Raw genomic sequence first — 48,809 nt, forward strand, 5'->3', positions numbered from 1 at the left:
TCCGAACAGAGAAGTTAAACCTCATCACGCCGATGGTACTGCGAAAGTGGGAGAGTAGGTAACCGCCCCCTTCAGGGTGCAAGCACAACGCTTGCACCCTTTTTTTATACCCCTACCTTTCACATCCATGTTTTCTGTATTGCAATAAGCTGCCTGTTATATCCGTTATATACATATTATAATAATTTATTCTGATGCGGAAGAAAATCATATTGTGCTTACAGGTATTTGTACTTTCTGTAATGCTGTTGTCATGTATTAATGATGATGTCACCGCCGATATGGCGGTGCAGCCCGAATTTTCTTGTGAAGTGTTGGATATGGGCACTGTGTTTACTGGTTTACCTTCGCCTGTGTATGCGTTTAAAGTATATAATCGTGATAAGGATGGTATTGTCATCGGTTCGATAGCCTTTCGCGACGAGTCTGTGACCGGTCGTTTCCTACTTAATGTGGATGGTGCGTCAGGTGAGGTTTTTGAAAATATTCTTATACGGGGAAAAGATTCAATATATGTATTTGTCGAGGCTGTGTTGCCTCCTGTCGGAACACCGGAGCCTGTCCGCGTTTCCGTTCCGCTTGATTTTATGACCAATGGCGTCAGGTCTACTGTTTTGCTTGAGGCGTCGGCTCAGGATGTGGTTCATGTCGAATCTGTGACCCTTGACGGTGTTACGGAGTGGGATGCCCGCTATCCGTATAATATATATGGTAATGTCACGGTGCCGGAAGGCTCTACGCTTAATATTGCACGCGGTGCCCGGCTCTATTTTCATGCCGGTGCAGGTTTGCATGTTTATGGGCATCTTGTTGTTGACGGAACATCCGATGCTCCTGTTGTGATGTGCGGTGACCGTTTCGGCTGCGTGGCTTCTTCTGCGGTGCCCTACGATGTTGTGCCGGGGCAGTGGCGCGGTATTGAGCTGTCGGGTGCGTCAAGTGACGGTAATATGAATTATACGACGGTTGCCAATACGGAAAGAGGGATTGTTGCCGATGGTACATCACGGCTTCATCTGCTGAATTGTCGGTTGCGCAATTCGTCATCTTCGGTTTTGTCCGCTGTCGGTGCTGATGTCACTGCTGTCGGTTGCGAATTTTCCGGAGCACCTTCGGGAGTCGTTGTTCTTGACGGAGGCCATCATCTGTTCAATCATTGTACAATAGCCAATGATTATATATTTGCGCCGGTAGAAGAGGCCATGTTGATTTTGAAAGCGGAGCATACCGAGGTGTCTTGTGCCAATTCTATTGTATATGGTCTCGGAGCGTTGATGAGTCCCTTGGATATCTCTGGCCGTTCTGTCTTTTTTGAGCGTTGTCTGCTTAAAGCTAACGGCATTGATGATGCCGGTTTTTCGGAAATACTATGGGGCTTCGATCCTCGGTTTGACGTATCGCTTGAAGAATATCGTTTTGACTATCGGTTGACATCCGGTTCTCCGGCCATAGGTGCCGGTGACGCTTCACTGTCGCTGCCCGAAAGCTCGGTTGATTACTATGGACTGCAGCGTGGTGCTGCTCCCGATCTCGGTGCGTATGTATACCGTGATACACCTCAAAGTAACTGAAAAATTGACTGAAATGTCAGTTTTATTTTATACCTTTGCAACCGTATGAATGATGGAAAATCAACAGGACAGTCTCCTTATCGTCGGGGTGCTGATGCAGGCCTGATTTTGGGAGTATATCTTTGTGTCATATTTTTTGCCACAGCCTACTCCATGACATATCCCATCCTAAGTCCGGTGTCATTGGTGCTTATTGCCGGTGTACCGGTATTTATCTACATGTCTTTGCGCCGATCTTATATAACAGATATGGGCAAGACTATTTTCTCATCATTGTGGATGGAGGGTATCGCTACGTTTTTTTTCGGCGGAGTGATATCGGCATTCGTATCGGTGATTTATATGCGCTATGTCAATCCGGGATTTATTGATGCGCAGATTGATGCGATGATTTCGGTGTACAATCAGGCCGATTGGGAGCGTGGAAAAGAGTTGGCTGATGTAGTGTCGCGTGCGCGTGAAGCCCGTTTGATACCGCGTCCTATAGAATTTTCCATCAATATGTTGTGGCTCATTGTATTTTCCGGGTCCATTTTGTCGATGCTCATGTCCTTGCTTGTGCAGGCACGCGGTTATAATAAAAAACATAAATAAATTTTGGCGATGGATATTTCTGTAGTCGTTCCTTTATATAATGAGGCGGAGTCTCTGCCCGAGCTTGAGGCATGGATTACCCGTGTCATGAATGAAAATAACTTCACGTATGAGATACTTTTCATTAATGACGGTTCTACCGATGATTCATGGGAAGTGATTAAGCGGCTCCGGCAGCAGAACCCTAACGTGAAGGGAGTAAGCTTTAGACGTAACTATGGGAAATCGCCGGCACTGAACACCGGCTTTCAGAGAGCTCAGGGCGATGTTGTAATAACAATGGATGCGGATTTACAAGACAGTCCCGATGAAATTCCCGAGCTTTACCGCATGATTACCCAAGACAGGTATGACCTTGTATCGGGATGGAAGCAAAAACGCTATGATCCGCTGTCTAAGACCATACCTACCAAGCTGTTTAACGCCACTGCACGCAAAGTGAGCGGTATACGCAATCTGCATGACTTCAATTGCGGCCTTAAAGCCTACCGCAATAAAGTAGTAAAACGCATAGAGGTTTACGGCGACATGCACCGATATGTCCCTTATCTCGCAAAAAATGCCGGATTCAACCGCATAGGAGAAAAGGTAGTGCATCATCAGGCCCGGAAGTACGGTACTACTAAATTTGGACTCGACCGCTTTGTAAACGGTTATCTTGATCTCGCAACACTTTGGTTTACCTCGCGCTTCGGGATTAAGCCGATGCACTTTTTCGGATTGCTCGGAAGCCTTATGTTTTTCTTGGGTCTTATTGCCGTGGCTGTTGTAGGCTTCACAAAATTGTACGACATGCATCACGGCAACCACTATATTCTTGTTACGGATTCGCCTTATTTTTACTTGGCGCTGACAGCAATGCTGTTGGGTGCGCAATTGTTTCTGACCGGTTTTATCGGAGAGTTGATCGTGCGCAATTCCGATCGTCGCAATGAATATGAGATAGAAGAAGAAATAACGACACATTGTTAATAGATATAATTTGAAATGAACGCTTATCCGCAATTTTACGACCTTGTTTCACGTCGTTACTCATGCCGTAATTACAGCGACCGCAAAGTGCCTGAAGATTTGCTTGTCGCCATACTTGATATAGTACGTCTTGCTCCTTCTGCCTGCAACAAGCAGCCGTGGCGTTTTCTTGTCATAGATGACGCCGCGCAGAGCGAGGTCCTGCGAAAGAGTTATTCGCGGGAGTGGTTTGACAATGCGCCGGTCTATATTGTGGCTCTCGGCACGCATGATGAAGCTTGGCACCGCGGCTTTGACGGAAAGGACCACACTGATGTGGATGTGGCTATTGCCGTGGAGCATCTATGTCTTGCTGCTACCTCTGTGGGACTGGGAACCTGTTGGGTATGCAACTTTGACCTTGCGATAGTCAAAGATGGACTCCAGTTGCCTGACAATGTCGAGCCTATAGCCATAATCCCTATAGGATATCCTGTCGACGGAGAAACTGTACCTGAAAAGAAGCGTAAGGCATTAGACGATATTGTGAAATGGGGAAAATTCTGAAACTGGTCTTACTCGCATGTATGCTTGTCGTCTTACATACGTCATGCAACACATCGGGGTGTACTGAAAACAAGAGTTCCATACCGCTTGCGGGATTTTATTCCTACGAGACACTTGGCGCTATTACTGTAAACGAGATTTCTATCGGGGGGGTGGATGCTCCTGACGACTCGTTGCTGCTTGACAATGGTTCGGCTGGCAAAATGTATCTGCCTTTCCGATCTACAGCCGAGGAGACAAGTTACTTTATACGATATGAATCGGAGCAACTTGGTGGTGGCGCATTGTACGATATCATAACGTTCAATTACACTTCAATCCCTTATTTTGCTTCGGAGGAGTGCGGCGCTATGTTTCGCTATAAGATCAATGAGATGTATTATACGAAGCATCTGATAGACTCCGTCGGCTTGGTTGACAGTCTTATAACCAATGAGGATGTGGAGAAAATCCATATCTATTTCCGCACAGCCGACATTGAAAAACCCGATGCTCCTGACGACCCCGATAGTCCTGATGTGCCCGGAGACAATCCCGATAATCCTGATGACAATCCCGGAGATAACCCCGGCCAAAACGAAACTCCTGACGAATGAACCGATTCTGTATAATATTATTGATCGGCGCTTTGGCCCTGTCAGCAGCGGCTCAACGACGCATTACTCCGGTGGACAATCCTGATAAAAAGCGTGGTGCTCCTGTTGTTCCGGAGGCAGTCGATACTGTGGCCGGTGGTCGTCCTGCAAGTGTTGTTGAAACTACCGATTTGGCCGGACATACCGTTCTTGTCGATACTATCTCGGGTGAGGAGTATCGTGACACTATTCTCACTACCGCTCCTAAACTCATCTATCCTCGATTCGATGCTGTTACTGTCGGAGTCAATGTGTGGGACCCTCTGATGCGTTGTTTCGGGCAAAAATACGGACTCATAGGCTTTTGGGGAGAGCTTAGTCTGCATAATTGGATAAAGCCTGCCGTTGAGATAGGTCTGGGGTCTGCCAACTATACTCCGGATGATGGTAATTATACTTACAAGTCATCTATAGCGCCCTATTTCAAGATTGGACTTAACTATAATTTTCTATATAATTCCAATCCCGATTATTCTGTTTATGCCGGGTTGCGTTACGGTGTCAGCAACTTCAGTTATGAGGTTACTGATGTGACTATGAACCAAGGCTATTGGGATGAAAACGTATCTTTCGACATTCCCTCCCAACGTGCTACAGTCGGCTATTTTGAGGCTATGGTAGGCATACGGGTCAAAGTTCTTGGCAATGTGTCGCTCGGATGGGAGCTAAAGGTGCACCGTATAGCGCATGGAGGCAAGGGTGAATATGGAGAGCCGTGGTATGTGCCCGGCTACGGAGCCAAGTCTTCATTATTCAATGCTTCGTTTTCAGTCAGCTATACGCTGCCACTCGGCAGACGGCAGACTATGGTGCCACCCGGTGCCGATGCCGAAGAGGAATAATTTACAGCGACATCCGATTATCAGGCTGACATAACAATTAGGCCTGCCAAGTATACATGTCATCGGTCATTACCTGACATGTGCATTGGCAGGATGCAAAAATTTAGTGCGAAGACGTCATCTCTTTTTATTGAGATCGTCTTCGCGTTCTTTACGTAACCGCTCGCGTTTTTTCAAAAAGAAGTGCAAAAGCACTATGCACAGCAATGTCAAGCCTATTATGCTGAAATAATAGCCATAATTGCCGGCAAAAAACTCACCGCGGCCGATGTAGCTCATAACACCAAGGTATACGAGGAGTATGAGCGGTACAAATGTAGATTTTTTCATAGGTACCATAGCGATTTTTCTTTAACGGTTGGTGTCATTGCTTTCGTCGACATGTTTTATATAAGGCGACCGGCAAGGATCAAAACGACCTGCCGTGAGGTGAGAGTAAATTTTCAGACAAGCCCACGCGTCAATGGAGGCGTAGGTCTGCTGAGGGGTTGATAGTGTCGAGGCTTCCCAGTTGGAGAGCCGTTGACTTTTTGATATACGTTCGCCGAATATTATGCCATAAATTTTCTGCAGACTGCAGTCAAGGATATTAAACTCTTTGACAAGATCCTGCAGATCGACGAAGCCGGCTGGCTGAAAATCATGCAACTTGTGCATGACATGAAAGTCGTCTTTCAGCGACAGCCCGACCTTTGTAATCCGGGGATTTTCGATAAGGTCGCGCAATTCATCGGGAAAGCCGAACTTGTTAATGCGGAAAAGGTAACAGCACTCTTCGGTGGCAAACTGCATCAGTGCCACCTGATTTGTGCGCCCTTTTCTGAACGACGGTTTTGTCTCGGTGTCGAATCCCACTACAGGGAAACGCCTGATTGTTTCAAGCGCACTCTTGGCCTGCTCAACCGTGTTTATCACTATGATATGTCCGGGATAAGTGACGGTCGGTAGAGCGGAGAGTTGCTCCTTTGTGATAGACAGTACTAATGTATTGACATTCATAATAAAAATAAGTAGATTTCTCTTGAACGGCGTTAACGCTTGGCGTAAAGTTAGTAAATAATGGTGAAATAAATACACTTTTATGCCGGGAATCGGTGTATTTTTAACATTTAAACAGATTCATAGTGTTTTTCGGGGAATGCAGTGTGTCAAATAGTTGTAAATTTAACACCAATAAAATTACGTTCGATATAACGCTTTATAAACGATGATGTGTCGGCTGCTATAATCTTGTCGTTGTCGAAAAATGTATTATATACAACCTCCAGCAATCGAATGCCACGCGACTTTATGGCTTCAAGAGACAGCAGGGTGTGGTTGATTGAGCCGAGTACTCCGTTGGTGACCAAAATGAGCGGCATTCGGCGAGTGGTCACGTAGTCTATTGTAAAAAAATCGTCTGTAATCGGAACCATAAGTCCTCCGGCTCCTTCGACAAGCACAGTGTCATATCGCTCGCTCAGTTGTCGGGAACAGCGGTCGATAAGGTCGAGGTCTATGCTCTTGCCGTCCAGTTTTGCCGCGAGCTGGGCCGAGGCGGGATATGTGAAAATTACCGGCGCGGTCAGGCGGGCTGTATCCTCGGGCAATAATCCGGTTCCTGTTATCTCTCGATGTTTTAATATGTCTTCCGACATGTCTGTATTGCCGGTCTGAATAAACTTCTGTGTTATCACGGACTTGCCTTCTGCCATAAGGCGGCGGGCTATGATGCCGGTGGCGTATGTCTTGCCTGCATCGGTGTCTATGCCCGAAATAAATATTATATCACTCATTGCTGCGCTTTTTTATAATGATGTATATTGGTCGGTAGGTTAGCGGCGCTCCTGACGATGTGACCGGATATCCACGGGTGAAATCGGTGACCGTCATGGCGGTGTGGCGTAGTGCGTTGACTCCGGTGTTGCGCAGGTGTGACATTACATGCCGCGGTGAAGGGAAGTTGAGTTTCATCTCGCTCTCTTCAAGAGCTATCACATCGCAGTTTTCCGGTATCATGGCTCTAAGTTCGTCGGCAGAATAGTAACGTAACGGCAGGTGAGTGACTTCCGATACCTCCGCTATATTTTGCGGGCCGAAAGTGGAGAGGACGATGAGCCCTCTGGATTTTACGACACGAGCGGCATGATACAGAAACTTAGGCAGTGATTGAAACCATTGTATACATGAGGCCGACGTTATGACGTCAAATGTGTCATCCGGTACGTCGGCTATGAGTTTTTCTCCGTCGCAGGCAGTTATATTTGTATTTGCCGGAATTCCCTTGACTGGCTGTGGAGCGAGATCCCATAGCGACAGGTCGGCAAGAGGCCATGATGTGGCATATAGGGCTGTCAGAAAGCCTGTGCCATAGCCGATCTCGAGTATCGATGATGGTGACTCGGTGGTGTGAGCCAGCCACAGAGTGTGAAGATGATGGGCTATCTCTCTCTGTACTGACGCATTGTCGTCGTAGCGTGAGGCGCTTTTGCTGAATTTTTCACCTACAAGGCGCTTGTCTATTATCTCCTGCTCGATAAGGACCTGCCAGTCGGGCATATGACCCGAGGCAATTGTGCGTATTCGGTTATGGCCGTCCCATTCCCGACGCAGGTTATCGGGGGGAAATATTCTGTCGTTTTCGGCGATTATGACGCGGTCCCATGTAGAATGGCCGTAGGCTGAAGCATCTGAACGGTAGAGTGTACTTATCGACAATAGCTCGTTGCGCAGATCTTCAATATCGCGTTGCGGCATGTGGCTTCTGAAGTTCTCGTAAGTTTCGCGGGAGTCACACATGCGACGGTAGAATTTTTCGAGATTTCTGCTGTCAAGCCTGTCAAGAGTGCCTTGGAATATATCTTCAGGTATTCCCAGCAGGTCATCAATGGGGTGCAGCGAGCCGTTTACCGCTATCTTCAGTGTGGGTTTTATTTTGTATTGTTTTATGACAGATTGAGCCATGAAAACACCGAATGACCATGCGAATATATACAAGTCGTCATAGCGGGCAAGGGGTGTGGTGTCAAAATTGACAACGGAGTAGTCCCACACTGTCATTATGTCACATCCTTCGATGCGCAGTTGTCGGAACGGATCGGCCGACATGCCCCATCCTGCAAATATGATTATAAGGCTATTGTTGTTCTCAAATGAAGTAAACTCCTGTTTCATAATGCCGACAATGCTTTTTTCAGTCCTGTTATGTCGCTGTCATTCATAGCTGCGCTTATGCTGAAACGCAGTCTTTCTGTACCTGCCGGTACGGTGGGAGTGCGTATAGGCAGGGCTTTGTATCCTGAGGACAGTAATTTTTCCGACAGTTTTACCGCTTTGACTGCGTCGCCTGTTATGAGCGGTGCTATATGGCTGTGCTGCTGAGTCGAGCCCAAGGCTTCGGCGAGCCGACAAGATAGTCGGTATACTTTTGCACGTTCAGCGTCCATTGATATTAATTTGTTTACAATGAAGCGAGTCCATGCCGAATTGAGCGGCGGCAGCGCCGTCGAGAAGATAAAGCTGCGCGACTTGTTGATAAGAAATGACTTTATAACTGGCGAAACGGCTGTAAACGCTCCGCATGAGGCTGCCGCTTTGCCGAAAGTTCCCACTATGATGTCTACAGCTTCATAATATGGTGAGGCTTTTGCGAGTCCGAGTCCTTGTGGGCCGCATACACCGAATGCGTGTGCTTCGTCGACATACAATTGTACTGACGGATACTTCTGCTTTAAGGCGGCAAGAACGGCTATGTCGCAACTGTCACCGTCCATGCTGAATATGGATTCGGTTATGACAAGCAACCGTTCGTAGCGATCGATGTTCTGCTTTATTATGGACTCAAGATGGTTGTAGTCGTTGTGTCTGAAGCGAGTAAACGGTGCCCGTGACAGTATGATACCGTCGATTATACTTGCGTGACTTAGTTTGTCGGCTATGATGAATGTGCCTTGTCCTGCTATTGCGGATATGATGCCGGTATTGGCGTGGTATCCGCTGTTGAACAACAATATGTCGCGACGATAGAGTTGCGACATCATCTCTTCAAGCCGGAAGTGTTCGTCCTGACGTGAGGCAAGAAGGCGTGAGGCCGATGAAGTCAGGGGGATGAGCCGGTTGTGTTCATCGGAAAAAAAATCGGAGCGTAGGTCTTCGCGTTCACCGAGTCCCATATAGTCGTTGGTGGAAAAGTCGACATAGCCGGTTGATCCACCTTTGGGTATAGTCCTGAAATTTCCCTGTTTCTGAATATCCTTAAGTATATCGCTGTAATAGGTCATTGTTATGCTACTTCTCTGCAAAATTACTGAAAATAGCTTTAATACGCAATTTTACATTTAAAAGCGGCTTGATGCCATGTGACGGGCTACATCATCAGAAGAACCGAGCTTAACATGAACGGTTAACCGGATTTTGCAGGTGGTCAGGTATGACTGTGCATGGTCTGTTTTACGGTAAGTATACGGCGTTTGTGCTCATATGACAGCGACGGCAATGGAGGAGCCCATCTCTGTGTCGGCGAAGTCAATATCTTTGTCTATTTTCAGCATGACGGTCGGTACGCCTTGTCTCAAGGTGTAGTATAGTTTTGAGCCGGCTTCGATGGTTACGGGAAATATGACTAATTTGGTATCAGTGATGGTGTAAGGTATCTCTTGCCCGTCGATGTCAGTAATTGTAAAGTCACCTGAAATAACATCACGGATATATTCTTCTGCTATTGAGGCATAGCATGAAGATATATTGTGATCCGATTTGTTGACAACGATTATTTCATTATCGCGCGGGGTGCAGATGGATATGACTAATGCCATAAAGCATGTTATGGACAGGATTGTTTTCAAGGTTGTCGTTTAATTGTTATGTGATGAATGATTTCGAACAAAGGTAATTAAAATGTTGAATTTGTGCAATTGAAATATAAAATAATATTGTGACACATATTTTATTAGTATAAATACCGATAAAATAGTAACTTCGGTTATTGAATCAAAATACGAAGCTATATAACTGGAATATGACTATGTCAGGGACTAATAATGTGGACAATTCAATCGTATCTACGATAAAGCGGGTGACTTGGATCGGTTTCTGGGTCAATGCGGTACTGATGGTTCTGAAGATATTCTTTGGATGGTATGGCCATAGTGATGCACTTGTGGCCGACGGCGTACATTCGCTAAGTGACTTTGCCACTGATTTTATCGTGCTTGTATTTGTGGGACTGGCTTATAAACATGCTGACGACTCACATCCTTACGGTCACGGAAAATATGAGACGTTTGCCACTTTGCTTATAGCCGTGGCTCTTCTTATAGTGGCTGTCGGACTCGGTATAGGCGGAGTAAGGACCATTATGGCTTTTGTTGACGGAAGTGTGCTGCCGCGGCCTGATATATGGACTCTTGTCGTGGCTATAGTATCGATACTTGCCAAAGAGTATCTGTTCAGATACACAGTTAAAGCGGGTCGTCGTATAAACTCAAGTTCGCTTATAGCCAACGCGTGGCATCACAGGAGCGATGCCATATCGTCTATAGCCACTCTTGTAGGGGTGTCGGCATCATATTTTCTGGGTGAGCAGTGGCGTATTCTTGACCCGGTGGCATCGTTGCTGATAGCGGCGTTTATCGTTATTTCTGCCGTTCAGATAGGGCGGCCCGCTATAAACGAACTGCTTGAACAGTCGTTGCCCGAGGATGAGGTCATGCGAATAAGTGATATTATCAAGTCGGTGGGTGGGGTGAAAGGTCTGCATAATCTGCGCACTCGTCGAAACGGACACACCGTCATGATAGACTGTCATGTAAAGGTAGACCCATATATAACCGTGACGGAGGGTCATGATATTGCTTCCGCGGCAGAGTCAGGACTACGCGACTTATACGGATATGATACAGTCATAACCATTCATATAGAGCCGTTTAAAGGTATATGACATAACAATAGACGCCGTCTCGCGATTATTTAATCCGGACGGCGTCTATTATTAAGTTGGTCTCGATTTATCGTTGTCTGTTAAGCAAGTCGGCGGTGGGGCATTCAAAATTGCTTATGCCGAGATTCACTTTTTTCAGGTCGTCGAGATTGTGGACAGGAGGAGTGATGTCATCGGGGAATGGGAGTCGTGATAGTTCTTGGAAGTACAGCAGACATCCGTCTTTCCACCATATGGCATCGCGTACCTGCGTCTTGAGACGTCGTTGTATGTCGTCAAACAATGCCGGGTCTACATAGGGTTGCACGTGCTCCCATCGGCGCTGGAAGTCCCTCGTTTCTACAACTCCACGCTCATAGTGGCGGCAGAGACTATCCCACAGCGTATCGCCGGACGGGAGCTGATACTCCCACGGCAGATGATGAAACCAAAGGAGAAACTCTTCGGGACATAAAGCCGGATTATCAAGCCGTTTGGCCAGATTGTCAGGATACTGACCTATAGCGTTGCTGCCTTTTGAACTACGGTCGAAGCCAATGCCGGCGCTGTCGGCCCGGTGATAATATGACGGCATCCAGTCGGGGCGTCCGCCCTCTATGGCACACCAAGGCTCGGGACCGTAGTGATGGCCGAACGCAAACAGATGATGCAGACCCATAGGCATCATGTAGTCTACAACAGCTTCACGGCTGCGCATCATTATGTCGATTACTTCAGCAGTTATCTCTGCCGGGACGTTGCAACCGTTAAAGATGGTTTGTGAAAGCCATTCGTCGGCTATATCTTCGCCGGTTAGAGCGGGATTCCATGCGAGTCGTCCGAATGCGTACCAGTTGGCCTGTGCAAACGGGTGGCCGGTCCAGTTGGTATCATCACCCACGTTGGCGACTCCGGCTACCGCTTTTATTGACTTAGGATTCACATAGCTGAAGAATTCCTTCCACATAGGAGCGAGATATGCCAGATGATTGCTGTGGCCGAGATACTCCTGCGTGATCTGAAACTCTACCATGCAGTCGGTTGACGGCATGGCGCCGAACAGCGGGCTGTAAGGCTCGCGGGGCTGGAAGTCGACAGGGCCGTTCTTTATCTGTACGATGACATTGTCATCAAACTGTCCGTCAAGCGGCTGAAATTCGATATAAGCCTGTTTTGCGCGGTCGGCGTCAGCCGGAGAGTATACAAATGCCCTCCACATGACGATGCCGCCATGGGGTTTTAATGCTCGGGCCATCATATTGGCTCCCTGAGCATGTGAACGGTCGAAATCACAAGGTCCGGGCTGTCCTTCAGAGTTGGCTTTGACAAGAAATCCACCGAAATCGGGTATAAGGCGGTATATCTCACTTGCCTTATCCTTCCACCATTTTATGACTTGCCGGTCAAGGGGATCGGCTGTCGGAAGGCTGTCAAGCTGCATGGGAGCCGCAAAGTTGGCCGACAGATATACCTTTATGCCATAAGGACGGAATATGTCGGCGATTGCTTTAACCTTGTGCAGATACCCAGCCGACAAGATGCTTGACGAGGCATTGACATTGTTAAGGACAACTCCGTTTATGCCTACAGCCGCATTGGCCCGGGCATATTCCTTATAACGTGGCGATATGGTAGCCGGCAGTTCATCCCACACCCATATGCTGCTACCGGAGTAGCCCCGTTCAATAGTCCTGTCAAGATTGTCCCAGTGATTAAGTATGCGCAGGTCGTAGGAGGGAACTTCTCTGATTTCGTTCGGCAGAGATTTGCCGGCTGTCTGCATGGCTAAGAGGCGGTATGCTCCATACAGCAGTCCCGGTGCGCTGTTTGCCGTTAGTGTCACCTTATCTTTTCCCGGTGTGATAATGAAGCCGTCACGTCCAAGGCTTTTGTCTTTTATGAGTTTCATCTCCACCGGTGCTCCGGTCCATGAACTACGTAATTCGGCTGTGGCAACGTTGATAGTAGCGGATGAGGACTTTGGAGCTTTTATAACAGCGGCATTATTCTCAACGGGTTGCGGCAGCCATAACCGTGAACCGTCATAAACGGAAGCTTTCGCCGACATGCATGTAAGCATGAAGGCGAAAGCACCAATAATATAATGTATAACCAGTTTATTCATCACCAGTACCGCCGCCATCTATTGTTATTATATGACCGTCGGCGTCATACTCCAACGGAGTCACTTTGAGGCTGCGCAACCATGTCTTGCCGCCTGAGGGCACACAGTCATGATGGAAGATATACCACTTGCCTTTGTGCTCTATTATGGCATGGTGTGTGGTCCATCCTACGACAGGCGTCATTATGCAGCCCTGATATGTGAATGGGCCATACGGGTTGTCGCCCACGGCATAGCACAAACGGTGGGTGTCGCCTGTAGAATAGGAGAAGTAGTACTTGCCGTTGTACTTGTGCATCCATGAAGCCTCGAAGAAGCGGCGCGTATTGTCGCCGGCTTTCAGCGGCTCGCCTGTCGCAGGATCAAGTATGACGATAGGACGAGGCTCTTCGGCAAACTGGAGCATGTCTTCGGTGAGCCGTACTATCCGAGATGGTATGGCCGGGTTTTCATCGGGTTCCAGATGTGGCTCTTCGAGAGCTTTGTTATCGCGGTAGCGCTGCAACTGTCCGCCCCAAAGTCCGCCGAAGTACATATAGTAGTCATCGCCTTCACGGAACACAGCCGGGTCTATAGAGTAGCTGCCGCGGATGGGATCGGGCTGCGGAATGAACGGACCTTCCGGTTTGTCGGCCACGGCCACTCCTATGTGAAACACGTCGTTTTTGTCCTTTAACGGGAAATACATATAGTACTTGCCGTCTTTTTCAGCCACATCGCAGTCCCAGAGCTGACGTCCGGCCCAAGGTATATCGGCTACATCAAGTACTTTGCCGTGGTCTATGACCTCGCCTTCCATGATGTCGTCGGTAGAGAAGACATGGTAGTCTTTCATCTCGAAGTGGTCGCCGTTGTCGTTTTCACCGGCTCCGCTGTCCCAGTCATGAGAGGGATATATGTATACGCGTCCGTTAAATACGTGTACTGCGGGATCGGCCATGTAGTCCTGCGGGACAAGATATCTTTCTTTTTTCATAGCTGTGGTCTGTTTTTATTTGTCGCCGCATTTAGCTTCGGCAGCGACAGTATTAATAAACGGTTTAACCTGATAATCGCGGTCAAAAAGCAGGGGATATTCCTTGCGTCCGCGTACGGGCCAGTCATTTTTCCATGAGTCACCGTCGCTTACTCCCCATGCGGTCACACGGGTTATAACATCGGAATGCTTCATGAACAGACGCATGACATCGGCCATACGGTTATTCCACTTGGTGTCGATATCTTCAGGCAATCCGTCGGGGTATGGGTTGAGCTGCTTCTGGTAAGCGGTTGTATCGGATACGTTGGCTCCTTGGTTCACGGTTGGAAGGGCGCTCATGTCCCATTCTGTAATCATGACTTTGCAGCCGGTTCCGGCAAAAGCTTCCAGTGACTCTTCGAACTCGTTCAGATCGGGATAATCCATGCCCATGTGCGACTGCATGCCGATGGCGTCGATGCGGATACCGCGCTCTTTCATGCTATTGACCATCTTGACGACAGTGTTGCGGCGTCCCGGCACGTTCATGCCGTAGTCGTTGTAATAGAGTTCGGCGTCGGGATCGGCTTCGTGAGCATATTGGAATGCCAACGGTATGAATTCCTCTCCGAGTATACGGTAGAAACCGCTGTTACGGTAACTTCCGTCCTCGACAATGGCCTCGTTTACGACATCCCATCCGTGTACGCGTCCTTTATAACGGCCCACGATGGTGTGTATATGATCGCGCAGACGTGATTTAAGCGTTTCGGCGTCAACGTCGTTGCCGTTTTCATCGACAAGAAACCACGGTGAGCATTGTGAATGCCACACAAGGCAGTGTCCGATGATAAACATGCCGTTGTCCTCGCCTAACTTGACAAATGCGTCGGCGTCATCCCAGTAGTATCTGTTCTCTTCAGGATGTATATTGGCGGATTTCATGGCATTTTCGGCCACGATGGAGTTGAAGTGCTTCAAGGCTGTAGCCTGTCCCATAGAGTCGCGACCCGAAACCTGATGAACATTCAGCGCCGTGCCCATGAGGAAGCAGTCTTTGAAACTGTCTTTAAGTGTAGGTTCGGCCGCTGTTTTTTCGGCACACATGTAGAATGTTGATGACAGGGCCACTACGCCCGATAAAAGCATTAATTTTGTGATTTTCTTCATGATTTTATTTAATTGTCTGATTTATGACGGTTTTCAATCTCTTTATTTATCGTGTCTATACGGTCGTCGTCAAGATCATATTTTGATATTATAAATATGGCTACAACGAGCAGTATGGCAGGGATGACCGATACGAGCCAAAGTATACCTTGTTCGGCAAGCGGCGACTGTACGTTGTCGGATGCGTTGAAGTCGACAAACGCAAGCACGAGGCCGGGAACCACTCCGCCAAGAGCCATGCCAGCTTTATAGAAGATGCCGGTAAGGGCGTTGACGATGCCGGAGATGCGGCGTCCGTGGGTATATTCACCATAAGATATGACTTCAGGCACAAGCGCCCACATGTAGCCTGTAGCTACAATGACGCCGGTGGATTTTACGAACTGTGCCACATACACCAGCCACATGTGTTCTTTGAGTGCGTCGACCATGGAGATGAGGTAAAGAAGGCCCATGCCCACTATAGCCGTGACAAGAAATATGTAGAACATGCCTTTCTTGCCTACCATGCGCTTTATGGAAGGTATCATGGGCATGAAGATGAATGCGGGTATCGAGCCGAGGCCCATGAATATGGAAAGTTCTTCGGCTGTGCCGTGGAGATTGTAATTGATGTAATATGCTCCTGCCGAGTTGCCTATTGCCATCATGGCGAATGCCGTGATAAAGAAGAATGCGAGTATGCGCAGGGGCTTGTTGCGTACAAATTCAAGCCAAAGGTCAGATACTTTGACGTTTTCTGTCTCTTTCTTGTCCATGACCACGCGCTCTCTGCACTGCGAGAAGCAGAAGAATAGCAGGGCCAGACCTATTATGCCGTATATGGACATAGTGATGAACCATGCGGAGTCACTTGACGATAGGTCGGAGGTTTCCGAGGGGTCGAAAATCTTCAGGATGATAGGTATACCCATACCTACCGCGAGGCCGCCCACGTTGGCCATGAACATTCTCACTGAAGTAAGAATGGTTATTTCGTCTGTATCGCGTGTCAGTGACGCGTTGAGCGCTCCATAGGGCACATTGACAAGAGTGTAGCACATCGACAGCCCCACATAGGTTATATAGGCATACAGAAGCGAGCCTGAGAAGCCGTTCCAGAAGCACAGTAGGGCGAAGCCTGTAAGCGGTATGCCGCCGAGCACCAGATATGCGCGGTATTTGCCGAGTTTAGGGTCGTGCTTGTCGACGAAAGTGCCTACGAGCGGATCCCAGATGACGTCCACGATTCTTACGATGAGAAACATTATGGCCGCTACGCCGGGATCGAGACCATATACATTGGTATAGAAGAACAGCAGGTACATGCTGATCGTCTGGTAGATAAGATTCTGGGCGAGGTCACCCGACCCGAATCCGATGCGTTGCATCCAGCCAAGTTTGTAGAAGCCTTTGCTCTGTGCTTCGGTATTATTTACATTCATAGTCAGTTGTGATTCCATGTCTATAAGGTGGATTATGTTATTTCTTTATTTCGTTATGTTTTATTACGGCTTCGACTACACGGTGGCCTACGGTCTTCTTGTCAAGCGGATGTATGTCGTTCCACTCTCCGAGGTCACTGTTTGGCACAAGGTAGGCATTGTGGGTGGACTTGGCCGCTTCAGCCTGATTGCGGCGCATTTCAGCCCATGCCGCACGTCCGCCGCGGTCGTCTTTATGCAGGAAGTCGGCCAGCTCCACTATGTAGAACGGCATGTCGCGGTCATTGAAATCGGCGCGCCACGAGTCCATCAAAGTCTTGAGCATGTATGTGTATGAATTGCGGGTGTCGACGTTGCTCTCTCCCTGATACCATACCACTCCGTTTACCGGGTAGTTGATGATAGGATGTATCATGGCATTGTACAGTACTGCGGGTATATAGTTGAACGATACACCTCCCTGTACAGGGGGCACGACGGCACCGCGGTGATATTTCCATGCGCCTTCGAGATTTATCTCCTCGTCGCCGGCTATGAGCTTGTAGGGCTTTTCAGGCACGAAATTAGCTCTGCCTCCGTTGCTGAACAGGCGTATGGTTATCTGGTTGTCGCCCTCTTTAAGCAATCCTGCGGGTATGGGATATTTACGGGGCGGATACTGGTAGGATACGGTTCCGACAAAAGTGCCGTTGACATATACCGAATCGGCGTCGACTATGCAGCCCAAGCGTAGCAGTCCCGGCTTGCCCGCCATCGAGGAGGGGAGCGATACGGTTTTGCGGAACCAGTGTGAGCCGTTGACCGGATTCAGGCCGTCGGTGGCCCATCCGTCGGCGGCTTTCCAGCCGCAATGTATGTCGTCGCCGGCTATAGTGCCGTCAGTGACAGAACCTGAGGGTATTTCAACCGTAGGCCAGTCGGAGTCATCAAAAGCGGGTTCATACCATTTTACCGCATCATGAAGGCCCGGGTCGGTGGCATATAGCAATGACTGACGGCGTGCCGAACTTTCGCCGGCGAGCTGGTTTATGCGGTTGCGGTAGGCGTCATCCTCATATATGCGTTTTTTATTTACAAGGCCGGGAAATTCGGCAAGACGCTCTTCCTTTATCCAAGATTCTATGGGGGTGCCTCCCCAGCTTGATCTGATTATGCCTACAGGTAGGCCTGTGCGTTCGTTAAGTTCTTTTGAGAAAAAGTAGGCAAGTGCTGAAAAAGCCATCAGTTGCTCATCGGTTGTAGGCTGCCATGTACAGTTTTTTACGTCATCGAGCGGCTGGTGAAATTCGTATGCGTTGGGTACGTTGAAATGACGTATCTTGTCATTGCTGTATGAGGCTATCTCGTCGGCAAACATGTCAGTGACTCGTCCTACTGTCAGGTCTATGTTGGACTGACCGGAGAAGAGGTATACGTCGCCCGAGAGCACATTGTCGATAGTTATGTCATTGATTGTTATGGTGTAAGGCCCTCCGGCTTTTAGCTCGGAGTACTCGGCGCGCCATTGGCCGTCATCGCCGGCGGTGACCGATATGCCTTTGCGAGGTCCGACGGTTTTGTTGCGGCTGTCGGTGATTTTTACTGTCACAGTCTCTCCGGGGTCGGCTTTGCCCCACAGAACCACGGGATGTTCACGCTGCACCACCATGCCCGGCGACAGGATACGGGGCAAAGTCACTTTTGCGTCACATTCCATGGCTCCCATGTATAGCATGGCGAGGAGTGATGCGATATATTTTACACTATGTTTCATAATAGCGGTATTATTAAGTCGGATTTCGGTTAAGTTGACATGAGCAAAATTACTCAATAGCCGAGGGCTGAAAGGTACAATTATGTATCACAAATCTACAACTGCGTAACATCATGCTTATTTGTAGTCATAAAGTGTCACATGAAGCACCTGAAAGTCATCGACGCCTATACGCACATGACGCCCCTGATGGGTTTCGTCGCCGCAATAGCGGCGCACGCGCGACAGAGTGCCGTCAGGGTTGACCGATACCTCGTCGACGGTGCCGAGACCTATTCGGGAGCTTCCGTTCCATCCGCTTGCGGCCTTGCGGTCGCTGCCGGTGTTGAGGAAGCCGTCTTCTCCGAGAGTCTGCGTTACCGTACTTTCGCCGGTGTTTTCAAACTTCAATACTATGCCGCTGCCGGCTACTATGTACTCTCGTGGAGCGAGCCTTATGACTACTCCTCCGGTCGATGGCCAAGCGGAACCGTCGGTAGCCCTCGGGTCCCAAGGCAGAGTGAAGTAGTGGCTTGCGGTTATCTTTATATCGTCGCGTGCAATCACACGCTCGGTCGAGTCGTTGTCAAAATACAGGCCGTTCATGGAGCCTTGGCCCTGATGTCTCGCCAATATGGGCATCAGTTCAAGCAGTTTGGCATAGCCCTTGACTGCAGGTGCATCGGGTGAGTCGCTGCCGTTCTCGATTGAGAACGGGCTGAAGCCTATGGCGTCATGTTCGCCGATTACGTAAAACGCTTGGGCCGCGTTTCCGTCAAAACGGCGTATCTCCGGTATAAACAAAGGATTGTCGACGGTGTGGTATTGTGCTACCCAGTCGGTGAAACCCTTGTCGTAAAGGTCGGGCGAAAGCATGTCGACCGACGGAGCGGCGGCATGCCATATGTCTTTCAGATGGGCGAGAGGACCGGCCGAAGGATACTCGCCGGGTTTGCGCCCTCGGCTGTTCATGGCTGCATTGACATATAGAGGCCGGTCAATTACGGCACGCGCGCATTGAGCGAGCCGCTCCACGTAAAGGGCATAGTTCCACGCCATGAAGTATTCGTCGCTGTATATGTCTTCGCCGAATACATCGTGCCAACTGCCCGAAGTCTTCATGCCGTTGTCGCGCCATCGCGCCGCCAACTGCGGATGAAGTGATGTCTTGTGTTTTTTGAGATGGTCGATAAGCGCCGTTGGAACACCCTTGTCATAAGCGGTCTGTGCCGCCGGAGAATAGTCTCTCGGGCTCTCGAGCATGCCTATTTCATTTTCTATCTGTATCATGAGCACTGTGCCGTCGGTGTCGCGGTTGGCTACATGCTTCAGCCAGCGTGTAAACGCGCGGCTGTCGGCTTTATACACATTCTCGGAAAATGCGCTCGCGATTTCAAGAGGTTTTCCTGCTGCGGTGCGGGCGCGGGGATATTTGCGGTAATCTTTCTTAAACCACTCCGGTGCATAGCAGCTCATGGAATTTTTCCATGCGCCGAACCAAAGAAATACTATTTTCAGATTATTTTTGCGCGCTTCATCAATCGCTGCGTCTACGAGTGAGAAGTCATATTGTAGCTCTGAGGGCTCTATCATGTCCCAATAAACCGGCACAAGCACCGTGTTGAGGTTCATGCGCTTCAGTTTGGGAAATATACGCTTTATATCGGCCTCCGATGAAGCCGAGCTATTGCCGAGTTCTCCTCCGATGATGATAAACGGTTTGCCGTCGACAGTGAGCTGAGTGGCAGCGCCATGTTTAACCAGCCGCACGTTGCCGGCATAAGCGGCAACTGAGAGACATAAGGCTATTGACATCAAAAATAATCTGTGCATATGCGTGAGATTTTGTTAAAAAATACGAGGGGAGGGAAAATCGGTCCTCCCCTCGTTATGTATGTAATGTAACGGGTTACGGTTTATTCGGCAGGTGTGCCTTCTTCACCTTCATGAAGGTCTTTCCACTCTTCACCTTTGAAGTCGGTCGATACATCGTATCCGGCTATCGCGTCGCATACGCCCTTATAGGCTATTTTGCGGTTGTAGTCGCCGTCAAACAGGTTGGGCGCGTCGCCGGGCAGCCAGTATTCGTGCTCTTTCTTGTTGTCCGAGAAGCCCCATATGGTTATGGACGACTGCTGGGCCTCGGGGATGTTCTCGAAGTAAGAGGTGAGAATCATCTGATATGTGGCGGCTTGTTCGCTTAGCTGAGCTTCCGAGGGGGTTATGGTCTTGCCCTCCTCCACGCCGAACGCCACGTCGAGCTCGGTGATGCGTATGAGCTTGCCGGTCTGGGCCAGTTTCTTGAACATGGCGTCAACCTGCTCTTTGCTGATTTTGTAGTTGACGTGCATCTGGGTGCCGATACCGTCGACTTGACCGCCGTTTTGGTCGATGTAGTTTACAAAGCCGATGAGAGCATCAAGTTTCGCCGGGCTTGTCTCGAGGTTGTATTCGTTGACAAACAGTTTGGCGTTGGGTGCATACTTGCGTGCGAATTCAAATGCCTTTACAGCGTAGTCCTTGCCGAGGTAGTAGCCCCAGTACCAGTGCTGGTTGCCTGCTTCTGAAGCCCAGTTGAGGGTGAGGCCGTCGGTCTCTGTCTCTACCGGCTCGGAGTCGGCCACGCCGTCATTGTTGTTGCTGCCGAACACGCCGTCGATACCGCGCCATCCGTTGCTGCCGTCGGCTATAGGCTCGTTGATTACATCCCATGCGTCAACACGGTCGCCTACATGCTCCATGATGGACTTGATCCACTGTTCCATAGCGTCGAGAAGTATGGTCTTCTTCTCTTCGGCGCTCTTCGGAATGTAGGTGATGCCGCCGGCGCGAGATGCGTTCAGTATTGCAGGTGCGGGTTCGTCGGCAACTTCTGTTACAAGTACATTGTCGATATAGTAAGTGACTCCCGGCATATACCCGAAATCAAGATTGAACTGCCACGTCGTAGTGCCTTCATTGAAGTCGCAACTGAACTTCTGCGGTATGACCTTTATGTAGGTCCACCCCGTCCCGGTCTCGAAGGCCTCGGTCCAGCCTGACTGATTTCCGGTCCAGTTCATCCACGGCCATTGGTTGGACATGTCGCCGGAGAATGAGAGACGGCCTTTTCCGGGAATATCGGATTTTACGTAGAACGAAATCTCCACATCGGCACCGGTCGTGTTGGGTATCTTCGGTGATATGACCTGAAGGTCCCATGCATTGCTGACAGCGTCGTTGGCAACCATTTTAAGCACGTTCTTGTTGCCTGAAGGAGCGTCGGCTAACTCTACGGTTTCTACACCACCGCTTGCATTGTTGATGGTCCAACCGGTTGTGCCATTGCTGAAATTACCGTTTTCACATAGATTGGCGGGGCCTTCGTTTTTAATACCGAACTTGAAGTCATCGATATAGATATCAGCTTCCATTCCGCCGAATTGCAATCCTACACGGGTCACGTCGGTCTTTTCATCTGACAAAATCACTTCGCCGGTAAACAATACCCAGTTTGAAGCAAGTTCACAGTTTGCGCCCCAGTCTTGGTTGCCGTTGGCTGTATTCTGATACATAAACTGTACTACCGCTCCGGGATTGTCTGTACGGGCCCAGAACTGGTAAGCGTATGTCTCGCCGGGTACGAGTGGGGTGTCAAGTGTCCAGAACAGTTGGTCATGCCAACTGTTTGTGCTAGTGTTGTCGACTGACAATTTAAGACATTGGTTGCTGTTGTAGCCGGGACTGACAAGACTCTTTGTATGGTGGCTCCAGCTGATCCATCCGTTCATGTTCTCCTCAAAGCCGGAGTTACCGATTACATTTACACATACATCATTTTGGTCAACAACTACCTTCATTTCGGGAGCGATGAGCGACTTGAGATAGGTCTGCGGCTGCTGGGTGTGCCAGAGCAGATTGTGGCCGTATAGCTTCATGCCGGCGGGCATTGCTGCCAGCACATTGTCTACTGTAGTGTAGTCGATGTTGCCGCTGGCGTTTACCATCACGCCCATCTTCATGGCGTTGCCGAGGGTGATGCCCGTGAAGTTGGCGTCGATCAGGGCTTTTGCGTCGGCATCGTCAAGATACATGTCGGCGCCTATACCGAGGGCAAGATTCAGATTTGGGTGATATTGGGCCACGTACTCCTTTATAGGCTTGTAGAGTTTTAGTTTCTCGTTGTCGGTGAGGGGCAGCTCCGAGGCATCGACTGTGTTGTCTTTGTCCTGCCACTCCATTATCTGGTCATCGCAGCTTGCCATTATTGTGGCAAGCGCGATTGACGGAAGTATTATCTTGTTTAATTTCATAATTGTGTCGTTCTTGGGTTTTAACGGTTAATATTATTCCTCCTCCTCATCTTCTGGATAGTCGGAAATAACGACGTTTTTGCAGGGTACTATACGCCAGTTGTCGACATAGATCTTGGTGTTGAACAAGTCTGACGGGAAGGCTACGTCGCCGAGCACGTAGTCGGTGTTGACGAAGCCCATGCCGAAGTTGGGGTAGGTTGCTGCAAGACGGTCGTCTATCACGGTCTGGAATGTTGGTGCCACGGCTTCTTTATCCTCAAGCAGGGCTTTGTATTTGCCGAACTCCGACAGGGGAATGGTGACTGTAGTCCAGCCTTCGGTAGTGAACGGCACGTTTTCGCCGTCTACTACCCATGGGGTAAAGAAAGCGGTCAGTTTGCCCGAACCGTATTCGTCGGAGTCGATGCCCTTGTACTGATAGTTGTTTACGAGGCATATCTGAATCTGGCCGGTGGAGCCCCACTTATTGGGTACGTAAATATCAAACTGGAATGCCACTTCGTCAAGCGGGGTATCGGCCGGAATGAGGGCGCTCATGCGTGCCCAGTTCTCGTATTCGAGATTGCCGTCGCCTACGGTCCAGCACTCTGTTACGCGGGGCTTGCCCGATACGATGCCGCCATCGGCGAGAAGACGGTCGGGTACTATCTGGCATACCTGTCCGTTGGTGCCGAGAGGATCTTGCACGAGATCGTTCTTCATGGTAGCGTTGCCGTCATCGTCGGTGCGGTCCTCGAAGCCTATCATTGAGCCGGCTTCTTTCCAACTCCAAGCGCCTTGCTGTCCTTCGGTGTCGAAGTCGAGGAGCATGCCGCGGCGCTCGTTGAAGTAGGCGGGTGTCTGCGATATGCCGTTGGCTCCTTCTGCGATGATGGCGCCTCCTGCAGTGAGTTCGGCGGGCATGGTGAAGGAGTACCATTCACCGTCCTCGTCAGAGTTGATGCCTTCGGTGATCTCCACACCGCCGGGAAGGGTGATTCTGGTTATTTCCTGAAGGCCTGCGCCGAGTACCACGACCTGTTCGCCTGCCGCGGGGAGAGCATTCCGTATGCCCTTGATGCTGGGCGAGGCGGCGCGTATGGTGAAGTTGTGGACTGTCTCGGTGCCGTCCTTGACGAGACGAATGGTGTTGCGCACGTCATCTTCGGCATCGGTGATGGGGGTCTTGCTGCTGAGTTGGATGAGCATGGAGTTGTCACTTACATAAGCGCGGTTGAAGTAGGTGTCGAAACCGTTGACAAACACTTTCTTCATGCCCATGAAACCGGAGCCCTCAAGACGTATGAGTTGTCCGAGGCGGGCAAACTCAACCTCTCGGTCGGGCACCGATGACTCGTAGTTTTCGAGATAGACCTTGTTAACCACGATAGGCTGGTCCTGATACTTTCCGTCGAAGTACTCGTCGTCATCGTTGCACGATACGAAGCCGGCCGACAGAAGCGCTACCACGGAGAGCCATATATATTTTAGATTTTTCATATCTGTTGTCAATAAGTAAAATTAGTTAAACAAATCGGCGGGGGTGACTTCGCGTTCGCCGAACTCGTAGGAGACAGGAGTCTCGCTCAGGCGCGGGTTACGGCCGAGGTCTACGTCGGAGAGCGGGAACTGAAGGCTTGCTATGGTAGCGGTGGACACGTCGGTGGCGTCGGAAGTCTTGGCGTATTTGCAGGGCTCGCTTTCGTCATATTCGTAGCCGGCGTGGCGGTCCTGATGGTTGAGGTAGTTGACCACTTCGGCCTGCTGATAGTAGGCGCGGCGGAGCAGGTCGTACCAGTATTGGCCTTCAAATGCGAGCTCTATACGGCGCTCGTAGTGGATGTCGTCGTAGTCGATCTTGTTTTTGGCAGGCATGCCGGCGCGGGTGCGTACTTGGTTGAAATACTCGAGGGCAACGGCGTCGGATGTCGATGCGGCGTTGCCGAGTATGGCTTCGGCAAGGTTTAGGTACACTTCCGCAAGGCGCATCATGTAGGTGTTGACGCCGCTGGACTGCTTGTAGCTCACGCCGTTGTCGTCAAATTTGCCGAGCACGTGCTTCTTCACATGGCAGCGTTTTTTGTAGGCATTGTCGTCCACTTCGGTCACTCCTACTGTGTAGCCGCCGTTTTTCTTGTTGAATTCGGGATAGAATTCGCCGTATGTGGTGACTGTGTAATGACGGCGGTCGGTTTCTGCCGGGTCGTAGGTGCGTATTATGTCATATGACGCATAGGTGGCGTTGCCCCATCCTGCGTCATCGACCATCGATGACCAGCCGAAGAAAGCCGAAATAGGATTGTGGCATCCGTCGGCACCGCTTCCGTTAGGACCGGCTATCCATTGCAGCTGGAATACCGACTCCCGATTGTTGTTCCATGTCTTTACATCAAACAGGTCACCGTAATTGTCCATAAGGCTGTAAGGCCCTTCCATACATTTGACGGCCGCTTTCTTGGCGAGGTCAAGGTAATATGTGTTGCGGGTTCCGCGGTTGAAGTCGGTGGCTATGTTGCTTCCGTCGTATGCGCCGTCGGTGGTAAGTCCGGCCATGGACAGGTAGATTCTCGACAGTAGGCCGTAAGCGCTGTAGCAGGTGACGCGTCCTTCATTGGCTTGCGACTTGGGCAGATTGGCGGCTGCATACTCAAGGTCGCGGATGGCAAACTCTATGACGTCGGTTACGCGATGAGGAGGCACTACATAGTTGCCTACCATAGCCGAGGTGTTTTCGTAAAGTACGGCGCGGTTCCAGATGGAGCCGATGTACCAGTAGGCGATGCCGCGCATGAAGCGGGCTTCGGCTATGCCTTGCGACTTGGCGCCGGCGGTTACGGCCGGTCCGGAGAAGTCTTTTATGCGGTTTATGGTGTTGTTGGCCTGTGCTACTACGGAGTAGAACGACTTCCACGCGTCATGAAGACCGGGCGAACTTGCCTGTTCGGTAAGTTTGGTGTAAGGATATATGTAGTCTGACCACGGTGCGTTGATGTTGTTGGAGCGGCCGTCGCCTACGGAGTAGTAGAACTTCTCGTTGAATCCCCACCATGCGTAGTTGTAGAGAGGATAGGTTGTGGCGCTTACCGCCTCGTCGCTGTCAAGGAATGTCTGGTCACTCGGTGACGATGTGCTCTGCGTGGTAAGGAAGTCATCGCATGAAGACAAGGCGATACATCCGGCGGCCATTAATATTGCTATTTTTGTTTTCATTAGTTTCGGATTTGGATATTAGAATGATACGTTAAGACCGAAAGTGTAGATGCGGGGCGAAGGATAACGACCGTAATCCACGCCGGTCATGAGGGCGTCGCCGTACATGGCACCCACTTCGGGGTCAAGACCTTTGTATTTGCTCCATGTGTGAACATTCTGGGCGCTGAAGTACACACGCACATTGTCGAGATAGAGTCGGCGTACTATATTGCGCGGTATGGTATAGCCGAGAGATATGTTCTGAAGCCGTATGTAGGACGCATCCTCCACCATAAGGTCGCTGAGGCGGTAGTTGCCGTTGGCGTCGCTGTTCTGCACTGCGGGCATGTCGGTGGATGCTGCGTTGGCGATGTAGATGTTGCGGTAGTCGGTGTCGGGAAGCGACGGGTCGATGACTGCAAACTTGGCAAAGTTGAGCGAAGAGCGTAGTATGTTGGAGTTCTGACGCGGATCTTCGATACGTATGCGGGTCATGTTGAGTGCCTTGTTGCCGTAGGAGCCCGAGAACATGATATTGAGGTCAAAACCTTTGTAGTTGAACGTGTTGCCGAAGCCCCAAGTGAATTTAGGCTCGGGATTGCCGATAAACGTGCGGTCTTTGTCATTGATGACTCCGTCTTTGTTGATGTCTTCGAAGATGTAGTCGCCGATCCATGTCTGATTGGGGTCGATGCCTTTGCCTTCGGGACGGGCTACTTCGCAGAGGTTGCCGTTGGCGTCATGATAGTAGAAATCTTCGGCTTTGTCGAAGCGTCCTATGACCTTGTATCCGTAGAACTGGCCGATAGGCTGGCCTACGACGGTCTTGGTGACTATATAAGGCGTTGAACCGATGCTGAAATCTTTTTCTACCGATGCCGATGCTGTGTCGAGTGACTTGACGCGGTTGCGGTTGAGCGAGAACACGAGGTTGGAGGTCCAAGTGAACTCACGGTTGGCTATGTTGGTGGTGTTAAGCGTAAGTTCTATACCTTTGTTTTCAATTGAACCTACGTTCATCCACGGGTTACTTGCGCCTCCGTAGCCTTCAGACCCGAGGAATGCCGGAAGCTGTACCTGCAGAAGCAGATTCTCGGTCTTTTTATAATACACGTCGGCTATGAACTCTATTCTGTTCTGGAGAAGGCCGAAGTCAAAGCCGATATTGTAGGATGACGTGGTTTCCCATGTGAGTTCGGGATTGGCGGTGTTGCCCGCGAGGACACCTACGCCCCACGGTGTTGTCTTGGACGACAACATGGACATATAGGCGTAATCGGCCACGTTCTGGTTACCGGTTTTACCCCAGCCGAGACGTAGTTTCAGTGAATTGATTTCGTCGATGCCTTTCATGAACTCTTCCTGTGATATGCGCCATGCCAGAGCCACTGCCGGGAACCAGCCCCATTTGTGGCCGTCGGCAAATTTTGACGAGCCGTCGCGGCGGATGGTGGCTGTCAGAAGATAACGGTCGTCAAATGAGTAGAATGCGCGTCCGAAGAACGAGGCGATTGTATTGATGTTGCGTAAGCCGGTCGTGCTTGATTTGGATATGTCGCCAGCGCTCAGGTCGGGAGTGGTATTGGTGAGAAAGCCGGTGGCCTGACCCATTTGTGTCTCCCAATGGCTCTTTGACATTTCCTGACCTAACATGACGTTGATGTTATGTTTTTCTGCAAATGTGTTGTTGTAGGTGAGGATGTTGCGCCATGACCAGTACTTGGTATCGGTTTTGGTCCAGCGCGAAGTCCGGTGATCCTGAGTCTTTATGCCGAACTGATAGTCTGGTTCGTAGAAATAGAACTTGTTGAAGTTGTAGTCGCCCGAGAGTTCGGTGCGCAGGGTCAGCCCTTTGTAAAGGGCGGCTTCAAGATATACGTTGAAGCGCAAGTTGACTTTCTTGTTGTTGTTGGTGATGAGCTCGGCAAGACCGAGAGGGTTTTCAGGCATCCATTGGTCTTCCGGACCGTCGTACGAGCCGTCGGGCGAGGTCACGGCTACCGTGGGCTGCTGAAGCAAAGCGCTCATGATGGTGTTGTTATCGGTGCCTACTGCTTGCTTAGACTCTGAAAATGAGAAATTTACTCCCCCCCTAAGCCACTCTTTTATCTGAGTGTCGACATTGGAGCGAAGCGAGTAGCGCTTGAAACTTGAACCTACCGCGATACCGTCCTGATCGAGGTAACCGCCGGAGAATGCCCATGTGGTACGCTCGTTTCCGCCTGATACCGATATGCTGTGGTTCATCATGAAGGCTTTGCGGAAAAGTTCGTCCTGCCAGTTGGTGCCTTTGCCGAGAAGGTCGGGGCGAACAAACGCACTGCTCGGAATCAGCAGGTTGCGCTCGATGGCGCGGTAGTTGTGATGTTCGGCATACTCCTGAAGGTTGAGCATGTCATACTGTTTGGGCATCTCCTGCCATCCGAGATAAGCGTCGTAGGTGACGGTGGCTTCGCCGGCTTTTCCACGCTTGGTTGTGATCATGATCACACCATTGCTCGCGCGCGAACCATATATAGCGGTCGCAGAGGCATCTTTCAGAATGTCCATCGATACAATGTCGGAGGGGTTGATCGACGAGAGCGGGTTGGACGACTCCGAGTCGGTGGCCGAGTCGATCACGACACCGTCGATCACGAAAATCGGCTGATTGGTGGCGTTAAGCGAGTTGATACCGCGTATACGGATTGAAGTCGAGGCTCCGGGTGTTCCGGAGTTGGCTTGTATCTGTACACCGGCGGCACGGCCCTGAAGCACTTGGTCGATACTTGTCGATATCGACTTCTTGACGGCGTCTTCTCCTACCGATACCACGGAGCCCGTGAGGTCGCTTCGTTTCATCTGGCCGTAACCTACCACGACCACTTCATCAAGTACGGCCGCGTTTTCTTTCATGGTTACGTTGATGACGGTGCGTCCGTCTACGGCGATGTCCTGTGTGTTATAACCCACATAGGAGACTGTGATTGTACCTTTGGGAGCGATCGTAAGCGTGTACTTGCCGTCAATGTCGGTCGAAGTACCGTTGGACGTGCCTTTTTGCTGAACGGTGGCTCCGATCAGTGGCTCTCCCAATTCGTCGACTACTGTTCCCGAGACAGTGATGGTCTGGGAAAATGCCCATAGCGGTGACATAAGTCCTATTAATAATACCGCTATGAACCGCAGATTAAAATCTGTGCATTTCATGAAAATAATGTTATTGGTTTTGGGATTAATTGTAAGTTCTTGATTGGTTTAAATTCTCGGTTGCCCGCATGAGTCATACGGGACTTAAACTTGTTGTTGTTTTATTGCATAAGCATGGGCAATTGGTTTAGGTTTGTGTATTGTTGTTAACGATTGATTACTGTGCAAATTTAAGGGTTCTTAAGATATTAGCTTGTGTTACGCGTAACAAAATTATTGGTTTTTGTAATACAATCTTAGTGTATGTACCATATATTATCACGATTGTAACAAATATGCTGTAAAACATAAAAGGACACTTTTCTTGGTGTATCAATTTGCTTATTTTTGCGTAAAATATGTAATACGACATATATCATGAAATTTAAACACGTTCTTATTGCAGTCTGCTTGACTTTTACCGCTGTTGTTTCGCCTGCACAACGTACAAAGCTGTATACTTCCAACGGTTTTTTGTCGAGTTGTCTTATCAACGATGTATATCAGGACTGTAAAGGATATATATGGATAGCTACGGAGTATGGCCTGAACCGTTTCGACGGTACCCGTTTTACCACATTCAAGCACCTGCCCGGCAATGCTCTGTCGCTTCGTGACAATTATGTCCGTTCTATTCAGGAGGACACGCAAGGACGGTTGCTTGTAGGATGTATCACAGGGTTGATGGAGTTTGACCGTGCTACTGAAGAGTTCCATGATATACCGCTTATATATGATGACAGGCCTGTGCTGGCTCATGTGTCGGTCATTGCCCGGCTGTCAAATGGAGAGATATGGATAGGTACGGCCGGTTACGGAGTATTTCTTTATGACCCGTCGTCCGACACTGCCCGTAGCATGCATCATCTTTCACGTGCGGCGGGTAGTCTTCTTATAAGTGACATATATGAAGATGTCACTCATGCCATATGGATAGCTACCGAGGACAATGGTGTGTGCCGTTACTATCCTGCCGGCGACCGTTCGCGGTCCTATAATCTTGAATGCTCTACGGTAGGCAATAAGGTGTCGGCCGTGATGGGGTCGTCTGACGGCGACGTATATGTCAGTTCGCTTGATGCGGGAGTTAGCCGGTTATGTTACGGAGCCGAAAATTTCAAGCCGGTTGCATATGCCGGCGGTGTACTTTCCGTAAAGACCCTTGCGGCTTATGGCGGCGCTCTTTATGCCGGTACCGAAGGTCACGGAGCCAAACTTGTGGCAGGTGATGTGCTGCTTGATGTATCCTCGAGTTCGCCGCTTGTCGAGTTTAACCGGTCCAAAGTGCACCGCATGCTTGAAGACCGCGACGGCAATCTTTGGATAGGCATGTTTCAGAAGGGTATTGCTCTGGTGCCTAAACTGCGGCATACGTTCGGCTATTACGGTAGGGCCGTACATGAAAATCCCATAGGTGACGGCTGTGTCATGGCTGTGTATGTCGACAGCGCTCATAATCTGTGGGTAAGCTGTGACAACGACGGAGTGTATTGCCTTGATCAGGGAGGTCGGCGGATTGCATATTATCCAACACCAACTACGGTCATGTGTATTCTTGAGGATTCCCGGTCACGGATGTGGATCGGATCGTTTAATTCCGGCCTTTATAGGGTTGGCCCCAATGGCTCTCTTGATGAAGTGAGCCGATTTGCCGAAAAGAAGATATGCAGCATTGTAGAGGCCGGTGAAGGGGAACTTTATCTCGGCACATTCGGCAGCGGACTTATCCGTTATGATCCTGATGACGATACTTCGAGTGAATTGTCATTCAAAGTCATGAAAAAGGAGGAGACTTCAATCGGAAACGACTGGATAAACTGTATGCTGTATATGCCCTCGGGGCATTTGTGGATAGCCCATTATCAGGGCCTCAGTTGTTATGACACACGGTCGGGGCGTTATATGAGGTTTGGCGACAGTGAGAATCTTGTTGACGGAGTCATAGCTTATTCGTTGATGGAGGACCATAAGGGCAATATATGGTGTGGCACTTCCGGCGGCATATATGTCTACGATGTCCTCTCGGATGAAGTGGTACACTACTCTTCAGAAGACGGTCTGCCCAACGACGTGGTATGCGGCTTGTGTGAGGATGACAGTCATAATGTGTGGGCCAGCACTTACCATGGCATATCAAAGTTCATAGTCGGTGAACGGCGTTTTGTGAATTTTGACGCCGGCGACGGTCTGCAGGGCAACGAGTTTACGCATGGAGCTTACTGCAATGACGGGAAAGGAATAGTATATTTCGGAGGCACCGATGGCGTGACTTCCTTTCATCCGCTTGACATAAATGACAGTCAACGTGTTTATACTCCGGTTATAACCGGTTTTGACATTTTTTCAACTCCTGTCACCACATCTACTTTATCGGGAGGGCGCAAGGTTATAGACGCAGGGTTGTCTGAGGCCCGAAATGTGACACTGGCTCACTATGACAATACATTCAGCATAGCTTTTTCCACCTTTTCTTACGACAATCCCGACAAGCTTGTATATGAATATCGTGTCAGGGAACTTGGTAAAGGCTGGCTGACTACGTCGCCGGGGCAGAGCCGGGTCACGTTCAATAATATGGCACCCGGCAACTATCGCTTTCAGGTGCGTGTGGCCGGCAATACGTCGCCTGATACATTGCGCGAGCTTAATATTAATGTGTTGCCGCCGTGGTACCGGTCATGGTGGGCTATATTGATATATGTGTGCGTGCTGGTGTTTGTCATAGTATGTGTACTGCATTTTTTACGGGATAAGGCCGCCGAGCATCGCCGGCAGCTTGAACGCCGGCAGTCCGAGCAGTTGCTTGAGGCCAAGTTGCAGTTCTTTACCAATATATCGCATGAGATACGTACGCCCATGACGCTTATTATAAGTCCGTTGGAGAAGCTGATAGCAAATTGTACCGATGGCGGTCTGCGTGAAACGTATATGATGATATTTCGCAATGCCCAGCGCATACTACGTCTTGTCAACCAACTTATGGACATGCGCAAAATTGAAAAAGGGCAGATGCGGCTACACTTCTCCGAGACCGACTTGGTGCCTTATGTAGAGGAGGCCATGCGCTCGTTTGAGTATATGGCTTATGAAAATGATGTGACGTTTACCTTTCATCACTCTGCGCCGAGCCTGCCGGCATGGATTGATGTGAACAATTTTGACAAGATACTGATCAATATACTGTCCAACGCATTCAAGTATACACCACGGGGAGGTCACATCGATATAACGCTTACAGAAGTAGAGGATTCGGGAGCTTTGCCGCCGCTTGACCGTTATGTGGAAATCGCGGTGTCGGATAGCGGCATAGGCATAGATCCCGATAAGATAGAGCATATATTTGATAGGTTCTACCGTATAGAAAACGAGATTACCGGAGCTGTGGCCGGGGCCGGTATAGGCCTGCATCTGTGTCGTACGCTGGTCACTCTCCATCATGGCACCATATCGGCGCGCAATCATGTCGGCGCCACAGGATGTGAATTTATTATACGGCTTCCGGCAGGTGCCGATCATCTTACTGCGGAGGAGCTTCAGGCTGCTACGGCACGTATGGCTCCCGGATATGAGGTGCCTGTGACCCCGCTTTCCGATAAAAATGGGTCGAAAACACGGTCCGATATAACTGTGGCTATCGTGGAAGATGATGTGGACGTCAGGGAATATCTGCGACACGAATTGTCGGAAAAATATAATGTGGTCACGTTTTCCAACGGTAATGAGGCTCTTGAAAATATTATCGCCGATGCCCCCGACATTGTCATAAGTGACGTGATGATGCCCGGTCTTGACGGCTTGTCACTCTGTCGTAAAATGAAGCAGAACCCCAACATCAACCACATACCGGTCATACTTCTATCGGCAAAGGTAGAAAATGAAGACCGTATGACCGGACTTCAGGCCGGTGCCGATTCATATATGTCAAAGCCGGTAAGCATGGAGGTGCTTATGAGCACGATATCGGGTATGATCGCCAACCGTAAGCTATTGCGCGCCAAGTTCAGCGGAGCGCAGGATCAGGAAGATTCGGTAAGGAAAATAACTATGAAGTCGCAGGACGAGGTGCTTCTCAACCGTATTATGGCTGTGATAAATGACAACTTGTCATCGCCGGACCTTAGTGTGGAGCGGCTTGCCGAGGAAGTGGGACTCAGCCGAGTGCATCTGCACCGTAAACTGAAGGAACTTACCAATATGCCGGCTCGCGATTTTATTAAGAATCTGCGGCTTAAGCAGGCGGCGCGTCTGCTTAGGGAACAGAAACTGAGTGTTGCCGAAGTTGCTTATGCAACGGGCTTTTCCAATCCGTCACATTTTACGGTCGCGTTCAAAGAGATGTTCGGCATGCCGCCGACACGCTATGCCGGCTTACGAAAGTCATGATGTGACGTCACTTTATGAACGCGGATCGGGAAACCTCTGACAATTATTTTTTGTTTTATGAAAATAAAAGCCTATTTTTGTTAAAAACAATTAGATGGACCACAACCAAACTTCCCGACGCGGCAATCTGCTGATGCGTGTTATCCGTTTCTATCGCGACGGCTTCCGGTCTATGACCGTCGGTCGCTATCTGTGGGCCATGATTATAATAAAGCTATTTATACTTTTTTTTATATTCAAGCTCTTTTTCTTCCCCGATCTGTTACGGCGTGATTATGATAACGATGTCGACAGAGCGCGGGCGGTGCGACACTCGATGACTGATTACAACCGAAATCAAGAAAATACAATACTAACACCTTAATTAATTATGGATGACTTAATTACCGTAGTCGACTGGTCGAGATGGCAGTTTGCGCTGACGGCCATGTATCATTGGCTCTTTGTTCCGCTCACCATAGGATTGGCCCTTATTGTGGCTATCATGGAGAGTGTGTATGTAAAAAACAAGTCGGTCAAGTGGCTTGCCATGACCAAGTTCTGGATGCTGCTGTTCGGTATTAATTTTGCCATAGGTGTGGCCACGGGCATTATACTCGAATTTGAATTCGGCACCAATTGGTCAAACTATAGCTGGTTCGTCGGCGATATATTCGGCGCTCCGCTTGCCATAGAAGGTATCGTGGCTTTCTTCATGGAGTCTACTTTCATAGCCGTGATGTTTTTCGGATGGAAAAAAGTCAGTCCGAAGTTTCATCTTGCGGCCACATGGCTTACCGCAGCCGGTACAGCACTGTCGGCTTTGTGGATTCTTGTAGCCAACTCTTGGATGCAGCAACCCGTAGGCATGGAGTTTGACCCCGCACAGATGCGAAATGTCATGGACGACTTCTGGGCATTGGTTTTTTCTGAAACAGCCATAGCCAAGTTTAATCACACAGTGGCGAGCACTTGGGTTGTGGCCGGAGTGTTTGTTATCGGTGTAAGCTGCTGGTTTCTGCTCAAACGGCGCAATGTGGATATGGCCATGTCTTCAATCAAGGTCGCCGGTTGGGTAGGCGGAGCCGGCATACTTATAACTCTTGCCACAGGCGACATCTCGGCTGTAAGTGTAGCCAAACACCAGCCAATGAAGCTCGCTGCCATGGAGGGCCTTTACGATGGTAAGTGCGGTCAGGAACTTGTCGCTTTCGGTATACTTAATCCCGACAAGACAATTGACAATGATGTCGACCCTTATCTGTTTCATGTCAGCATACCTTACGGATTGTCGTTTCTTGCAACTCATGATCCGCACGCTTTTGTTCCCGGCATCAATGATCTGATTTCCGGAATAAGGCTTACAGAAAACGGCGATACCGTGGATGCGGTCAGCTATGCCGACCGCATAAAAGCCGGACGTGAGGCCCATGAAGCGCTCCGCACCTATGATGCGGCTATGGCGGCCGGCGATAAGAGTGCCATGGACGTTGCCGCCGGCGACATCAAAGCGAATTACAAGTATTTCGGCTACGGGTATCTTGACAGTCCGGAAGAGGCAGTGCCGCCCGTGGCGCTTACATTCTACGCATTCAGGGTCATGGTTATGGCCGGCGGTTATCTGCTCCTGTTCTTCGCCATAGCTCTTTTTGCCGTTTATTACCGTCCCAAGTGGTTGCAAAACCGGGTGGTCAACTGGATAGGCATACTGTCGATTGCCGTTGTCTGGGTGTGCTCTCAGAGCGGCTGGATTACCGCTGAAGTCGGTCGTCAGCCGTGGGTCATACAAGATATCATGCCTACCAAGGCTGCTATAAGCGCCATCTCCTCGTCATCGGTAATCGTGACATTCTTCATGTTCGCCGCTGTATTTACCATACTTCTTGTCGCGGAGATCAGCATTATGGTCACGCAGATCAACAAACATTCCAAGGAAGATATTACTACAATCTCAAATGAATAACTATCATGGCACTTGAACATTTACAGATATATTGGTGGCTGCTCATATCGGTGTTGGGCGCTCTTCTCGTGTTTTTGCTGTTTGTGCAGGGGGGGCAGTCCATGCTTCCTTGCACACGCAACACCGTCGACCGCAATCTGATGATAAACTCCATCGGACGCAAATGGGAACTTACTTTTACGACGCTTGTGGTATTTGGCGGTGCGTTTTTCGCTTCGTTTCCGTTGTTTTACAGCACGAGTTTCGGCGGTGCTTACTGGTTGTGGATGCTGATACTGTTCACATTCGTAGGTCAGGCTGTCAGTTTCCAGTATCGTCGCAAAGCCGGAAATATCTATGGTACCGGTTTTTATGACTGGCTGCTCTTGTTAAACGGTTGTCTTGGCTGCTTTCTGCTCGGAGTGGCGGTGTCGATGTTTTTCTTCGGGGCTGAATTTTCGGTGACTATGGGTAATATTCTCGATCCCGGGGCTCCTGTTATTTCGCGTTGGGCACCCTCCCACGGATTTGAAGCCATATTTTATTGGAAAAACTGGATACTCGGTTTCGCCGTGCTATTTCTTGCGCGTACGCAGGGAGCTCTTTATTTCATGAACAATATCGGTGGCGATGATCGCTTCTTTGACCTTAACAAGCGCCGAGTGCTTGTCAACGGTGCGGTATTTGTGGTTTTCTTTGTGGCGTTTGTCGTAATGCTTTGGCTGGCCGACGGATATACAACTACAGGTCTACACGGCTTTGAAGTGACTCCTCACAAATATTTTCTGAACTATGTGCAGATGTGGTGGTGCCTTGTGCTATTCCTTATCGGAGTGGCGATGGTGCTTTATGCCGTCGTCAAATCGTCGTTTGCCAAACATTACACCAAAGGCATATGGTGGTCAGGTACAGGTACGGTGCTTGTGGTGCTGACTCTGTTCTGGGTAGCCGGCTACAACAGCACTCCTTACTATCCCTCGCTCACTGACCCCTCGAGTTCGCTTACCATTCAGAACAGCTCTTCGACTTACTTCACGCTGACTGTCATGAGTTTTGTGTCGATACTTGTGCCGGTGGTCGTGGCATATATAGCTTATGTCTGGTATAAGATGGACCGCAGCCAGCTGACTCCCGGTGAGATGGAAAGCGATGACCACTCTTATTAAAGACAATAAATGACTATGGGCGATACTTTTTATACACTCGAGTCAGCGTCGGAAGGATGTTATAAAGAGAAGATGAGCAAGTTCCTCGCTTTTGCCGTGCCTGTGTCAGGTGCGGCGGAGGCTAAGGAGGTTGTCGCATCATATCAGAAAAAGTATCATGACGCACGACATGTGTGCTGGGCCTATATGACGGGGGCATCTCGTACCGACTTTCAGTGTAACGACAACGGCGAGCCCTCCGGTACAGCCGGCAAGCCTATTCTCGGTCAGATAAATTCATTTAATCTAACAAATGTAGTGATTGTTGTCGTGCGGTATTTCGGTGGCATAAAACTTGGCACTGGCGGTCTTATCGTAGCATATCGCGAGGCGGCAAGGGAGGCTATATCGGCAGGGCGTATAATAGAGTGCCATGAGCAGCGCGAGATAACATTTACATTTCCCTACATGGTCATGAACGACGTGATGCGTGCGGTGAAAGATCCGGAAATAAAGATTCTAAACCAGATATTTGACAATTCTTGTGAGATGTCTGTAACGATACGCGCCGACTATGCTGATGCATTGTCGGCGCGATTATCCGATATATCGGGAGTCAGTTTGCTTTCTTGAGACTTGGTGCTGTCAGAGGATGAGCATGGCGTCGCCGTAGGCTCCGAAGCGGTACTTCTCTTTGACTGCCTCTTCGTAAGCGTGCATGACAAGGTCATATCCGCCAAATGCGGCCACCATCATGAGCATGGTCGAATAAGGCATATGAAATCCGCTTACCATAGCGGATGCCACAGTGAAATCGTAAGGCGGGAAGATGAATTTGTTGGTCCATCCGGTAAATGTCTTCATATGGCCGCCCATGCTTACGGCGCTCTCTATGCCGCGCAGCACTGAAGTGCCTATCGCGCATACCTGTTTGCCGTTGTCCTTGGCGTTGTTTACAAGGTCGACAAGTTGCGGAGTCACCTCCATCTCTTCCGAGTCCATACGGTGTTTCGTAAGGTCCTCCACGTCAATTTCGCGGTAGTTTCCGAGTCCGGAGTGAACTGTGAGGAAGCCTGCTTCCACGCCTTTAATCTCAAGTCGTTTCATGAGTTCCCGACTGAAGTGGAGTCCGGCAGAAGGAGCTACCACCGCACCTTCGTTGCTGGCGAATATACACTGATAGCGCTCTGCATCCTCAGGCTCTGGAGCGCGTTTTATATATGGGGGCAGGGGAGTCTGGCCCAGTTTGTACAGCGCATCCTTGAATTCTTCATGACTTCCGTCATAAAGGAAGCGCAGTGTACGTCCTCGCGAGGTGGTGTTGTCGATGACTTCGGCTACCATCGACTCGTCATCGCCAAAGTATAGCTTGTTGCCTATTCTTATCTTGCGTGCCGGTTCTACAAGTACATCCCACAATTTGTTTTCCTCGTTCAGTTCACGCAGCAGAAATACTTCGATTCTCGCTCCGGTCTTCTCCTTGTTGCCATAAAGCAATGCCGGAAATACTTTTGTGTCGTTGAATACAAATACGTCGCCGTCACCGAAAAAGTTGATTATATCTTTGAAGCGGAGGTGTTCTATCTCTCCGGTATCACGGTGGATGACCATCATGCGCGCTTCATCGCGAACTTCACAGGGATGAGAGGCTATCAGGTCTTCAGGGAGCTTGAATTTGAATTGAGAAAGTTTCATATATAAGAATCTTGATATTTATACGTTTTCTTTGTCTTCGGGCATTTCGACAGGGCCCTCCTTTATAAGCGCCACTGCGCTGTCCACACTCATGCAGTTGTCGACAGTGACGTCACCTACTCTTGTACGGCGTAAATCCGTAAGATGTCCTCCTGAACCGAGAGCCTCGCCTATGTCGCGGGCAAGCGCACGTATGTAAGTGCCTTTGCTGCATACTACTTTTATCGTTATGCTCTCGGGCGAGAATTCAAGCAGCTCTATCGAGTCGATGACAAGAAGTTTGGGCCTTATTGTCACTTCATCGCCGCGGCGTGCGCGTTTATAGGCGCGTTCACCATTGACTTTACATGCTGAAAAAGCCGGCGGTATCTGTGAGATAGCTCCTGTGAAGCGCTTCAGCGTATCGTCCACCAGTTCTCTGGTTATATGCTCTGTGGGGTAGGTGGCATCGACTTCTGTCTCAAGGTCAAACGACGGGGTTGTGGCACCGAGGGCTATCTTGGCGACATATTCCTTGGTATGGGCCTGAAGCTCGTCGATGAGTTTGGTGGCTTTGCCGGTGCACACCATCATCACCCCGGTTGCGAGAGGGTCGAGAGTGCCTGCGTGTCCGACTTTCAGCTTTTTGATTCTCAGTCGGCGCAACAGTGCGCCTCGTATGCGCTTTACCGCGTCAAAAGAGGTCCAGCCGTATGGCTTATCGATATATAATATCTCTCCGTCTAAAAAATTCATATTTATGTTTACCAGATTAGACAGAGCACTCCGGCTATGACACAATATACTGCAAACCACACGAGTTTGCCTTTCTTTACAATATCCAGCATCCATTTGCATGCCAAGCAGCCTACGATAAACGAGGCGAGAAAGCCTACGGCTATAGGAAGCATTCCCGCAGATGCAGTGGTCGCTGCGGTATCTTGAACCAAAATCATGTCTTTAAGATCAAGTAGCCCTTTGCCGAGAATAGGTATAATCACCATGAGGAAAGAGAATTGTGCCACACGTTCGCGGTTGTCGCCAAGCAATATGCCGGTAGCTATTGTACTGCCGGAGCGTGAAAGTCCGGGAAGTACGGCTACAGCTTGTGCGCACCCTATTATGAAAGCGTCAAGCCATGATATGTCGCGGCCTTGTGATCTGCCGGGGTGCATTATAGCCTGTCGTGTACGTGTAAAATACGCGAAGCACAGAAGCGCCGCAGTCACTATCAGGCATACGCCGACCACGGTAAGATTGCCTTTGAAGAATTCTTCCACATCTTTCTGGAAAAAAACTCCCACTATGCCTACCGGTATACACGAAATCAATATTTTGCATACCATAGTGAAATTCTTGTCGCGCCTGACAGTGAAAAAAGAAACCATCAAAGGATAAAACTCTCGCCATAGAATTACGATTGTACTTAATACAGTAGCCACATGGAGCATGATGCTGAATTCGAGCGAGGCATCAGGATCAAGATGCACATTCAGTATCTGTTTGAATATTTCAAGGTGTCCGCTACTGCTTATCGGCAGGTATTCAGACAGACCTTGTATAATACCTAAAATGAGGGCGTCAAGCCAATCCATCGTAAAAAGTAGATAAAATTAATAATGTAAACGGGTTATGCCTTGTTTTTGTTTTTTGGACGGAATACAATGGCTATACCCATGAATATGAAGCCGAGAAATGCCATAGTCGGGCCTACGACTATGCGGCGGGTCGAGAATATGTCGGGGTTAAACGCCTCCGTTGTGGTGCTGCCGCCGAGCATAAGCAGAAATCCTGCGAGAATTATCAGCCCGGAGACAGCCATCATGATGAAATTGATTTTTGTCAGGGGGAAATTACTCCTCGGCTCTTTGTCTATGCCGTCGTCCTGAACCGGAGTGATGTTGTTTTGCTTTGCCATATTATAAATTCGGTTTTTATTTAAACATGTCATCGTAAGATGAACGCAGATACTTGTTTGTCGCGAAAACGGCCGCAGTGAAGCATATGAGCATGCCCAACACTATCACGCCGGCAAATACGCATAGCGCGGCCGGCCATGTGACAGCTTCACGGATAGTCTTGTCAAGAGTGTGGAAGTATGCCAGAGCTCCGGCAAGTATGGTGCCGGCCACAAAACCGGCTACGAGTCCGCTGACGAGGTTGCCGGTCAGAAACGGTCTGCGTATAAAGGCGCCCGTAGCTCCTACGAGTTTCATTGTGTGGATGGTGAAACGCCGTGAGTATACCGACAGTCTGATGGTGTTGTTTATGAGTGCGAACGATATGAACAGCAGCACCGCCGCTATGACAGTCAGTATGATTGTTATTGATTTTATATTGGCGTTTACCGCATCGACCATCTCGGTGTGGATGTTTATGTCGGATATGTAAGGAAGCGAGGCGATGGGGGCTACTACGGCTCCTATCGAGTCTACATCGGCGTAGCCGGCTTTTACCTTGACCTCCAGTTCCGGACTGAACGGGTTTACACCCAGTACCTGCATAAGGTCCTCTCCGGTATCCTCTTTCCATTTGTTCATGGCGTCGGCCGCGGAGAAATACCGCATACTTGACACGTAGGGCGCTGTCGTGATGCGTTGTTTGAGGTAGTTTATCTGATTGTCGGTGGCCGTATCCGAAAACACGATGCTGAAGCCCATGTTTTCTTTTATCTCTGAAGTTATTGAGTGGGCCGCTATGCCGAGCAGCGATATTATGCCCAGCAACATTAGCACGAGTGCCACACTTATTGTTGCGGTTATCTGGGCTGAGAATGTCGATATTCCTTTACGATGCTTCTTTTCCATACTTTTGGATAAGGCCATAACAGACCTAATAAGGTGCAAATTTACAACATAAAAGCCCCGTTGTCAAGAGTTTGACACAAAAAAATAGCGTCAGACATCGACGTCTGACGCTATTTGTAAGTGAATTAGTCGATTATGCAAATTTAGACCAGTCGGTTTTGCGCATGTCGCCTTCGGCGGCAAATGTCGAATGGAAGCCGAGTGCGGCATTGAGGGAGTGGGGTGTATGGCCTCCTGCCTGTGACAATTTAAGATAGTCGCGTAGCAGTGGCTTGTACTCGGGATTTACGCAGTTTTCGATGATAGTCTCGGCACGCTGTACGGGTGACTTGCCGCGCAGGTCGGCTATGCCTTGGTCGGTTATAAGCACGTCCACTGAGTGTTCGCTGTGGTCAAGATGCGATACCATGGGCACGATGGTTGAGATAAGTCCTCCCTTGGCGGTAGACGGGCAGCTGAATATGGATATGTAGGCGTTGCGGGTGAAGTCACCGGAGCCGCCGATGCCGTTCATCATCTTTGTGCCTACCACATGGGTCGAGTTGATGTTGCCGAATATGTCGGCTTCGAGAGCGGTATTCATCGTGATTACGCCTAATCGACGTACTATTTCGGGGCTGTTTGATATTTCGCCGGGACGCATGAGTATTTTGTCGCGGAAGAAGTCGATGTTATTGAAGACTTCGGTCATCTTGGCGTCGGAGAACGTCATTGAGCAGGTGGAGGCGAAGCGGCATTTGCCTTTCTCCATCAAGTCGACCACAGCATCCTGAATGACTTCGGTATACATGTCAAATGCGGGTACTTCCTTTGACTCGCCGAGGCCGAAAAGCACGGCGTTGGCTATGTTGCCCACACCGCTCTGCAGCGGCAGAAACGAAGCCGGAATGGCTCCGCGGCGCAATTCTCCGATAAGGAAGTCGCATACATTGGCGCCGATCTGTTTTGTCACGTCATCAAGCGGCGAGAAGCCATGTACGCCGTCGGTTATGTTGGTCTTGACGATGCCTACTATCTTGGCCGGATCTACTTTCAGCAGGGTGGACCCGATGCGGTCGTTGGGCTTGTAGATGGGTATCTCGCGGCGGTAAGGCGGGTCAAGGGGCATGTATATGTCGTGAAGACCCTCTACGGAGGTGGGGATGGCTTCGTTGAGCTCGATGATGATTTTCTTGGCCATTTTGGCTACGGTGGGAGCCATGCCTACTCCGGTGCCGAGAAGGATTTCGCCGTTGTCGCTTACATGGGCTGCTTCTATGATGGCTACATCTATGTCACCGAACGTGCCGTAGCGGAGTTTCTGCGCGAGTTCCGACAGGTGCAGGTCAAAATAGTTGGCGTCATGCGAGTTTATGCGCTTGCGCAGATCGGCCGAACTCTGATAGGGAGTGCGCTTGTCGATGGCATTGGCGCGTGCGAGAGCTCCGTCCACATGGTCGTTGGTCGATGCACCGGTGAAAATGTTGACTTTGAAAGGACGCCCTTCGGCATGTTCTTTTTCGGCCTTTTTAGCCAAGGCTTCAGTGACTACTTTGGGTGTACCGGCGGCTGTAAAGCCCGACAGACCTAAGTTGTCGCCGTTGTTGATGACTTCTGCAGCTTCTTGAGCTGTAAGGATGGGGAAAGCCATAATCAGATAATAATTGTTTTTATGTTTATTATAAGGTATAAAATGCTTAATTTTGCGCAAAAATAAATAAAACTATTCGACAATCAAAATTTTAATAAGTCCTTTGTAAGGTACTTCGGACTATAACGACGATAATATATAATGAATAAAGACAATATAGACAACGCTGGCTCGGGTGTGAAAAAACTGTTTATAGAGACCTACGGATGCCAGATGAACGTGGCCGACAGCGAGGTGGTGGCGGCAGTGATGGCTACCGTCGGATATGAGATGACTGATGATCTGGAGAGCGCCGATGCGGTGCTGCTCAATACATGCTCTATACGCGATAACGCCGAGCAGAAAATATACTCCCGCCTGCAATACATGGCTTCGCTCAAGCGACGCCACCGCGGGCTTTTCATCGTAGGTGTCATCGGGTGTATGGCCGAGAGGGTGAAGGAGGGGCTGATAGCCGACTATGGTGTAGATCTTGTGGCCGGTCCTGATGCATACATGGACCTGCCGGCACTGTTTGCCGCAGTTGAGGCCGGAGAGAAGGCCATTAACGTCGACCTGTCGACGACCGAGACGTATCGCGATATCATACCCATGAAGATTACCGGCAACCGGGTGTCGGGATTTGTCAGCATAATGCGCGGATGCAATAACTTCTGCTCGTACTGTATAGTGCCATACACACGGGGACGCGAGCGCAGCCGCGAGGCCGAAAGCATACTTCGCGAGGTGCTTGACCTGCGCGACCGAGGCTTTAAGGAGGTGACGCTTCTCGGACAGAACGTGAATTCATACAGCTATAGACGTGCCGACGGCCGGTTGATAGACTTTGCCGCTCTTCTCGCTCTTGTGGCCGAAGCCGTGCCCGAGATGAGAATACGGTTCACCACCAGCCATCCCAAGGATATGAGCGATGATATAATAGAAGCTATGGCCTCGCATGACAATATATGCAATCATGTGCATCTGCCTGTGCAGTCTGGGTCCGATACTGTGCTCAAGGCCATGAACCGCAAGTATACGCGTGACTGGTATCTCGGACGTATTGAGGCCATACGCCGCGCTATACCCGATTGTGGCATCTCTTCCGACCTGTTTACCGGATTTCACGGTGAGACGGAGGAGGATTTTCTTATGACCCTTGATCTTATGAAGAAAGTGGGGTTTGACTCTTCGTTTATGTTCAAGTATTCGGAGCGACCGGGCACACTTGCTTCGCGCACTATGCCCGATGACGTGCCTGAAGAAGTGAAGATTGAACGGCTTAACCGCATGATTGCCTTGCAGAACGAACTATCGGCCGAGTCCAACCGCCGCGATGAGGGAAAGACTTTTGAAGTGCTCGTCGAGGGTGTGTCGAAGCGGTCAAAGGAGCAGATGGTAGGACGTACTCCGCAGAACAAGACATGTGTGTTTCCGCGTGGCGATGCGCGGGTGGGCGACAAAGTGCTTGTAAAAGTGGTCAGCTCTTCGTCGGCGACTTTGATATGCGAGAGAGTCTGATGATGCTTATTCGGCTGATGTGTTGAGAATCTCAAGCAGCGACTGTCGGGAGTTTATGCGTATCTCGTTGGTGTCGTACTCGATTATGCCGCGTTCTTTGAGGCTGTCAAGTGTGGATATGAATGAGGTGCGTTGTACTCCGAACAGCGAGTATAGGTCGCGCTGACGGCATGTGAGTGATATGTCGGTACCTCCCGGCTGTGTCAGCGATATTATCCAGAATGCTATACGCTCTTCGAGGCTTCCGGTTGTTATGGCGAGTATGCCGTCGACCGCTTTCTGGGCATTTCTTGATAATATGTTGAGGAAATTGAAGAGGAATATCTCGTCGGAATTAAGAATTTTGGTATAGTCCGTTTTGGATATCTGCAGTATGCTTACCGGTTCGAGAGCTACGGCTGTGCATGGATAAAACGGGGCGCGTCCGAACAGAAACTCAGGAGCGAGTACGTTGGGCGCTTCAAGTGTCTGTGATACTTTGAAGCGACTGTTGGAGTTGGCTATGGTCACCCTCAGTTTGCCTGATATTATGAAGATTATATGTGTACACGGATCTCCTGCCGTAACTACGGTTTCACCTTCCAGATATTTAAGGAAGTGAAATTTGGTCATGCCTACAACTTCCGATATCTTGTATCGGCTAACGCCTTTGAAAAGAGGCAGTCCCATGAGAATTTCGTACATACTGTTCATAATCGTACTATTTTATGTTATTAACGTCAGTTAGCTGTAAATGTTCTGATTTTTTAACTTTTTGAAGACTGTTTGGCTTTATGGAACAATTGCAGCGAGTTGATTGTATTCTGCCATGCGACGTAGGCTGCCGGCCCTACGGAGGCTATCGGGTTAAGGAATGTCAGCGCCATCCATATGGCGAGGACGGTGTTTTTTTGTCCGAGTCCTTGCGCTCCCGATATTTTTTCGCCATAACGAGCTCCGATCTTTCGCCCGATAAAGAATTGTCCGCAGCAAGTGATTAGCGATAGAAAAGCGATAAGAAGCATCTCGGGTATTTTCTCGTAGGGCTCGTCCATTATAAAACTGACGGCATTGCCGACAACTATAATAAGAGCGCATGCCCATATGTAAAATGACAGTGACTGCCGCCGAGCTATGGCATCATGCACTCGTGGTGTGAATATTTCAAGCAGAATAGCTATGGCCAGCGGTGCCAATATCAATGGCAATACTTTGGCGCTTATGGCAAGTACGGAGTCGATAAAACGGATGTCGGTCCCCGGAGATATGAATGAGAATAGTATCGGGGCAAGCAATGCCACCGCTATGTTGCTTATGAGCGAATAGACCGCAATGGCTGTTATTGAGCCTCCGAGCATTCCGGTTACTACCGGAGCGGCCGTAGCAGTAGGGCAGAATATACAAATGAACGCTCCTTGAGCAAGATCCAGACCGAATGGCTTTATGGCCATGAATACCGCCAGCGAGCCTGCTATCTGCACGGCCAGCAACATCCATATGTAACGTGGTATTTTGAATCTGTCGGGCGATATGCGGCAATACGTTATAAGAAGCATGACAAATATTAGGTAAGGCGATAAGAACGCTACCTTGCCTATATAATCATGGAATAGTACGCCGATAATCATGGCGAACGGCAATATCCACGGCTTTATTAGCTGTCGTATATTGTTCATGACGCAAAGTTAATGTTTTTTATTAAAATTAATGAATTTTTGTGTTGGAATGATTTCTAATGTGTACCTTTGTGTATGAAAATGCGCTAATGAATGGAGCGCGTGTGTGAAATGGACGGAATATGAATGCGTTACACTGTAACCATATTTATATGAGTGATTATGAGTTTGATTGATATCTTGTATTTTTATGGGCGCTTTTGTTGATTATCAGATAGATATATTTATATTCGGTTCTAAAAATATTTGATGGTTGACATGCTCTATTGGTAGCACGGAATATTATTTATTAAATTTGCATAGATGAAAGAAACTAACCGCGTTTTTTAGATGACGCGGTATTGAAGATATAAATGTGACGAATGTAAATAGTGCATAATAGTAAATGTGTTTTATGTTAGGTTTGGAAGCCTTTAATGTAAAGGCAACAATATAGGCCGCTTCGTGAGAAACGGCCTATATTGTTGTATAATGAATATAATTTTGTATTTTTGTAGTCAGAATCCGTTGATTTAACAAATTACCTTAAGCCCATCATGTATAAAACCTTGCTGGCCTGTTTTTTTTACGTGTGTTTGTCTCCTGTATTTGTGTATGGGATTGACGGTTTGTCATCTTATACGTTTGATGACGCATTTTCCGAACTCGATGAGGCTCTGGCGCAAAGGCGTGATTTGTTGAAATTAAAAGACATTAGAATTGACTCTCTGAAGGCGGAGCTTGAAAATGCTGAAAATTATAAGGCGGAAATATCTGCAATTGAAAGCCTGATAGATGAATATGCACATTATGATGTGGATTCTTTGAAACGATATTTCAGTAAGGCCATAGCTCTGTCATCGTTTTATGGCGATTCTGTAGCTGCACGCCGTTTTTGGCTTGCTGAAATTGAGCATATGCCTGTCAGGGGAGAGATAAGGGAGGCATTTATGCGAATCGACAGTGTCAGGGTCAATGATCTTGAAGAAGAAGATAAGATATTGTTTTTCGAGGCGGCAAGATGGGCTTCATTGTATACGACTTCAATTTATTCTCCTCACAAATTGCATCGCGGATATTTCAGTAAATATGGTGAATATAATGATTCGTTGATGGCGAGAACCGATGTTTCTTCGCCGCGGTACCGTTTACTGGCCGGATCGCATTATCTTGCTAAAGGACAGGTATCGCTTGCTATTGCTGCGTTGAATGATTATATCGAGAATAATAAAGAGTATAATGAAGATTACGCCAATGCGCTGTCCATGTTGGCTCTGTCTTATTTCGAGCGTTCGCGCAAGGATTTGTGGATGTATTACATTATACTTGCGGCTGCTGTCGACGCGCGCATCGGAGTGCTTGACAATGACTGCCTTAGGCAGGTGTGTGGTGCGTTATATCAGATGGGTGATCTTGATCGGGCTTATGAGTATATGTCGGTCGCTCAGGACGATGTGGACAGGTGTAAGGCCTATATAAGAAGTGTCAATGTCGCTCCGGTATATCCGCGTTTGATGGCCGATTATCGCGACATGCAGCGGCGAAGAGAGATGTTGCTGTATTTTCTTATAGGAAGTCTTGTTGTTATAGCTGCTCTTTCGGCTATTATTATATATATCAGGTACAATGACGTAAAGCGTTTGAAGCGGTTAAAGACAGAGTTGGTTAATGCCAATCTTGTTAAGGATTCACATTTGGGCCGTATACTTTCGCTGTGTTCGATATACATGGAGAAGCTTGATGATTACAACAAATTGGTTAGCCGTAAGATTGCTGCCGGTCAGATTGACGACTTGTATAAATTGGTTAAGACCGGAAAGTTTCTTGATGACCAGAGTAAGATGTTCTATGAGATTTTCGATAACTCGTTTGTGCATATGTTTCCTACGTTTATCGACGAGGTAAATGCTCTGTTAGGGCCTGATAAAGGTTTTGAACAACTTTCCGAGCCGGTAAAATTGACTCCGGAATTGCGTATACTGGCTTTTATGAGGCTTGGCCTTGACGACAGTGCTCAGATAGCGCGTTTTCTCGGTCTGTCATTGAATACGGTGTATACCTATCGCAATCGAATGAAAAGCAGGGCAAAAAATCGGGCAACTTTTGAAAACGATATCATAAATATCGGTACGTATAATTGAACCCGGTTCTGTCTTTTTTATATTCGGAGTATAATGATGTCGTTGTAACTCATTGCGTAATAGGCTTGTTCTACATGTTGAGACTGCAACTGTGTTATATCTGATATTTATCCTCTTGACGCAGACTTATAGTCTTTTTATCTTTGTATTGAAATTCATGTTGAAGTGTAGCTACTATTTAGTATATACATGTAATGATTAGCTTGAGTCAATTAGGTATAATAGGTAATTTGTTTTAGGTAGTTAGTAAAGTAGAATGCCTGAACTTGTGTCAGGTAATGAAACAAGGAGCTCCGCGAGGAACTCCTTTTTCATTTGTAATTTTATGGCTGTTCAGGTGCAGCTTCGGTGCAATGGACGAGCGGCAAAATACGGTTGATTCGTTAAAGATGGGTCTTGTCGGTATGCCGCTTATTTCCTGCACATATGGCAGTCTTTTGACGGAGTGCGCTTTTCGGGGTTGCCTCGGCCTGTTTTTGTAGAGTGATTGTCTGGAATGCTATAATAGGATTAAAATGGCTTGTGCAATCCATAAAAAGACTTATATTAATCTGCTGACGACTGTTGTTTATGTGCCTGATAAATAATGTGATATAATTTTGTTGCATAACAATTATTTTATATCGTATTTTAATTCATATGTTGCTGACTGAAAACTCAAGTATCTTTGCAATGTGTAAAATAATTATTCAGTCTAAAACAGATATTTATAGAATTAAGGGTTAGTATTTTTAGTTTTAGGATAGTTGGGCTCAAGCCGAAATACCGGTGCATATGTTAAAATGCATCGAGGATAATGTTAAAAATTCAGGCGTATAGTTTGACAAGTCGGAAGATAAAGAAATCTCGGTCGCGAACGCCTCTCATTTGAGAAC

Annotated in this window: 39 protein-coding genes; 14 read left to right on the forward strand and 25 right to left on the reverse strand. The window is 48.9% G+C overall.

Annotated elements, in window-relative coordinates:
• Positions 1-194 precede the first annotated feature (194 nt).
• Genes FW767_RS10205 through FW767_RS10230 form a run of 6 tightly spaced genes read left to right on the forward strand, consistent with a single transcriptional unit; the run spans position 195 to position 5,160 of the window.
• Positions 195-1,571 (forward strand): hypothetical protein, encoded by a 1,377-nt coding sequence (locus tag FW767_RS10205; RefSeq protein WP_147438760.1) that lies wholly within the window; start codon positions 195-197, stop codon positions 1,569-1,571.
• Positions 1,572-1,616: 45 nt separating this feature from the next.
• Entirely contained in the window at positions 1,617-2,165 is a 549-nt protein-coding gene (locus tag FW767_RS10210; protein ID WP_121699266.1) for a DUF4199 domain-containing protein, read from the forward strand.
• A 9-nt stretch (positions 2,166-2,174) separates the two neighbouring features.
• Complete coding sequence (locus FW767_RS10215; protein ID WP_121699267.1) at positions 2,175-3,137, forward strand: glycosyltransferase family 2 protein; 963 nt, start codon at positions 2,175-2,177, stop codon at positions 3,135-3,137.
• 15 nt (positions 3,138-3,152) lie between these two features.
• Positions 3,153-3,683, forward strand: a complete 531-nt coding sequence (locus tag FW767_RS10220; protein ID WP_121699268.1) for a nitroreductase family protein — start codon at positions 3,153-3,155, stop codon at positions 3,681-3,683.
• Complete coding sequence (locus FW767_RS13160; RefSeq protein WP_205523892.1) at positions 3,668-4,279, forward strand: DUF6452 family protein; 612 nt, start codon at positions 3,668-3,670, stop codon at positions 4,277-4,279. Before FW767_RS10220 ends, FW767_RS13160 begins: the two co-directional genes overlap by 16 nt.
• On the forward strand, positions 4,276-5,160 hold the full coding sequence (locus FW767_RS10230) for a DUF6048 family protein (RefSeq protein ID WP_121699269.1): 885 nt from the start codon (positions 4,276-4,278) through the stop codon (positions 5,158-5,160). Before FW767_RS13160 ends, FW767_RS10230 begins: the two co-directional genes overlap by 4 nt.
• A gap of 117 nt (positions 5,161-5,277) precedes the next feature.
• Here FW767_RS10230 and FW767_RS10235 read toward each other — a convergent pair whose 3' ends face one another.
• The 6 genes from FW767_RS10235 to FW767_RS10260 form a co-directional block, all read right to left on the reverse strand.
• Positions 5,278-5,490 (reverse strand): hypothetical protein, encoded by a 213-nt coding sequence (locus FW767_RS10235; RefSeq protein ID WP_147438761.1) that lies wholly within the window; start codon positions 5,488-5,490, stop codon positions 5,278-5,280.
• 21 nt (positions 5,491-5,511) lie between these two features.
• Positions 5,512-6,159: a 3'-5' exonuclease gene (locus FW767_RS10240; protein ID WP_121699270.1), complete on the reverse strand. Its 648-nt coding sequence runs from the start codon at positions 6,157-6,159 to the stop codon at positions 5,512-5,514.
• Positions 6,160-6,308: 149 nt separating this feature from the next.
• On the reverse strand, positions 6,309-6,935 hold the full coding sequence (bioD, locus tag FW767_RS10245) for a dethiobiotin synthase (protein WP_121699271.1): 627 nt from the start codon (positions 6,933-6,935) through the stop codon (positions 6,309-6,311).
• Complete coding sequence (locus FW767_RS10250; RefSeq protein WP_121699272.1) at positions 6,928-8,313, reverse strand: pimeloyl-ACP methyl esterase BioG family protein; 1,386 nt, start codon at positions 8,311-8,313, stop codon at positions 6,928-6,930. Before FW767_RS10250 ends, bioD begins: the two co-directional genes overlap by 8 nt.
• Complete coding sequence (locus FW767_RS10255) at positions 8,310-9,419, reverse strand: aminotransferase class I/II-fold pyridoxal phosphate-dependent enzyme (protein WP_121699273.1); 1,110 nt, start codon at positions 9,417-9,419, stop codon at positions 8,310-8,312. The genes FW767_RS10250 and FW767_RS10255 overlap by 4 nt, the downstream gene beginning before the upstream one ends.
• Positions 9,420-9,614: 195 nt before the next feature.
• Positions 9,615-9,953, reverse strand: coding sequence for a hypothetical protein (locus FW767_RS10260; RefSeq protein ID WP_121699274.1), 339 nt, complete (start codon positions 9,951-9,953; stop codon positions 9,615-9,617).
• 209 nt (positions 9,954-10,162) lie between these two features.
• On the opposite strand from FW767_RS10260, the gene FW767_RS10265 reads away from it, so the two are divergent.
• Entirely contained in the window at positions 10,163-11,077 is a 915-nt protein-coding gene (locus FW767_RS10265) for a cation diffusion facilitator family transporter (RefSeq protein ID WP_121699323.1), read from the forward strand.
• Positions 11,078-11,144: 67 nt separating this feature from the next.
• Here the strand turns inward: FW767_RS10265 and FW767_RS10270 are convergent, their stop codons facing one another.
• The 10 genes from FW767_RS10270 to FW767_RS10315 form a co-directional block, all read right to left on the reverse strand.
• Positions 11,145-13,136 (reverse strand): alpha-glucuronidase family glycosyl hydrolase, encoded by a 1,992-nt coding sequence (locus FW767_RS10270; protein WP_235898104.1) that lies wholly within the window; start codon positions 13,134-13,136, stop codon positions 11,145-11,147.
• A 37-nt stretch (positions 13,137-13,173) separates the two neighbouring features.
• Positions 13,174-14,157 carry a glycoside hydrolase family 43 protein gene (locus FW767_RS10275; protein WP_121699276.1) on the reverse strand — a complete coding sequence of 328 codons (984 nt, stop codon included), beginning with the start codon at positions 14,155-14,157 and terminating at the stop codon, positions 13,174-13,176.
• Between the two features lie 15 nt (positions 14,158-14,172).
• Complete coding sequence (locus FW767_RS10280) at positions 14,173-15,309, reverse strand: endo-1,4-beta-xylanase (protein WP_121699277.1); 1,137 nt, start codon at positions 15,307-15,309, stop codon at positions 14,173-14,175.
• Between the two features lie 8 nt (positions 15,310-15,317).
• Positions 15,318-16,733 (reverse strand): MFS transporter, encoded by a 1,416-nt coding sequence (locus FW767_RS10285; RefSeq protein WP_121699324.1) that lies wholly within the window; start codon positions 16,731-16,733, stop codon positions 15,318-15,320.
• Between the two features lie 37 nt (positions 16,734-16,770).
• Positions 16,771-18,486, reverse strand: coding sequence for a sialate O-acetylesterase (locus FW767_RS10290; protein WP_235898102.1), 1,716 nt, complete (start codon positions 18,484-18,486; stop codon positions 16,771-16,773).
• Positions 18,487-18,603: 117 nt separating this feature from the next.
• On the reverse strand, positions 18,604-20,298 hold the full coding sequence (locus FW767_RS10295) for a GH35 family beta-galactosidase (protein ID WP_121699278.1): 1,695 nt from the start codon (positions 20,296-20,298) through the stop codon (positions 18,604-18,606).
• 83 nt (positions 20,299-20,381) lie between these two features.
• The gene (locus FW767_RS10300; protein ID WP_121699279.1) at positions 20,382-22,757 is read right to left on the reverse strand and encodes an endo-1,4-beta-xylanase; all 2,376 of its coding nucleotides are present in this window, start codon (positions 22,755-22,757) and stop codon (positions 20,382-20,384) included.
• Positions 22,758-22,790: 33 nt separating this feature from the next.
• Positions 22,791-24,239 (reverse strand): glycan-binding surface protein, encoded by a 1,449-nt coding sequence (locus tag FW767_RS10305; protein ID WP_121699280.1) that lies wholly within the window; start codon positions 24,237-24,239, stop codon positions 22,791-22,793.
• Positions 24,240-24,260: 21 nt separating this feature from the next.
• Positions 24,261-25,949 carry a RagB/SusD family nutrient uptake outer membrane protein gene (locus tag FW767_RS10310; RefSeq protein WP_121699281.1) on the reverse strand — a complete coding sequence of 563 codons (1,689 nt, stop codon included), beginning with the start codon at positions 25,947-25,949 and terminating at the stop codon, positions 24,261-24,263.
• Between the two features lie 18 nt (positions 25,950-25,967).
• Positions 25,968-29,120 carry a SusC/RagA family TonB-linked outer membrane protein gene (locus FW767_RS10315; RefSeq protein ID WP_121699282.1) on the reverse strand — a complete coding sequence of 1,051 codons (3,153 nt, stop codon included), beginning with the start codon at positions 29,118-29,120 and terminating at the stop codon, positions 25,968-25,970.
• 357 nt (positions 29,121-29,477) lie between these two features.
• On the opposite strand from FW767_RS10315, the gene FW767_RS10320 reads away from it, so the two are divergent.
• From FW767_RS10320 to FW767_RS10340, 5 genes are all read left to right on the forward strand, one after another.
• Positions 29,478-33,482: a hybrid sensor histidine kinase/response regulator transcription factor gene (locus tag FW767_RS10320; protein ID WP_121699283.1), complete on the forward strand. Its 4,005-nt coding sequence runs from the start codon at positions 29,478-29,480 to the stop codon at positions 33,480-33,482.
• Positions 33,483-33,576: 94 nt separating this feature from the next.
• Positions 33,577-33,846, forward strand: a complete 270-nt coding sequence (locus FW767_RS10325; protein ID WP_121699284.1) for a DUF4492 domain-containing protein — start codon at positions 33,577-33,579, stop codon at positions 33,844-33,846.
• 6 nt (positions 33,847-33,852) lie between these two features.
• Positions 33,853-35,424, forward strand: a complete 1,572-nt coding sequence (locus FW767_RS10330; RefSeq protein WP_121699285.1) for a cytochrome ubiquinol oxidase subunit I — start codon at positions 33,853-33,855, stop codon at positions 35,422-35,424.
• A gap of 5 nt (positions 35,425-35,429) precedes the next feature.
• Complete coding sequence (locus tag FW767_RS10335) at positions 35,430-36,569, forward strand: cytochrome d ubiquinol oxidase subunit II (protein ID WP_121699286.1); 1,140 nt, start codon at positions 35,430-35,432, stop codon at positions 36,567-36,569.
• Between the two features lie 9 nt (positions 36,570-36,578).
• A complete protein-coding gene (locus FW767_RS10340; RefSeq protein ID WP_121699287.1) occupies positions 36,579-37,181 on the forward strand; it encodes an IMPACT family protein in 603 nt (200 codons plus the stop codon).
• Between the two features lie 12 nt (positions 37,182-37,193).
• Here the strand turns inward: FW767_RS10340 and queA are convergent, their stop codons facing one another.
• The 6 genes from queA to FW767_RS10370 form a co-directional block, all read right to left on the reverse strand.
• The gene (queA, locus tag FW767_RS10345) at positions 37,194-38,243 is read right to left on the reverse strand and encodes a tRNA preQ1(34) S-adenosylmethionine ribosyltransferase-isomerase QueA (RefSeq protein WP_121699288.1); all 1,050 of its coding nucleotides are present in this window, start codon (positions 38,241-38,243) and stop codon (positions 37,194-37,196) included.
• Between the two features lie 18 nt (positions 38,244-38,261).
• Entirely contained in the window at positions 38,262-38,978 is a 717-nt protein-coding gene (gene truB, locus FW767_RS10350) for a tRNA pseudouridine(55) synthase TruB (protein ID WP_121699289.1), read from the reverse strand.
• 8 nt (positions 38,979-38,986) lie between these two features.
• Entirely contained in the window at positions 38,987-39,817 is an 831-nt protein-coding gene (locus FW767_RS10355; protein ID WP_121699290.1) for an undecaprenyl-diphosphate phosphatase, read from the reverse strand.
• A gap of 35 nt (positions 39,818-39,852) precedes the next feature.
• On the reverse strand, positions 39,853-40,140 hold the full coding sequence (locus FW767_RS10360; protein WP_121699291.1) for a DUF3098 domain-containing protein: 288 nt from the start codon (positions 40,138-40,140) through the stop codon (positions 39,853-39,855).
• Positions 40,141-40,156: 16 nt separating this feature from the next.
• Positions 40,157-41,029 (reverse strand): cell division protein FtsX, encoded by an 873-nt coding sequence (locus tag FW767_RS10365; RefSeq protein WP_205523893.1) that lies wholly within the window; start codon positions 41,027-41,029, stop codon positions 40,157-40,159.
• Between the two features lie 133 nt (positions 41,030-41,162).
• A complete protein-coding gene (locus tag FW767_RS10370) occupies positions 41,163-42,659 on the reverse strand; it encodes a succinate CoA transferase (protein WP_121699326.1) in 1,497 nt (498 codons plus the stop codon).
• Positions 42,660-42,800: 141 nt separating this feature from the next.
• Between FW767_RS10370 and miaB the strand changes: the two genes are divergently transcribed.
• Positions 42,801-44,159 carry a tRNA (N6-isopentenyl adenosine(37)-C2)-methylthiotransferase MiaB gene (miaB, locus tag FW767_RS10375; RefSeq protein ID WP_121699293.1) on the forward strand — a complete coding sequence of 453 codons (1,359 nt, stop codon included), beginning with the start codon at positions 42,801-42,803 and terminating at the stop codon, positions 44,157-44,159.
• Between the two features lie 6 nt (positions 44,160-44,165).
• Here the strand turns inward: miaB and FW767_RS10380 are convergent, their stop codons facing one another.
• Entirely contained in the window at positions 44,166-44,852 is a 687-nt protein-coding gene (locus FW767_RS10380) for a Crp/Fnr family transcriptional regulator (RefSeq protein ID WP_121699294.1), read from the reverse strand.
• A 53-nt stretch (positions 44,853-44,905) separates the two neighbouring features.
• Positions 44,906-45,814: a bile acid:sodium symporter family protein gene (locus tag FW767_RS10385; RefSeq protein WP_235898103.1), complete on the reverse strand. Its 909-nt coding sequence runs from the start codon at positions 45,812-45,814 to the stop codon at positions 44,906-44,908.
• Positions 45,815-46,404: 590 nt separating this feature from the next.
• On the opposite strand from FW767_RS10385, the gene FW767_RS10390 reads away from it, so the two are divergent.
• A complete protein-coding gene (locus FW767_RS10390; RefSeq protein WP_147438762.1) occupies positions 46,405-47,934 on the forward strand; it encodes a DUF6377 domain-containing protein in 1,530 nt (509 codons plus the stop codon).
• Between the two features lie 383 nt (positions 47,935-48,317).
• Here the strand turns inward: FW767_RS10390 and FW767_RS13165 are convergent, their stop codons facing one another.
• Positions 48,318-48,467, reverse strand: coding sequence for a hypothetical protein (locus FW767_RS13165; protein WP_205523894.1), 150 nt, complete (start codon positions 48,465-48,467; stop codon positions 48,318-48,320).
• Positions 48,468-48,809: the final 342 nt, after the last annotated feature.

Origin of the sequence: Heminiphilus faecis (assembly GCF_008728965.1) — a bacterium.
GTDB classification, from domain to species: domain Bacteria; phylum Bacteroidota; class Bacteroidia; order Bacteroidales; family Muribaculaceae; genus Muribaculum; species Muribaculum faecis.

Bases quoted from the DNA above. Each gene is read 5' to 3' on its own strand.
- FW767_RS10230 (WP_121699269.1), top strand. From the start codon at position 4,276: ATGAACCGATTCTGTATAATATTATTGATCGGCGCTTTGGCCCTGTCA.
- FW767_RS10290 (WP_235898102.1), bottom strand. From the start codon at position 18,486: ATGAAACATAGTGTAAAATATATCGCATCACTCCTCGCCATGCTATAC.
- FW767_RS10330 (WP_121699285.1), top strand. From the start codon at position 33,853: ATGGATGACTTAATTACCGTAGTCGACTGGTCGAGATGGCAGTTTGCG.
- miaB (WP_121699293.1), top strand. From the start codon at position 42,801: ATGAATAAAGACAATATAGACAACGCTGGCTCGGGTGTGAAAAAACTG.
- FW767_RS10320 (WP_121699283.1), top strand. From the start codon at position 29,478: ATGAAATTTAAACACGTTCTTATTGCAGTCTGCTTGACTTTTACCGCT.
- FW767_RS10270 (WP_235898104.1), bottom strand. From the start codon at position 13,136: ATGCTTACATGCATGTCGGCGAAAGCTTCCGTTTATGACGGTTCACGG.
- bioD (WP_121699271.1), bottom strand. From the start codon at position 6,935: ATGAGTGATATAATATTTATTTCGGGCATAGACACCGATGCAGGCAAG.
- FW767_RS10215 (WP_121699267.1), top strand. From the start codon at position 2,175: ATGGATATTTCTGTAGTCGTTCCTTTATATAATGAGGCGGAGTCTCTG.
- truB (WP_121699289.1), bottom strand. From the start codon at position 38,978: ATGAATTTTTTAGACGGAGAGATATTATATATCGATAAGCCATACGGC.
- FW767_RS10310 (WP_121699281.1), bottom strand. From the start codon at position 25,949: ATGAAAACAAAAATAGCAATATTAATGGCCGCCGGATGTATCGCCTTG.
- FW767_RS10280 (WP_121699277.1), bottom strand. From the start codon at position 15,309: ATGAAGAAAATCACAAAATTAATGCTTTTATCGGGCGTAGTGGCCCTG.
- FW767_RS10385 (WP_235898103.1), bottom strand. From the start codon at position 45,814: ATGAACAATATACGACAGCTAATAAAGCCGTGGATATTGCCGTTCGCC.
- FW767_RS10340 (WP_121699287.1), top strand. From the start codon at position 36,579: ATGACTATGGGCGATACTTTTTATACACTCGAGTCAGCGTCGGAAGGA.
- FW767_RS10235 (WP_147438761.1), bottom strand. From the start codon at position 5,490: ATGAAAAAATCTACATTTGTACCGCTCATACTCCTCGTATACCTTGGT.
- FW767_RS10255 (WP_121699273.1), bottom strand. From the start codon at position 9,419: ATGACCTATTACAGCGATATACTTAAGGATATTCAGAAACAGGGAAAT.
- FW767_RS10300 (WP_121699279.1), bottom strand. From the start codon at position 22,757: ATGAAATTAAACAAGATAATACTTCCGTCAATCGCGCTTGCCACAATA.
- FW767_RS10220 (WP_121699268.1), top strand. From the start codon at position 3,153: ATGAACGCTTATCCGCAATTTTACGACCTTGTTTCACGTCGTTACTCA.
- FW767_RS10240 (WP_121699270.1), bottom strand. From the start codon at position 6,159: ATGAATGTCAATACATTAGTACTGTCTATCACAAAGGAGCAACTCTCC.
- FW767_RS10370 (WP_121699326.1), bottom strand. From the start codon at position 42,659: ATGGCTTTCCCCATCCTTACAGCTCAAGAAGCTGCAGAAGTCATCAAC.
- FW767_RS13160 (WP_205523892.1), top strand. From the start codon at position 3,668: ATGGGGAAAATTCTGAAACTGGTCTTACTCGCATGTATGCTTGTCGTC.
- FW767_RS10360 (WP_121699291.1), bottom strand. From the start codon at position 40,140: ATGGCAAAGCAAAACAACATCACTCCGGTTCAGGACGACGGCATAGAC.
- FW767_RS10305 (WP_121699280.1), bottom strand. From the start codon at position 24,239: ATGAAAAATCTAAAATATATATGGCTCTCCGTGGTAGCGCTTCTGTCG.
- FW767_RS10315 (WP_121699282.1), bottom strand. From the start codon at position 29,120: ATGAAATGCACAGATTTTAATCTGCGGTTCATAGCGGTATTATTAATA.
- FW767_RS10295 (WP_121699278.1), bottom strand. From the start codon at position 20,298: ATGCACAGATTATTTTTGATGTCAATAGCCTTATGTCTCTCAGTTGCC.
- FW767_RS10205 (WP_147438760.1), top strand. From the start codon at position 195: ATGCGGAAGAAAATCATATTGTGCTTACAGGTATTTGTACTTTCTGTA.
- FW767_RS13165 (WP_205523894.1), bottom strand. From the start codon at position 48,467: ATGGATTGCACAAGCCATTTTAATCCTATTATAGCATTCCAGACAATC.
- FW767_RS10275 (WP_121699276.1), bottom strand. From the start codon at position 14,157: ATGAAAAAAGAAAGATATCTTGTCCCGCAGGACTACATGGCCGATCCC.
- FW767_RS10325 (WP_121699284.1), top strand. From the start codon at position 33,577: ATGGACCACAACCAAACTTCCCGACGCGGCAATCTGCTGATGCGTGTT.
- FW767_RS10335 (WP_121699286.1), top strand. From the start codon at position 35,430: ATGGCACTTGAACATTTACAGATATATTGGTGGCTGCTCATATCGGTG.
- queA (WP_121699288.1), bottom strand. From the start codon at position 38,243: ATGAAACTTTCTCAATTCAAATTCAAGCTCCCTGAAGACCTGATAGCC.
- FW767_RS10265 (WP_121699323.1), top strand. From the start codon at position 10,163: ATGTCAGGGACTAATAATGTGGACAATTCAATCGTATCTACGATAAAG.
- FW767_RS10285 (WP_121699324.1), bottom strand. From the start codon at position 16,733: ATGAATGTAAATAATACCGAAGCACAGAGCAAAGGCTTCTACAAACTT.
- FW767_RS10380 (WP_121699294.1), bottom strand. From the start codon at position 44,852: ATGAACAGTATGTACGAAATTCTCATGGGACTGCCTCTTTTCAAAGGC.
- FW767_RS10250 (WP_121699272.1), bottom strand. From the start codon at position 8,313: ATGAAACAGGAGTTTACTTCATTTGAGAACAACAATAGCCTTATAATC.
- FW767_RS10365 (WP_205523893.1), bottom strand. From the start codon at position 41,029: ATGGAAAAGAAGCATCGTAAAGGAATATCGACATTCTCAGCCCAGATA.
- FW767_RS10210 (WP_121699266.1), top strand. From the start codon at position 1,617: ATGAATGATGGAAAATCAACAGGACAGTCTCCTTATCGTCGGGGTGCT.
- FW767_RS10260 (WP_121699274.1), bottom strand. From the start codon at position 9,953: ATGGCATTAGTCATATCCATCTGCACCCCGCGCGATAATGAAATAATC.
- FW767_RS10355 (WP_121699290.1), bottom strand. From the start codon at position 39,817: ATGGATTGGCTTGACGCCCTCATTTTAGGTATTATACAAGGTCTGTCT.